Below are 43,013 nucleotides of genomic sequence, written 5' to 3' on the forward strand. Positions count from 1 at the left end.
GCCTACGACGTCCAGATCGTCGCCTCCGTGATAGCCGATGTCGTCAACGTGCTCGGGCGGGCCGACGGCACCGGATTCACGGTCACCGGGCCCGTGTGGGAGTACTTCCGGCTGCACGAGCGGATGTTCAAGCCGCAGCTGCGCCAAAGCCCGTTCCTGGGGCGGGCCGAGGAGCTGCGGACGGCTCTGATCGAGCACGACATGGACGGCCTGCTGCGGGAGATCGAACTGGACCGGGCCAACGGCCTCCAGGGCAAGACCTGTATCCACCCCTCACACGTCGCGCCCGTGCACGCCCTCTCCGTGGTCAGCCACGAGGAGTTCAGCGACGCCGCCGACATCCTCAGGCCCGAGCGCGGCGACGGCGGCGTCCTGCGCTCCGCCTACACGAACAAGATGAACGAGGTGAAACCCCACCGGGCGTGGGCCGAGCGGACGCTGCTGCGGGCCGAGGTGTTCGGCGTGGCACGCGAAGGCATCGGCTTCGTGGAACTGCTCGCCGCGAGCCTGCCGCACACATAGGGCGGCCGGAACACCCCCGGTACCCGGGTCGCGAAGAACCGAGTACCGACCCGGCCGGGGAACCGGCGGGAAGCCGGTGAGGACACCGGCCGACGACATGATGGAGGAGAGAGAACGCGTGGTGTGGACGGGAGAATGGGTCGCTCGGCGGCTCGGAGTCTCGCTGAGCGGCGGGGACCAGCTGCCGGGACTGCTGGGGCTTGCGCTGCGGCGCAACCCCAAGCGGGCCCATCTGCTCGTGTCGCACGTGCTCGGCAAGCACGTACCGCAGCGTCCCGCGGTGGTGCACGGCGTCGGCGTCGGACTCGGCCGCAGGGTGCGCGAACTGCTCGGCGACGAGGCCGCGGCCCGTGCCGTCGTGCTCGGTTACGCCGAGACCGCGACGGGCCTCGGCCACTCCGTCGCCGACGGGCTGGCGCTCGCCCCGTACCTGCACTCCACGCGCCGCCCCGTCCCCGGAGTCGCGCAGGCGGGCGGCTTCGAGGAGGAGCACAGCCACGCCACCTCGCACCTGCTGCTCCCCGAGGAGCGCGAACTGCTCGCCGGGGACGGGCCGCTGGTCCTCGTCGACGACGAGTTCTCCACCGGCAGGACCGTCCTGAACACCATCAAGGCCCTGCACGCACGCTTCCCGCGCGAGCGGTACGTCGTCGTCGCCCTCGTCGACATGCGCTCCGAAGGCGACCGCAGGCACCTGGAGAAGTTCGCCGCCGACCTGGGCGCCCGCGTCGACCTCATCGCCCTGGCCGCGGGCACCGTCTGCCTGCCGGCCGACGTGCTCAGGCGAGGCCAGGAACTCGTCGCCGCCCACGAAGTCCCGGACGGCGGGCGGCCTTCGGGCCCGGACGACTCCGCGGCGACGGACCGCGGGCGCGCCGCCGAGCCCGTACGCGTCGCCCTGGAATGGCCCGCGGGGGTGCCCGACGGTGGCCGCCACGGCTTCACCCCGGCGCACCGCGAACGGCTCGACGCCGCGCTGCCCGCCATGGCCGCCCGCCTCCGTGACCACCTGGGCGGCGCGCGCCGCATCCTCGTACTCGGCAACGAAGAGCTGATGTACGCGCCGCTGCGGCTGGCCCAGGCCCTGGACGCGCAGCTCTCCCCGGCGGGCGGCATCGGCACGCTCCCCGCCGAGCAGGCCGCCGAGGCATGGGCCCGCGACGGCGCAGGACCCGCCGACGGCCCCGGGGTCCGCTTCTCGACCACCACCCGGTCGCCCGTGCTCGCCGTGGACGACCCCGGCTACGCGATCCGCACCCGGCTCTCCTTCCCGGCCCACGACCGGCCGGCCGACGGACCCGGACAGCGCTACGCGTACAACGTCGCGCCCGGCGCCGACCCCGCGCGGCGGTTCGACGCGATCGTCGCCGTCGTCGACGCGCACGGCGAAGGACCCGAACTGCACGCACCCGGCGGGCTGCTGGACCGCCTCGCCGCGCACACCGACCGGCTGCTGCTCGCCGTCGTCCCCACGTACGTCCCGCCACAGCAGCCACCCCACGCCCCGCAACGACAGGCCCGCACCGTGCACCTCCCCGAGCCGCTGCGCGGCCCCGCCTTCTCCTCCTACGCCGCCGACGAGGTCGGCTGGCTGCTGCAGGACCTGTCGTCGGTGACGCTGGAGGCCCCCACCGAGGAACGCGAGGAGGCCATCCAGAGCGGCGGCGCCCACTACGCGGAGTCGCTGCCCGTCGAATACCAGCCGTCGGACGCCTACCAGGCGCTGTTCCACAGCGCGTTGGAGACCTCGGCCGGCCGGATCGCCCGAGCCGTCGGCGCCGTCACCGAAACCGTGCTCGCCGAGCGCGGCGCACACCCGGTGCTCGTCTCGCTGGCGCGGGCCGGCACCCCCGTCGGCGTGCTGATGCGCCGCTGGGCGCAGCACGCGCACGGCCTGGACCTGCCGCACTACGCCGTCTCGATCGTGCGGGGCCGGGGCATCGACACCACGGCGCTGCGCTGGCTGGCCGCCCACCACGACCCGGCGGACGTCGTCTTCGTCGACGGCTGGACGGGCAAGGGCGCCATCACCAGCGAACTCGCCGGTGCGCTGGAGGAGTTCCCCGGCTTCGACCCGCGCATCGCCGTACTCGCCGACCCCGGCGGCTGCGTGGCGACCTACGGCACCCGGGACGACTTCCTCATCCCGTCCGCCTGCCTCAACTCCACCGTCTCCGGGCTGATATCCCGCACCGTCCTGCGCGACGACCTGGTGGGCCCCGACGACTTCCACGGCGCCAAGTTCTACCGCGAACTGGCCGGCGCCGACCTCTCGCGGGACTTCATCGACACTGTCGCCGCCCGCTTCGACGACGTCACCGAAGCCGTCGCCGCCGACGTGGCGAAACTGGCCGCCGAGGACCGCGCCCCCACCTGGGAGGGCTGGGCCGCCGTCGAGCGGATCAGCGAGGAGTACGGCATCCACGACGTCAACCTCGTCAAGCCCGGCGTGGGGGAGACCACCCGGGTCCTGCTGCGCCGGGTGCCCTGGAAGATCCTCGCCCGGCGGGGCGCGGGGCCCGACCTCGACCATGTGCGCCTCCTGGCGGAACAGCGCGGCGTACCCGTGGTCGAAGTCGACGAACTCCCCTACACCTGCGTGGGGTTGATCCACCCCCGGTTCACCCGCGGCGCTACGGGCGCCGACGGCAAGGCGGTGGCCCTCTGATGCGCACCATCGTCGCCAGCGACCTCGACCGCACCCTGATCTACTCGGCCGCGGCCCTCGGCCTGGCCATGCCGGACGCGCAGGCGCCGCGGCTGCTCTGCGTCGAGGTCTACGAGCAGCGGCCACTCTCCTACCTGACGGAGACGGCGGCCGGACTCCTCGCCGAACTGGCCGGATCCACCACCTTCGTACCCACCACCACCCGCACCCGCGAGCAGTACGGGCGGATCCATCTGCCGGGCCCCGCACCGGAGTTCGCGATCTGCGCCAACGGCGGGCACCTCCTGGTCAACGGCGTGTCGGACCCCGACTGGCAGCGCACGGTCGCCGACCGCCTCGCCGCGCGGTGCGCCCCGCTCGGCGAGGTCCGCGAACACCTCGTCCGCACGGCAGACCCGGCCTGGCTGCTCAAGGAGCGGACCGCGGAAGACCTCTTCGCCTACCTGGTCGTCGAGCGGGCGCTGCTGCCCGACACCTGGGTGAAGGACCTCACCGACTGGGCGGCGGACCGCGGCTGGACGGTGTCCCTCCAGGGCCGCAAGATCTACGCCGTCCCCCAGCCGCTCACCAAGAGCGCGGCCGTCGCGGAGGTCGTACGCCGCACGGGCGCCACCGAGGTCCTCGCGGCGGGCGACTCGCTGCTGGACGCCGATCTGCTGCTCGCCGCCGACCACGGATGGCGCCCAGGACACGGCGAGTTGGCGGACACCGGCTGGCAGGCCCCGCACGTCACCGCGCTCACCGCACGGGGGGCCGCGGCGGGCGAGCAGATCCTGCGCGCCTTCCTGCGCGGGGCGACGGGGCGGGACGTCTGACGCTTATGGGGCGCCGGCCGGTCAGGGCGTCCGGCCGGTCCGGGCGTCCTTGCCGGGGGTGCGGCTTCGTCTGGTCGCTCGCTCCGGATGACGCGATCGGGCTGGTGAGGGGGTTCCCGGCCCGCTTCTCCGCGCTCCTCGACGGCCGTAGCGGCCACGAGCGCCACCCGGAACTGGGGTGGACACCTGCGGGTTACGTCAGTCACGTCACCGACAACCTGCGGACCTGGGCCGAACGGCTGGCGGGCGCGAGGCTGGCCGGGGCGACCCGGGTGCCGGGCTATGACCAGGACCTCGTCGGCCGGGCGCGCTGCTACAACGAGATCGCGCCCGCGGCGGCCCTGTGGTCGCTGCAACGGGCCGCCGACGCCTGGGCGGAGTCCGTATCGGCCGCGATGGACCGGCGCGTGGTGCTCCAGCACGCCACGCGTGGCCCCCAGCGAGCCGAGGGCGTCGCCCGGAACAACGCGCACGACGGTGTGCACCACGCCTGGGACGTCGGCCGCATCCTCGCCCACGCCGACGCGCTCCACGGCGCAGGCCCGGGGCGCGTCCAGGGCTGAGCGGGTGCGGATCCGATGCCCAGGCGACGCCGTCCGCGGCGCGGGGTACGGCGCGGCGCGGGGCCTTCCGGGGCGGTCCGCGGCCCCGTTCCGGGACGATGTGGATCCGGGCAGGTCAGCGGGGTACTACGGTGGGAGGTGAAGACCTCCGTGTGTGGTGTGTTCCTGGACAGCTCCATCACACCGGAGGTCTTCTTCCTGCGTCCCGCCGGGCCGTGCGGTTAGCCGCAGCAGCCGCCCCCGCAGCAGCCGCCACCGCCACCGCCACCGGACGGCGCGGGGGCAGCGGCGGAGCCGCCGACGGCGACTGTGGAGAGCAGCTTCACGGTGTCCTCGTGCCCATCGGGGCAGACGGCGGGGGCGGACGACTCGGCCATCGGCCGGTTCAGCTCGAAGGTGACGTCGCAGGGGCGGCACCGGTATTCGTAACGAGGCATGGCCACAGATTAGCCGGGGCCGGTCAGCGGACGACGGTGCCGGGCGGCGCGCCCAGCATGCTCAGCTCCGCGCGGGTCGGCGCGCCTTCCCAGTCGCCGGGCGAGGCCACCGCGAAGGCGCCGGTGGTCACGGCCCGTTCGAGGCGTTCGTCAGGAGCGGCGCCGTCCAGCAGGGCCGAGAGGTAGCCGGACACGAAGGCGTCGCCCGCGCCGACGGGATCCACCGCCCGCACCGGTATCGCACGGCGGTGCAGCGAGCCGCCGGAGGTGAAGGCCGTCGCCCCGTCGGCGCCGAGTTTCACCACAACCTCGCCGGCTCCCAGCGCCCGCAACGCCTCGGCCTGCGCCGCCAGGGGCAGGGCGGGGCCGGCCGGCGGGGAGTCGCCCGCCGGGGGCAGGCAGAGCGGCAGTTCGTCGTCGGAGGCGATCAGGACGTCCGCGTGCGGCGCCCAGGCGCGCATCACCCGCGCGGCCTCCTCGCGACTCCACAGACGGGCGCGGAAGTTCACATCGATGCAGACCAACGTGGCGTGCCGCTCGGCCAGTTGGAGGGCGGTCTCCGCCGCCGCGCGGGCCGCGGGGCCGAGCGCCGGGGTGATGCCGGTGAGGTGCAGGACGCGCGGCGGGGCCGTGCCGAAGGCCCGCTCGACGGCCTCCGCACGGAGCCGGGAGCCGGCCGAGCCCGCGCGGTAGTAATGCACCCGCGTCACGTCCGGCAGCCGGGGCTCGAAGAGCAGCAGGCCGGTCGGCGCACCGGAGTCGACCGAAGCCCCGGACACGTCCACCCCCTCGGCGCGCAGCGTCCGCAGCACGAGCTGCCCCGCCTCGTCATCGCCGACCGCCCCCGCCCAGCGCACCTCGTGGCCGAGGCGGGACAGGCCGATCGCGACGTTGCTCTCCGCGCCGGCCACGGAGACCTCCATCGTGCCGCCGAGTTTCAGCGGGCCGCTGCCGCGCAGCGCCACCATCGTCTCGCCGAAGGTGAAGACGTCCGGGCGCTCGCTCACCGTGCTCATCGTGCGCACACCGCCGTGAACTCCGCGGCGCGACGGCGCAGTGCGGACAGATCGCCGCCGTCCGCCGCGTCGCCGATCAGCGGGGAACCGACGCCGACCGCCACCGCCCCGGCGTCCAGATAGGCGCGCGCCGCGACCGCGTCCACCCCGCCGACGGGGACGAACGGCAGCCCGGGGAACGGCGCGCGGAGCGCCTTCAGGTAGGAGGGCCCGCCGACCGAGGCCGGGAACAACTTCAGCGCCGTCACACCCAGCGCATCAGCGGCGATCACGTCGGACGGCGTCAGCACCCCCGCGAGCACCGGGACGCCGAGCCGTACGGCCTCCTCGGCCCCGGCCCCGAGACCCGGAGTGACCAGCAGGTTCGCGCCCGCGTCGACGGCGTCGGCGGCGTGCTGCGCGGTCAGTACCGTGCCGGCGCCGAGCCAGGCGGCGTCGCCCAGTTCGGCGCGTGCCCGCCGGATGACGCCGAGCGCGTCGGCCCCGCTGAGCGAGACCTCTATCAGCGGGATACCGGCTTCGGCCAAGGTCATGACCGTACGGAAGGACGCCTCGGCGTCCTTGCCGCGGATGATGGCCACCAGCCGCTCGGTGTCGAGCGCCGCGTTGAAGTCCATGGTCCGGCTCCTGCCTTCTCTTCTCTCGTGCTCCCGGCGCCGGTGCGCTGCGCGGGTCGTGCGGGGTGTGGGGGTGGTGAGGGTGCGGAGTGGTGCGGGTGTGGGGCGGTGTGGGTGCGGTGTGGGCGTGGGCGTAGGCGTGGGTCAGCTTTGCCGTGGGGGCTCGGGCCGGTGCGTCACCATTCGGCGAACGACCCGTCCTCGTACCGCCAGACGGGGTTGCGCCAGGCGTGCCCCTTCGCGTCGGCCGCGCGTACGGCGGCCTCGTCCACCTCGACGCCGAGCCCCGGCAGGTCGGTGCGCAGCAGCGACCCGCCGTGGAAGCGGAACGGCTCCGGATCCGCGACGTAGTCCAGCAGCTCTGCGCCCTTGTTGTAGTGGATGCCGATGGACTGCTCCTGGATGAGGAAGTTCGGTGTGGTGAAGGCGACTTGGAGGCTGGCGGCGAGCGCGACAGGGCCGAGCGGGCAGTGCGGAGCGAGCTGGGCGCCGTACATCTCGGCGAGGGCGGCGATCCGGCGGAGTTCGGAGATGCCGCCCGCATGCGAGATGTCCGGCTGCACGATCGCCACCCCCGCCGCCAGCGGTGCCAGGAACTCCCGCCTGCTGAAGAGGCGTTCCCCCAGGGCCAGCGGGATGTTGGAGGCGTTGACGAGGTCGGGGACGGCGTGCATCTGCTCGGAGAGCACGGGCTCCTCGACGAACATCGGCGCATACGGAGCGAGCAGCGGCAGCAGTCTGCGGGCGTTGGCGGGGGAGACCCGGCCGTGGAAGTCGAGCCCGAAGTCCCGTTCCTCGCCGAGCGTTTCCCGCGCGGTCTCGGCGCGCAGCAGACACTCCCGTATCTCCGCGCGGGTGGCCACCGGAGTCATCCGGCCGCAGCCGTTCATCTTGACGGCGGTGAATCCGGCCTCGATCTGCGCGGTCAGCGCGTCCCGGATCGCCCGCGGCTCGTCGCCGCCCACCCACGCGTAGGCCCGGACCTTCTCGCGTACCGGCCCGCCGAGCAGTTGGTACACGGGCAGTCCGTGCCGCTTGCCCTTGATGTCCCACAGCGCCTGATCGAGGCCCGCGACGGCGGAGGACAGCACCGGGCCTCCCCGGTAGAAGCCGCCCTTGGTCATCACCTGCCAGTGGTCCTCGATGCGCGCCGGGTCCTGGCCCAGCAGGTATTCGGCCAGCACCTCCACGGCCGCCCGCACGGGTTCCGCCCGTCCCTCGACCACGGGCTCGCCCCAGCCGACCAGGCCGTCGTCGGTCTCCACGCGCACGAACATCCAGCGCGGCGGGGCGAGGAACGTCTCGATGCGGCTGATCTTCACGGGACGGCCGTCCTTTCCTCCCGGCGCCGTGCACCGGCTCGCTACGTGCGTCTTGAGTCTTACGCCTCGCGCCTTGCCTTTTGCGTCTCTTCGTCTTCGCCTGTGTCTTCGTCTTCGTCTCGCCGCGGTTGCGGTCTTCGCCGCATCTGTCGGTGCGGCGCGGAGGTGCCGGGAGGCCGGGGCTCCGGTTGTCGCGTCCCGTCAGGGATGGTCGCGGCCGGACATGTCGAGCAGTGCGTGCATCGACAGGGATGCGCCCTCGGCGTCCCGGCTGCGTATGGACTCGACGACCTCGGCGTGCGAGGGGTGCGGATGCTCGAACGCGCCGGCGTGCACCGTGCGGTCGCGCTGGATCAGTACGGGCACGATCACGCGGTACATCTGCGCGTAGAAGCGGTTGTGCGAGGCGGCCAGCAGCGCCGTGTGGAACGAGGCGTCGGCGCGCACCAGCAGCACGGGATCGCTGTCGGTCGCGGCCATCGCGCTGAGCGCGGCGTCGAGCGAGCCGAGGTCGTCCTCGGTGCGGTGCTGCGCGGCCAGCGCGGCGGCGGCCGGCTCTATGGAACGGCGCAGCGCCAGCAGCTCGGCGAAGAAACCGGGCGAAGCGCCCGCCGCCAGCTTCCAGCGCAGCACGTCACTGTCGAGGAGGTTCCACTGTTCCTGGGGGCGGACGAAGGTGCCGCGCTTCTGCCGCGCGTCCAGCAGGCCCTTGGTGGTCAGCACCTTTATGGCCTCGCGCAGCACCGTCTGGCTGACGTCCAGCTCGGCCATCAGGCCCCGCAGGTCGACGGTGTCCCCCACGCCGTAGGTGCCGTTGAAGATCCGCTTCGCCAGCGCTTCCACCGCCACGGCATGCACGCCACGCCCCGCGTACGCGGCGGGGCCCCCGGACTGCGGCATCTGTCGTCCCCCTCCGACCGTGCTGATCCCTGCGCGCCGACGGCCTCTGCTGCCGGTGCCCCTCCAGATTCGCACAAGAAATAGTTAATTAGCAATTGTTTTCGAGATCTGTTTTCCCGGCGCGAGAAGTGAAGGGCGCGAGAAGTGAAGGGCGCGAGAAGCGAACGGCCGCCCGGGGCATGGGCTCCGGACGGCCCTTCCTGCTCGTTCTCCGCACGCCCCGCCTACTCGCGCGTGCGGCCCTCACCGTGCGTCCGCTCCTCACCATGCGTCCGCTCCGTACCCTGCGCCTCCTCCGCGACCCGGCGCCGGGCGGCCGTCTGCTGCGGCGTCGCTTCCCCGCCGGCTCCCGGGCCGGCCCGATGGGGCCCCACCACGGCCCGCTGGGCGCCGGTGGCGGTGCCGGGATGCACCCGCTGATGCGTCCCCTCCCGTACCGCTTCGGGATGGCGGGCCCGCCAGTACGGGTTGTCGTGCGACAACCCGCCGCTGACCCGCCCGTACATCCCGAACACCAGCAGTAGCAGGCCCACCACGAAGCTGAACAGCACGTTCTGGATCTTGAACGCGAGGAAGTTCGCGCCCGTTTCGAGCAGCGCCAGGTTCACGAAGCCGCTCAGCAGGAACAGGACGCCCAGCACGATGTTCAGGGTGGAGGCGAAATTCCCGCCGATCACCATGCCGGCGAAGAGCACCACGCCCACGACGATGGACAGGACGCTCAGCGCACCGTTGGTGTTGAGCCCGGCGACGGTGTCGCCGCCGATGTCGAAGAACCCGATCTTGTCGATCAGGCCGAGGATGCCGAAGGCGAGCAGCACGAGCCCCATCAGGCCCGCGCCGACGCGGTAGACCTTGCTCAGGCTGTGGTCCGTCGGCAGATGCTCGTTGAGACGGGTGTGACGCAGTTTGCCCCCGTGGAACAGGTTCGAGGGCCCGTGCAGGCCGGAAGGCCCCACCCTCGTCGTCCCGGTAGCCCCAGTGGTAGCCATGTCCGGCCTCCCTCGCGCAGATGTGCCGCCTGGGCCGTACTCCACTACAGGATCCGCCGGTATGCCGTGCCGCGCCAACGCGCCGCCTCTCGGCCCGCGCCCCCGCCTCCGGACCGCAGGCCCTCAGGCGCCCGCGCCGCCCCGTTTCTCCCGGATCTCCTGCACCACCCGTGACGCGGTCAGACGCACCGCCTCGGTCTCCGTCAGGAAGTGCCACCAATCCGGATGCCGGCCCTCCAGGCCCGCCACCGCACGGTCAAGCCGCGCCACCGCGTCGTCCAAGGGGCGGGCGTGCCGGGGATCGGGGGTGCTGCGTCCGGACATCGCCAGACGCTGGGCGTCCCGGATGGCGAAGCGCGTACGGTCCACCTCCTGCTGCCGGTCGAACGACACCGCGTCGAGCCGCTGGAGGCGGTCACCGGCCGCCGAAACCGCGTCCCCCGTGGTGTCCAGCAGCGCACGGACCGTCGCCAGCCGGCTCGTCGCGTCCGCCCACCGCTGCTCGTCCCGCGCCTGCTGGGCCTCGCGCAGCTTCACCTCGGCCTGCCGTACGGACTGCGCCGCCTGCTCAGGCACCTGCTGCAGGTCCTGCCAGCAGGCCGCGCTGTAGCGGCGCCGCAGTTCGCTGAGCACCGGATCGACCTGCCCGGCACGGGTCGTGATCGCCTGCGCGCGGGTCCGCAGCGACACCAGCCGCTTGTCGATCTCCGCGGCCCGCTCCGGCAGCCGCTCGGCCTCCGCCCGCAGCTCCTCGGCCTTGCGCAGCACGTCATCGGCCCGCCGGATCGTCTCCTGCACGCCGTGCCGGCCCGCGCCTTCGTTGAGCTTGGTCAGCTCCGGCGCGAGCGACGCCAGCCGCGCCGCGAGATCGTCGGCCTTCAGCCCCTTCGCGCGCACCTCGTCCAGGGCGTTGCTCGCCGCGAGCAGCCCCTGTCTGCCCCGCTCGACGGCCGGTGCCAGCCGGGCCAGCTGCGTCTCCGCGGTCTGCAACAGCGGCCCCAGCCCCTGCGCGAACCGTTCGAGCTCGCCCTTGACGCGCTCCAGCTCCTCCTTGGCCCGCGTCAGATCGGCCCGCGCACGCCCTGCCGACGCGCTGTCCAGATCGTCACGGTCCAGGTCGTGGCTGTCCACAGCGGCGATATAGCCCTGGCTGACCTCGTCGATCCGGTGGCCGAACGCCTCATAGTCAGCGGCGGCCTTCCTGGCGCGCGGGGAGTTGTCGACCGCGGTGATGGTCTCTATCGAGATCCGCAGCTCCCGCTGCGCGGTGTCCAGCTCGTAGAACGCCGCCGCGGCGGCATCCTTCGCGGCCTGCGCCTCCGCCCGCTGCCCGTCCCCGCGCCCGAACCAGCGCCGCGTACCGCCCCCGGCGAACGCCGCCGGAGCCGCCGCCACCAGCAACGGCAACGGCAGCAGCGCGAGCGCCACCAGATCACGGACCGGCCCCCCGCGGGCTCGACGGCGTGCTCGCTGCTCGTGCGGCTGCGTGTGTGTCGCCGTCACATCCCTCTCCCGATCGGATCGCCCCAGAACCGGCTGTCATTCTCCCACTCGGGAGAAACGAACACACCGGCCGGTAAGTTCGCGATTCACCCACTGGCTTGCAGTTCAGCCCCGGCGGCAAGGTAGTCTGTCGGCTCGGCCAGGGCGCATAGCTCAGCGGTAGAGCGCTGCTCTTACAAAGCAGATGTCGGCGGTTCAAATCCGTCTGTGCCCACCAGTCGAAAGACCCCCTGTCGATCATGGCAGGGGGTCTTTGGCATATCCGGGTTCGACATCAACGGCGACGGCTATTCACGGCGGCCGGGGCGCCTCCTGATCATGCGGTCCACATGGCTCACGGCCTCACGCTGCCTGTCCTGCACCACGTGCGTGTACGTGCTCATCGTGATGGAGATCTTGCTGTGCCCCAAGATCTTCCGAGGCTCGATCGGCCGACCAGTACGCGTGGTGAAGACGTAACCGGTCTCCGCCCAGCCGTCCCCGGCACGCTCACGCACGGCAGCCTGTCGCCATGGCTACCTACGAGGTGGCCCGGATGGCCGCCCGCCAGGCGATCGGGGTCCTTCAGAGCGAAGGCTCGGCCGAGGCGAGGAAAGGAGCCGGAGTCTTCGCAAGAGGCTTCCGTCCGCTGAGTCGGCAGGGTTCGGGACGCCCGTGGAGCCTGGTCTGCCGCACCGCGTTCGCCGCGGACGGCCACCCTGTTGAGGTCAACGAGATGACTCTTGATGCCGCGTCCTACGTCCTGGAGTGCGCGTTCGACGTGTGACGTGCCTCAGTCGGACCATGTGCGGCCGGAACAGGCGGCCGTGTGGATGCGCTCCACCTGCTCAGGGGTGAGCACGGGGGACATGCCGCTGAGGCGCGACGGCAGATCCTCGGCGGCCAGCACGAGAACCGGCGGTGCAGCCTGCCGCACAGTGATCTTCGCGGCTCCCACCACGGCGAGAACCGGCCGAGCCTCGACCGTGAAGCCGCATGCACGGGACAGCGTCGCCGAAGCCTTACGGGCCTCACTCAGGCTGGCTGGGATATGGCGCGTCGAACCGCCATTGACAGTGATGGCACGATCGCCGTACCAGACCTTCTTGCCCTTGTGGTGCTTGGAGTTCACTGTGAACACCCCGGCCGGGCCGATCACAAGGTGGTCCACATCCGTGCCGGACGGGTACTGCACCGCGTGCAGGGTGTACCAACCGCGGCCGAGCGTGCGCAGACGACGTGCGGTGTGACGTTCCCCGACCAGGCCCTGGTGCCAGCTTCTCAATTCCCGGGCGCCATCGGCCTTCGACCAGCGGGATATGAAGCGTTTGATCGCGTTCGGCTCCAGCTCGACGAGCTTGCGGCGGACCGCATCACCAGCGCGGTTGGCAACGAGGTCATCGCCGGGGTTCGGCATGTCGGCCCCTGAGAAATCGGCGGCAGGAGATTCTCCAAACTAGCCGTCGGGGCGGGGGTGTTACAGGTGTTCTCTACCTCATCAGGGCGGCTCGCTCCGCTCCCCGCGTGCGGCTGGCCGGCGCCCGCACCGCGCATCGGTGAACGAGCCGGGAACTATGAGCCGAGTACCGCACGCAGGCTGGTCAAGGGCAGAACGGTGCCTCCGGCGGGGGATCGGCCGGCACCGGGGTGGAGGGGGCGCCGTCGCCGACTGCGAGTCCATTGGAGGCGTGCGTGGGGAGCTTCCATCCCGCCCGCCGGGTCGGGGAACTGGCCGGGTGGGGTCCGTCGTTTGTGGTGATGCGCCGCTACGCGCACGGTGTCGTGGGTTTGGAGAGGAACTCGGGTGGCTGAGGAGATCGGGATTGCGGAGGCTGTGGCACATCTGCGGGCGGAGCTGATGGCTGCGGCGGCCGGTGGCGGTGCGGGTCCGCGGTTCGAAGTGGGGCCGGTGGAGCTGGAGTTCTCGGTGGAGATGCGCAGGGAGGGCAAGGGCAAGGCGGGGGTGAAGGCGTGGGTGGTGTCGGCGGATGCGGAGGCGTCGGTGTCGAAGGCGTCGGTGCACCGGGTGAAGCTGGTGCTGACGCCGAAGGACACGGCGACGAACGGCTCGTATCACGTGAATACAGAACGGCCGGACGTGGCGGGTGACATGCTCGGCTCTCGCTTCGGCGAGTGACCCGGAACGGTGCCTCGCGCGCAGTGCGGGCGCACGCGCCGGATGCGCCCATGGTCTTTGAGTACGGGTGAAGGGGGTCCGAGGTGGACGGGGCTCGGGCGGTGGTGGTGCGCTCCGGGAGCGCCGAGGGTTCGGGTTATGTACTGAGTGAGCGGCTGGTGCTGACCGCGGCGCACGTGCTCAAGGTCCGTGACCAGGTGTCGGTGCAGTTGCCCGGCCGGCAGGGGCGTGTGTGGTGCCGGGTGGTGTGGGACCGATTGGAGGAGGGCTCGCAGGGCTGGGACGCGGCACTGCTGCTGGCCGGGGAACCCCTCTCGGCAAGGGCGTTACCGCCGGTGCGGTGGGGCCGGTTGGTGACCATGCAGGCGTGCCCGGCCCAGGCGATCGGCTATCCGGTCGTGGGACAGGCCGGGACGGACGCGGTGACGCGGGTACAGCGCGACGGGCGGGTGCTGCCCGAGAGCGGCCGAGACCGTGACCGGTACGTCCTTGCAGGGGATGCGGGTGCCGAAACCCGCGCTGACGGCCTCTCGCCCTGGAGCGGGATGTCCGGAGCCGCCCTGTGGTGTGGCAGCACACCGGGGATGCCGCCGCTGCTGACCGGGGTGGTGGCCGGAGACCCGCCCGGTCTGAGCCACACCCGACTGGAGGCGGTGCCCGCCTACGTGCTGGCCTCCGATCCGGTGTTCCCCTCTCTGATCGAGGAGCACACCGGGCGGACGATGCTGCTGGAGCCGGCCGACCTGCAACACGTCACCGACCGCACCGCACACCCCCGCCCGCCCCGCTCACCGGCCGACCTGCTGCGCCCCGAACAAGCCGTCGTGTCCTTCATGGGACGCAAGGAGCTGCTGGAGAACCTGGCCCACTGGTGCCAGGATGCATCGGAGCAGGCCCAGCCCGGTTCTGGTAGCGAGACGACGCCCGGCACCTGGCCGTGGGACGGGGGCCCGGTACAGGCGCGGCTGCTGACCGGTGGCGGCGGTGCGGGCAAGACCCGGCTCGCCACCGAACTCTGCACCCGTATGACCGGACGTGGCTGGACCGCAATCCGGCTGACCACCGGCACCAGCACACCCCTGGACGCCCTGACCCAGGTACGCCGGCCGCTGCTGATCGTCGCCGACTACGCCGAGACACGCACCCCCCAGATCCAGGTCCTGCTCGATGCCGTCGACCACGACCAGGCCCACGCCCCCGTGCGCATCCTGGCCCTGGCTCGCGCCGCGGGCGACTGGTGGAGCCGGGCCACCGTACATCCGCACAGCCAGGCCCTGGCCGCCGCGACCGTCACACCCATCCCCGCCCTGCACCACACCCCCCACGACCGCACCACCGCCTACCAGCAGGCTCTGGGCGACCTCGCCACCCGTCTGTGCCGCATGGCACCCGGCACCGACTGGACGGCCCTCGTCCCCGCACTCACCGCCCCGGGCGCTCTGCCTGCCTTGGCGCGGGCCGAGTTCGACACGCCCCTGTCGGTGCAGATGGCTGCTCTGCTCGCACTGCTGGACGCCACCGGCCTCCCCCGGCCCACCACTCAGCAAGCCACCACGCTGGAAGGCCGGCTTCTGGGGCATGAGCAGAAGTACTGGGACGAGACTGCCGCCAGGCCCGAGCGGGGCTTGTCCGGGGAGCGCAGCGGCAGTGAGACCCGGGCACTCGCTGTCGCCCTGGCCTGCCTCACCCCCGCCACCGACCGTGACCACGCCCGTGCCCTCCTGGCCCAGCTTCCCGGCCTGGCCGACGACAGTGCCGCTGCGGTCCGGGGCGCCCTGGCCACCTGGCTCAGCGACCTCTACCCCACGCCGGCCGGATCGCTCTGGGGAAGTCTCCAGCCCGACCGAATCGCCGAGTACCACGTCGGCACCGAGGCCCGCCGCGAACCCGCCCTCTTCACCCGCATCCTGGCGACCCTGCCCGAGGAAGATGCCGCCCAGGCCCTGACCGTCCTGGCACGCACCGCCCAGCACGCCCACCACCACGACACCGTCAGCAGCATCCTCCAGGACGCCATCACCGCAGCCCCGAACCGGCTGGGACCGGCAGCCCTGACCACAGCAACCCTCACACCTCACCCCGCCCCTCTGATCACCGCACTGACGCACCTGACCGACACCACCCACGACATCGACCTCATGTACCAGCTCAGCAACCGGCTACCGCACTCCACCCTTGCCCTCAGCGAATGGGCCGCCGCCTTGGACACAGCCCTGGTCGAGCACCACGACACGCCTACACCCGACCTGGCCAGCCTCGCTGGCTCGTTGAACAACCAGTCCAGCCGCTTGGCGGATCTGGGGCGGCGGGAGGAGGCCCTGGCTGCGATCACCCGCGCCGTTGACACCTACCAGGACCTGGCCGACCAACGACCCGACGCTTTCCTCCCCAACCTCGCTGGCTCGTTGAACAACCAGTCCAGCCGCTTGGCGGATCTGGGCCGATGGGAGGAGGCCCTGGCTGCGATCACCCGCGCCGTCGAGATCCGCGAAGCCTTGGCCGACCAACGACCCGACGCTTTCCTCCCCAACCTCGCTGGCTCGTTGAACAACCAGTCCAGCCGCTTGGCGGATCTGGGCCAATGGGAGGAGGCCCTGGCTGCGATCACCCGCGCCGTCGACACCTACCAGGACCTGGCCGACCAACGACCCGACGCTTTCCTCCCCGACCTCGCCAGGTCGTTGAACAACCAGTCCGTCCGCTTGGCGGATTTGGGGCGGCGGGAGGAGGCCCTGGCTGCGATCACCCGCGCCGTCGAGATCCGCGAAGCCTTGGCCGACCAACGACCCGACGCCTTTCTCCCCGATGTCGCCAGCTCGCTGCACAACCAGTCCAACTGCCTGGCGGATTTGGGGCGGCGGGAGGAGGCCCTGGCCGTGATCACCCGCGCCGTCGAGATCCGCGAAGCCTTGGCCGACCAACGACCCGACGCTTTCCTCCCCAACCTCGCCGGGTCGTTGAACAACCAGTCCGTCCGCTTGGCGGATTTGGGGCGGCGGGAGGAGGCCCTAGCCGTGATCACCCGCGCCGTTGGCACCTACCAGGACCTGGCCGACCAACGACCCGACGCTTTCCTCCCCGACCTCGCTGGCTCGTTGAACAACCAGTCCAGCCGCTTGGCGGATTTGGGGCGGCGGGAGGAGGCCCTGGCTGCGATCACCCGCGCCGTTGGCACCTACCAGGACCTGGCCGACCAACGACCCGACGCTTTCCTCCCCAACCTCGCCACGGCACTGAACAACCAGTCCAACCGCCTGGCGGATCTGGGGCGGCGGGAGGAGGCCCTGGCCGCGATCACCCGCGCCGTCGAGATCCGCGAAGCCCTGGCCGACCAACGACCCGACGCTTTCCTCCCCAACCTCGCCCGCTCGTTGAACAACCAGTCCAGCCGCTTGGCGGATCTGGACCGGCGGGAGGAGGCCCTGGCTGCGATCACCCGCGCCGTTGGCACCTACCAGGACCTGGCCGACCAACGACCCGACCTATTCGCAGACGACTTGCAGGCAGCCATCCAGCAGCGTCAGCTCTTAATGCAGAACACCTGATCACGAGATGGCGTGGGCTCTCTGTGCTGCTGTACAGCACCGTAGTACAGCAGCCTCAGCGACTGCTGGCGCCCCACATTGCCCCTCACGACGCTCCCGGCAGCCCGAAGACCTCCAACGATCGATGCTGTAGAGCTACGGATCACAAGGTTTCTGACATCCACGGCTGACATCAATGACGCCGGACGGGGCATACACCAGCGCCCCTGCCCGGCCGTCGCACCAGTCGCCGACCGCAGCCGGCCCGGACTCAAACCGCACTCCTAAAGCGAGTGTTCAGCTCACCTGGCCCGGCTCGAAGCCTCAGCCCCCGGGCTTACAAAGCAGACGTCGGCGTTTCAATTCCGTCTGTGCCCACCATCCGATCCGAAACGCCCCCGCCGGAGATCCCTCCACGGAGGCGTCGGCGGTAGAACTTGACGGGACTCCCTAGGACGGGCCGGTGTTCCAACCTGTGAGGTGCGAGTAAATATGAGCAGTCACCACACCATTGAGCCGGGGTCGTTCGGTGGGCTCAGGCCGGAGCGGGTCTGGTACACGTCGTATGGGTCGAACATGCACGTGGGCCGGCTCGCCTGTTACCTCGCTGGTGGTCGGCCTCCGGGGGCGAGTCGGGTTTATCCGGGGTGTCGGGATCGCCGCATGCCCGCCGAATCGGTGCCCGTCGAGTTGGTCGGGAGGATGTACTTCGCTACGCGGTCGCCGGTGTGGGGAGGGGGGTGTGCCTTTTATGATCCGGCGGCGGAGGGGCGCGTCCTGGCGCGGGCGCATCTGGTGTCGGCGGCGCAGTTCGCCGATATTGCCGCGCAGGAGATGTACCGGGAACCGGGTGTCGATCTGGATCTGAACCCCGTGTTGTCGGAGGGGAGGGCGGTGATGGGGGAGGGGCGCTACGAGACCCTTGTGTGCGCCGGGCGGATGCGGGGCCTTCCCGTTCTCACCTTCACCGCTCCGTGGGGGATCGGCGATGTGGCCTGGACCTCGCCCTCATCGGCGTACGTGCGGTTTCTGGCCTCGGGGCTCCTTGACGCGGGGGCGTGGGATGCCGCGACGGTGACCGCCTACGTCGCAAGCTGCCCGGGAGCGGCCGGGCACTGGACCGAGCGGGCGGTGGGAGAACTGATCCGGGGTTGAGGGTCGGCGCTCCCGCGTTGACCTGGGGATGAACTGGGCGGGGGGATTGGTTCTTTGGGGTCGGTGGTCGGTGCTGGGGGCGGTCCGGGTGGGCTCCGGGAGGCGGTTGTGTGGCTGTGTCGTGAGGGTGCTGAGGGTGGCGCGTATGAGATGTCAGGTACACGTAGTACTGCTAATATTTGACCGGGCATCAGCGTATGAGCCACGCGCACACCACGGGGGTAGCGATGGGTCTCGGGGAACTTTGGGACGACGGTAAGAAGCTGGTCGGCGACGTGGTCGAGGTCGGCAAGGACGTCATGATGGCGCCTGCCGAGATCGCGCACTGGGTGCTGACGCAGATGTTCGGCGGCGGCGAGGCCGACCTTCAGAAGATCGCGGCCGAGCTGGCCAAGCTGAGCACGGAGATGGACGGGCTGACCAAGGAGATCAACTCGTCTCTGGGGCAGCTCACTTGGCACGGGCCGGCAGCCGACGCTTTCGCCAAGGTCGCCAACGGCCGCGTCAAGGAGATGAACAAGGTCTCCGACGACCTGTCCGCCCTGGGCAAGTCGGTCGACCGGCTGGCGAAGGTCTACTGACGGCTGGTGACGGCTGGAAAGCGTCTGCTGATGGCGGGCCGCCCTCCGTTGGGGTCGACGGTCGTGGCGCGCGATGGCCCCATGGTCCGACGGTTGAGGCCCGGCGCCGAGCGGGCGTGGTGGCCAACGGGCCGGGCGGCCGGGGGAGTTGACGGCCAGTTGACGGCCACGGGGTCCGGCGTTTTACCGGTGCGCCGCGGTCAGTGCGGTTCACCACGACATCACGGGGGTTGTAGGGATGGCAGGCGACACGTTCGGCGTCGAGATGGCGGAACTCGGCAAGATCGAGAAGGACTGGCAGACGGCCAGCCGGCGGATGAAGGAGCTGAACGAGCGGCTCGGCGAGATCAAGGAGACGCTGGCCAAGGCGGCGGCGATCGACCTCGCCACGGCGCCGCTCGCGCATCTCCCCGGGTTCGGCGTCGCCTACCAGGTGCTCGCGGACGTGAAGGAGATCGCGGAGCTGAGCGCGCGCCTGGAGGAGAGCAAGAAGCAGCTGCTCGAAGAGCTGGCGGCGGACGCCGAGAAGATCAAGAAGGTCAAGGCCGAGTACGAGGCGAACGAGAAGAAGACCGAGGACGACCTCAAGAAGATCAAGGACCCGGAGAAGAGTGACCACCCCACGCCGCAAGGAACCGGTGGCGGCGGTTCCGGGGGCGGCGGTGGTGGCACCGGTGGCGGTGGTGGCGGCACCGGTGGTGGCGGAGGTGGCGGCGGTACCGGCGGCGGTGGCGGGCCCGCTCCCGCCGAGGGGCACGGCGACGGCAAGTGGAAGACGGAAGGCAACTGGGACGCCTGGTCGCCGGGCAAGCACCACACGACCACCGGCGCCGGTGTCCAGGACAGGCCCGACACGTCGGGGCTCCCGGCGGAGCGCAAGGACATCATCGACCGCGCCCTGGAGCGGGTGGAACACCGGATCGGCTACAGCCAGTCGGCGACCACCAACGGGTACCGGGACGACTGCTCGGGCTTCGTCTCCGCCGCCTGGGGCCTGAAGCCGCCGGGTCTGAACACCTACGGCCTGATGGGTGGCGACACCGCCCACCAGATCACCAAGGACGACCTCAAGCCGGGTGACGCCCTGGTCGCGGGCGACCACACCGTCCTCTTCGGCGGCTGGGCCGACTCCTCGCACACCAAGTACATCGCCCTGGAGGACAACGGCTCCCAGGGCACCGTCTCGCACGTCATCCCTTACCCGTACTACTCGGGCGACGCCGCGTCGGAGAAGGCGGGCGGTCACCCGTACCTGCCCTACCGCCGCAACGGTCTCTGAGCGATCCCGCGTTCCGGCGCACACCGGCGGGCCCGCGGGTGTGCGCCGGCGCCGTCCGATGTCCGTATCGCCCCCGTCGAAGATGAGAGAGAACGCCGACATGCTCACCCGCCGCCTGCTCGCCGCAGCCGCCCTGGCCGCCGCGCTGGCCACGCTCACCTCCTGCAAGAGCGACGACGCGACCGCGACCGCATCGCCCGGGGCATCCGCGTCGTCCGCCGCATCGGAGCCCGCCGCGTCGTCCGACCCGTCCAAGGCGTCCGGCCCGTCCGCTTCGGCGCCGGAATCGGGGGACAAGCCGGTCGACCCCGAGCCCTCGTTCGACTGCACGCCACGGAAGATCCCGGCGGGCCACCGAATGGTGCAGGTCACGGCTGCCTCGTCCGGTGGCGCGCTGTCCGTGCGGGAGGCGGAGTTCGCGTGCGACCCCAACGGCGGGGGGTATGCGGGGACCGGCAAGGCGGCCCACTACCGGCTCGCGGCGGGCGCCACGGTCGAGCTGAACACCGGCGCGACCACGTACCGGACGGTGCCCACCACCGAACTGGCCGGCCACTTGACCGCCTGCCTGAAGCACCGGCCCGTCGAGCCGCCGCTCTCCTGCGCGGGCAACATCTACGAACTCACCGTGAGCGGATCCGGCGATGTCTCGCACGTCCGGGAGGTCTGGCACGCGTGAGGTGTGGGCCCGCCGGGGCCCGGGGTGCAGGGCCGTGGACTCGTCCGTGTGACGGGAGTCCACGGCCCTGCTGCTGCTTTCGGGGCATGGGCGGACCCTGGAAGTAGGGGCAGGACGGCCCCGTGGCTCGTATCCGTGGTTGTTCGTGGCGGAGGCGCTGTGTATGGTCGAAAGCAATGACTTGAAGTTTCAAGTAACTCCCGATCCGGAAAGAGCGGCTTTCGATGACCACCCCCCTCGGCTCCGTCCCGACCGCGCGCACCGGCGCTTCGGCGCTGCCCGCCCCGTCCCCGCACGGCTACGACGTCGGCCTGCTCCTGCTGCGGCTCGCGGTCGGGCTCACGATGGCCGCGCACGGTTCGCAGAAACTCTTCGGCTGGTTCGACGGCCCGGGTCTTGACGGCACCGGGCAGTTCTTCACCGCGAGCGGCTACCCGGCGGGCCACGCCATGGCGGTGGTGGCCGGGCTGACCGAGACGCTGGGCGGGCTCGGGCTGGTCCTCGGGCTCCTCACCCCGCTCGCGGCAGCCGCGCTGGTCGGCACGATGATCAACGCGCTGGCCGTCAAGTGGGGCGGCGGCTTCTTCGCCCCCAAGGGCGTCGAGTACGAACTGCTGCTGGCCGCCGGCGCGGCTGCCCTCGCCCTGACCGGCCCCGGCCGGTACGCCGTCGACCGCCTGCTGCCGGTCCTGAAGTCGCACCGCCTGCTGTACGGCGTTGCCGCGCTGGTGCTGGCCGTGGTCGTCGCCGGAATCATGCTGCTGGTCCGCGACTAGCGGCGGCTGCCGGCCCTGGGCCGGTGTCCGTACGTGGCGGGAAACCGGGAGGAGAAGGAGGGGCCGATGTCTGTACGTCGCCTCAATCATGCGGTGCTCTACGTCCGCGAGTTGGCCAGGTCCGTGGCGTTCTACGGGGAGACCCTGGGGCTCACGACGGCCGACGAGGTGCCGGGCCGCGCGGCCTTCCTGGCCGCGCCCGGCTCGCTCAACGATCACGATCTCGGCCTCTTCGCGGTGGGCGCCGAGGCGCCGGGTCCTGAGGTCGGACGGGTGGGGCTCTACCACCTGGCCTGGGAGGTCGGCACCCTGGGCGATCTGGTCGCGGCGGAGGAACGGCTTGCCGCCCGCGGCGCGCTGGTCGGCTCCAGCGATCACCTCGTGTCCAAGTCGCTGTACGCCAAGGACCCGGACGGCAACGAGTTCGAGGTGATGTGGCGGGTGCCCCGCGAGGACTGGCCTGGCCCCGACGAGCCGGACCGGCTGCGCCCGCTCGACCTCGCCGCGGCGCTCCGTCGCTGGGGCCCGGACCGGGAAACGGGCGCGGCGGCGGGCACCGCCACCTGAGATACGCGTACGGGGGCGGGGTGCGGCACGACTGCCGACGGTGCCGGGGCTGCCGACCGGGCCTCGCGGGACGGGGCCGCGGCCGGCAGCTGACTCGTCAGGTCCGAGTCGCCGCGCGGTCCGCCCAGCGCTTTTCGACGCCGGAGAGCCGCCAGTACGCCAGCGCCGCCGCCCAGACGACCACGAACAGGCCGACGATGATGAAGCCGACGTTGTCCAGGTCGAGGCCGGAGATCCAGCCGGTGACGCCGTCGGTGAGGCCGAGCTTGTCGTGCAGGACGGTCACCAGCTCGATGGTGCCGATGAAGAAGGCCACGGCGATCGAGAGGCCGGTGATGGTGAGGTTGTAGTAGACCTTGCGCACCGGATTGGCGAACGCCCACTGGTAGGCGAAGTTCATGAACGTGCCGTCGAGGGTGTCGAACAGGCTCATTCCGGCGGCGAACAGCAGCGGCAGGCACAGGATGGCGTACCAGGGCAGACCGGCCGCGGCGCCGCTGCCCGCCATCACCATCAGCGTCACCTCGGTCGCGGTGTCGAACCCGAGGCCGAAGAGGAAGCCCAGCGGGAACATCTGGCCGGGCCGGGAGATGGACCGGGTGAACCGTCCCAGGAAGCGGTTCATGAACCCGCGGGAATCCAGCCGCGCTGCCAGCTCCGCCTCGTCGAACCTGCCCTCGCGCATACCGCGGAAGACCCGCCAGATACCGGCGAGCGCGATGAGGTTGAGCGCGGCGATGAGGTAGAGGAAGCTGCCGGACACGGTGGTGCCGACGGTGCCGAGTACCTGGTGGGCGCGCGAATCGTCGTTGAGCAGGGTGCCGGCGAGCTGGGCGCCGCCGGCCACCAGTGCCGCCATCGCGACGACGACGCTGGAGTGTCCCAGGGCGAACCAGAAGCCCACCGAGACGGGACGTTTGCCGTCGGCCATCAGCTTGCGTGTGGTGTTGTCGATCGCCGCGATGTGGTCGGCGTCGAAGGCGTGCCGCATGCCGAGGGTGTAGGCGGTGATACCGAGGCCGACGCCGAAGACCTGGCTGCCGACCGTGTAGTGGTACGGGACGACCAGGAGGAAGAGCACGCCGAAGGCGACGACGTGCAGGGCGGCTATGACGGCCATCAGCCCTGCGGTACGGACGGTGTCCTGCCGGCGCCAGCGGAACTCCGGGGCCGGGGCAGGGGTATGCGGGGGATCGGTGGACAGGGCCATACGGCGGTCACGCTCCAGCACCTCGTGGATCACTTCGTGAGATGCCGTGGCCGGTCTCCTGGCTTACGGGTGCACGCGTCCGGGCCCGGCCTTCCCGGCCGCGGGCTGCGGTCAGTGGCCCGGCACGTGCGGCGGAGCGCGCGTGCCGAAGGGGTCGGAAACTCCCGATCACAGTGGCGAGGGCCGCTCCGGGCTGGGGCCTTCGGCCCTTCACCGGTCTTCCCGAGCACCACGGCCCGGCCACTCTAACGGAGCTTCCCGGCGGCCTCCATGAGCCTGTTTGTGCTGGTTGATGGGCCTGTGAGGGTGTGTGGGGCCTCCGGTGAGGGTGGCGTGAAAGGGTCAGTACGGCAGCGAGGAGAGGAAGCCGTGCAGGGCGTGGTCGAAGGCGGCCCTGTTCTCAAGGTTGACCATGTGGCCCGCGCCGGGTATCCGGATCCGCTGGGCGCCCGGCACGGTCAGGGCGATCGTATGGGCGTTGGCGGAGATGTCCGTGCTGTCGAGGTCACCGTCGAGGACGGCGGTCGGCACCCGGATGTCGGCGAGACGGTCGGCGGCCCCGACCTCGACGGGCAGGCCGGCGCCCATCGCGTCGGCGTGCACCTCGGCGTTGGCCTGGGCCGAGGCGCGGAGCCGTTCGCGCAACGCGGCGTCCACCGCGGCCGGTTCGCGGTGCGGGCCGTCCACCCACATCCGCAGGAAGTGCTCGACGTAGCGCTCCGCGGCGTCCGGTTCGCCCATCGCGGCCACCTGTTCCTTGATGTGCGCGAGGAGGAACGGGTCGGTGAAGGGGCGACCGCTGACGCCGGGGGAGGCCAGGGCCAGGGCCGCGACCCGTTCGGGGTGGGCCAGCGCGGTGTCGAGGGCGATGCGGGCGCCGTGGGAGAGGCCGACCAGGACGGCGCGGGGCACCGCGAGCGCGTCGAGCAGGGCCCGCAGGTCGTCGTGGTTGGACCAGTCGCCGGTCACGGACGAGGAGAGGCCGTGGCCCCGGAGGTCGTAGCGGATCGCGCGCAGGCCGGAGTTGACGAGCCAGGCGAACTGCTCGTCCCACATGCGCTGGTCGAGCATGCCGCCGTGCAGCAGGACCACGGCGGGGCCCGTGCCGGCCGCCTCGTAGAACAGCTCGCCGTCGTCGACCGGCACGGTGCCGTTCTCGATGTCGGCCCATGTGCTGATTCCCTGGGTCATGCTCCCTGCCATCCTTCGTCTGAACTCATCGGGCGTATCCGCTGTGCCGGAACCGTCTGAACTGCCGGAACTGCCGCGTCCCTTCGATGCAACGTGCGGATCGCGCGCGAGGTGCCGGAATTCCTCGCCCAGTCGAAAAGAGGGGGTTCCCCCCTACAAAAGCGGGGGCCTTCCCGTACCGGTCAGGTGCCATCCGGGCGCGGGGCCGCCCCCGGCGTGAAGGTGACGACGAGGTCGGCGCGCTCCCGAGTGGCCGCCACCAGGCGGGCGTTGGCCTCGTCCGACGTCTGCACGAACCGCTCCGCGGCGGCCCGCGGCCTGCCGAACCGTTCGTGGCGGTCGACCAGCCGCCGTACCCGCTCCGTGCCGTCCAGGTCCACGTACCAGACCTCGTCGAGCAGCGCGCGGGCGCGGGCCCACGGATGTGCGTCGACGAGCAGGTAGTTGCCTTCGGTGATGACGAGCGGGAGATGCGGCGGGACGGCGATGCTGCCGGCCACGGGCTCCTCGATGCGGCGGTCGAAGGCGGGCGCGTAGACGACGGTGCCGGGGGCGGGGGAGCGCAGGCGGGCGAGCAGCGCCGCGTAGCCGTCGGGGTCGAAGGTGTCGGGCGCGCCCTTGCGGTGGGTGCGGCCGAGGCGGCGCAGTTCGGACTCGGCGAGGTGGAAGCCGTCCATGGGGACCAGCGCCGCCTGCCCGGCCAGCCGCGTCACCAGGTGGGCGGCGAGGGTGGACTTGCCGGCCCCCGGTGGCCCCGTGATGCCCAGGATGCGGCGCCGCCCGGGTGCCGCGGATGCGGCGAGCCGGCGGGCGCGGGCCAGGAGGTGCGGTGGGTCCGTGTCCATGGTTGCTCCCTCGTGCCGGTGCGGGTGCGGCGGCCCCGGTGCGGCGGGTCGGCGGGGTGTCAGTGCGTGGCCGTCAGCCGCCACAGGGAGGTGACCTCGGCGGCGCGGGCCACGTGGAGCGGGTCGGATGTGTCGCGGGCGCGCGGGTGGCGCGGGGTGACGTCGAGCCGGTCCACGACCTCCAGGCCGGCCGACGCGAAGGCGGCGGTGAGTTCGGAGCGTGGCCGCAGGCCGAGGTGTTCGGCCAGGTCGGACAGGATCAGCCAGCCCTCGCCGCCCGGTGTGAGGTGCTCCGCCAGGCCGTTCAGGAAGCCGCGCAGCATCCGGCTGCCCGGGTCGTACACGGCGTACTCGATGGGTGTGGTCGGTTTCGCCGGCACCCAGGGCGGGTTGCAGACCACCAGCGGAGCGCGGCCTTCCGGGAACAGGTCGGCCTCGACCACCGTCACCTGGCCCGCCACACCGAGCCGTTCGGTGTTCTCGCGGGCGCAGGCGAGCGCGCGCGGGTCCTGGTCGGTGGCCACCACCCGGCGCACGCCCCGGCGCGCGAGTACGGAGGCGAGGACGCCGGTGCCGGTGCCGATGTCGAAGGCCAGGTCCTGCGCGGGCAGCGGCGCGGCGGCCACGAGGTCGACGTACTCGCCGCGGGCGGGCGAGAAGACGCCGTAGTGCGGGTGGATCCGGTCACCGCCGAGCGCCGGGATCTCGACTCCCTTTTTGCGCCATTCGTACGCGCCGATCAGGCCGAGGAGTTCCCGGAGGGAGACCACGGACGCGGTGCGGTGCGGGCCGGGTTGTGCGGGGGCGTCGGCAGGCGGCGGGCCGTACGCCTGGGCGCAGGCCGCGCGGACGTCGGGGGCGCGGTGCAGCGGTACCGCGTGCGTCGCGTCGAGGGGGATCAGCAGCATGCCCAGGATGCGGGCGCGCTGGTTCTGCGCCGCGCGGTGCTGGTGGAACGCCTGCGCCGGGTCGTCGGGGAGCGTCTTGCGCGGGCGGCGGTCGATGCGGCGGGTCAGCGCCGTCAGCAGCTGCCTGGCGTTGTGGAAATCGCCGCGCCAGAGGAGTGCGGTGCCCTCGCAGGCGAGCTTGTACGCGGCGTCGGCCTTCATCCGGTCGTCCGCGATCATGATCCGGCGGGGCGGTGGCGCGCCGTTTTCGGAGCGCCAACGGGCGGAGCGGGCCTCGTCGGCCTCGGTCCATTCGACGACCGGCGGTGCATTCACCGAAATGTGCCTCGTGTCAGTGGTTCGGACCCCTGCCAGGGCGCCGCCGCTCAGCCGTGGCGCTGCGGGGCCGCCGATGGCGCCGGGCGCGCTCCCCGGGCGGCGCGGGTCGGCGCGGTCTGCGGGAGCGGTACGGCGGGGTGGTGACGGTCGACTTTACTCCGTGCGCGGGGCGGCCCCGGGCGGGCGGCCGGTGACCGGCGGGCAGCCGGGACTTTCGCCCCGTGCCGATGGCCGTACGCGCGGGGCAGGATGAAGGCAGCTGATCTTGATGTTCCGCGCGGCACGGGCCGGACCCGTCGGCCCTGCCCTGCCGTGCGGTGCATCGGCCACGGCGGCACACCGCGCCGTGGATCCCGTCGTTCGTATGGAGGCGCACATGGACACCCTTCCCGTCATCGTCGCTGTGGACGGGTCCGCCGACAGTGAGCGGGCGCTGCGCTGGGCGGTCGATGCGGCCCGGCTGCGGGGCGCGGTGTTGCAGGTGGTGCACGTCTGGCCGTACGCCACGGCCGAGCGGGCCGCGGCGGCCGAGGCCGACCCGGTGCTGGCGGAGCTGCGGACGAAGCTGGCGGCTGAGGAGAGCCGCGGGGCCGGGCTGCCGGAGATCGAGTTCCACGGCCTCGCGGGGCTGCCTGACACCGTGCTGCCCGAGCTGGGCGCCGAGGCCAGGCTGCTGGTGCTCGGCTCGCGCGGTCGCGGCGGCTTCGCCAGCCTGCTGCTCGGCTCCAACGGCCTGGCGTCGGCCGCCCACGCCGCCTGCCCGGTCGTCGTCGTCCCGCGCCCGGACCGCGACCGCACCCGGCGGGCGGACGAGGTCACGGCGGCGCCGCCCGGCACCCCGCAGGTCGCGCTCGGCGTGGACGCCTCGTCGGACGAGCCCGGCGCGATCGGCTTCGCCTTCGCCGAGGCCAGCCGCCGCGGCGCCCGCCTGAAGGTGCTCTCCGGCTACACCTGGCCGATGCTGATGCCGCCCGCCTTCGAGTTCGCGGCGGCGTACGAGGCCACGCAGCAGGACTACGCGGACGCGCTCGGCAAGCAGCTGACGGAGGTGCTCGCGCCGCACCGTGACCGGTATCCGGAGGTCGACGTCGAGGTGGTCCTCCAGGAGGAGAGCGCGGCCGGGCTGCTGGTGGAGGCGTCGCAGGAGAGCGATCTGGTGGTCGTGGCCCGGCATCGCCGCAGGCTGCCGGTGGGGCCGCGGCTCGGCTCGGTGGCGCATGCGGTGCTGCTGCACGCGGTCTGCCCGATCGCCGTGGTGCCGGTGGACCAGGACGGGGCGGCGCAGGGCGCTTCGTAGCGCACGCGGCGACGGCGGCCCGGCCACCCGGCCCGGCCGCCGTCGGGGGCTCAGTGCGCGGGGCGCCGCTCCGGCCTGCGCATCAGGAAGGCGGCGGCGGACCCGGCGATGAAGAGCGCGCAGACGGACAGGCCGGTGCTGATCCAGGACGTGCCGAGCCACTGCCCGCCGAAGTAGCCCAGGCTCACGCTGTACGCGGCCCACGCCAGACCGGCCAGCGCGGACCAGGGCAGGAACTCGCGCACCGTACGGTGTGCGACACCCGCGCCCAGACTGACCACCGAGCGGCCCGCCGGTGCGAAGCGGGCCAGGACGACGATGCCGCCGCCGCCCCGGTTGAGCGCCGTGCCGAGGCGTTGCTGCGCGGCGGTCAGGCGGCGGGAGCGGCCGATGGCGCGGTCGAAGCGGTCGCCGCCGCGCCAGGCCAGCCGGTAGGCGACCATGTCGCCGAGCACCGATGCCGAGGCGGCGCACAGCACCAGCGAGAACATCTCGGCCAGGTGTGTTCCGGCGCTCACGGACGCGCCCACCGCGCTGACCGCGCCCGCCGCGGTGCCGGTGCCCGCGGCGGCGGTGGCCGCGGTGATCACCAGGACCCCGCTGGGCAGGATCGGGACGAAGACGTCGAGAACGACCGAGAGGGTGACGATCACGTACACCCAGGGGGTGCCACTGAGGTGCCCCAGGCTTTCCAACAACGCGCCACTCCCGGTCCGGACCCCGCCGCGACGTCGCATGGGGCGGCAGGGGCGGCTGTACAGCCATACAGCGTACGCCTGTGCTCTGCCCGGTTCTGTCCCAGGGGGACAGATGTTGTACGTGTCACGCACACTTCGCGTTCATTGATGACCGCTAACGGTCGGCCTCTCCAAGAGGCGGCCCGCACGGCTGGGGTGCCGTACGGGCCGGTGGTGCGTCACGGGTGTCCGCCCGGGGCCTGAGCGTGGGCCTGCGGGCGGCTGCCGTGCGGTGCGGTGGAGCCGCGGGCGGCGGACCGGTCAGGCGGCGGCCCGCTCGCGGTCTCCCGTCCCCAGGCCGCCCTGTTCCCGGCCCCGCTGACCGGCGCGGGAACCGAAGAGCAGCCGGTCGGCCGACCAGGCGCCGGGGCCGAAGAAGACGATCAGCAGGAACGCCCAGCAGAACATCACGGACGCCTCGCCGCCGTTCTGGATCGGCCACAGCGCGGTGCCCTGGTGGGTGGAGAAGTACGCGTACGCCATCGAGCCGGAGCTGACGAAGGCCGCGGCGCGGGTGCCGAGGCCGCACAGCACCAGGATGCCGCCGACGAGTTGGATGGCGCCGGCGTACCAGCCGGGCCAGGTGCCCGCCGGGAGTGCCTCGCCGCTGCCCATCGCGCCGCCGAGCACGCCGAAGACCGTGGACGCGCCGTGGCAGGCGAAGAGCAGCCCGACGACGACCCGGTAGAGCGCGAGCACGTGCGGCGCGGCTTTCTCCGTGAAGGAGGCGGTCGGCGGGGAATTGAGTGGATTGACTGCATCGGACATGTGGGGACTCCTTCGGTTCCGAGGGGGACGTGCAACCGATGGAGGCACAGGTTAGGGATACCTAAACTATGCTTGCAAGTTCAATCTCTGGCCAAAAGGGACCTTTGGTCTGAACCAATTTCGACATGGGGCGCGGAGCGCGCTCACCGGTACCCGGGGCACCGGTCACCGGACATGCGGGCCCTCCGGAGTGCCGGGAGCACCCGGCAGTACCCGGGAACGCCGAGCGCCCGCCGGCCGGAGGCGGGCTCCGGCCGGCGGGCGCTCGGCATCGATGCGTCGGCGCGCGGTCGCGCCGGACGGGCCCACGGGGTGCCCGCGGATCCTCAGCAGCCGTCGAGGATCTTCTTCAGGGCCGCCTTCTCGGCGGAGTCGGCCGTCATGCCGTACTCGTGTTTCACCCACACCCACATCCGGGCGTACTCGCAGTGGTACGAGGTCTTCGGCGGCAGCCACTTCGCCGGGTCCTTGTCGCCCTTCTCCTGGTTGACGTTGTCGGTGACGGCGATCAACTGGGAGTGCGTCAGGTCGTTGGCCAGTTCCTGGCGGCGTTCGGTGGTCCACTGCGCGGCGCCCGACTTCCACGCCTCGGACAGCGGGACGACGTGGTCGATGTCCACGTCGGACGACTTCGTCCACACGCCGTCGTCGTAGGCCGACTTCCAAGTTCCGCTGGTCGCCGCGCACTTGTCGTCGGTCTGCACGTCGGTGCCGTCGCGCTTGAGCACCACCTCGCGGGTGTTGCAGCCGTCGCCCTGGTCGATCCAGTGCGGGAACTTGTCGCGGCTGTAGCCGTCCTGCGGCCCCTCGGCCTGCTCCTTTATGTCGGCGAGGTATGTCTTTGCGGTGGCCACGTCCGGCGGGCTGGGCGGCGCCGCCTGCGCGGTCTGGCCGCTCAGCATCAGCGTGCAGACCAGGGCTGCGGCCGAGCCCGCGGCGACGGTGACGCGACGCGCGTAGACCTTTGGCATCGGAACTCCCTTGGTGTGGGGGGAAGTTGGGTGCGGTGCGGGGTCCATGATGGCGACGTGGGGTTGCCGGTACATGGGCACCACGTAACAGAGTGGCGACATGCCCACGTCAGATCAAGGGCTTGACGGCACGCCATCTTCGTGTCGTGGCAGTCGGGTTGGGACGCTCCCGCGCACGCGCCCCTACAGTGAGCGCGTGCTCCTGCCGGTCAATACCACCCTCGGGGTCGTCCTCGCCGTCCTGCTGATCGCCGCCGTGGCCGTGACGGCCGTCGCGCGCCTCGGTCACGCCCGGCAGATCGCCGTGGCGGGGCTGCGCGCCGCCGCCCAACTCGCCGCCGTTTCCTACCTCATCGGCTGGGTCGTCGGCGCACTCCCGTGGCTGCTGTGCTTCCTCGTGCTGATGTTCGCCGTGGCGGTACGCACGGCGGGGCGCCGGATCACCGGTAACGGCACGTGGTGGTGGGCCGCGGTGCCGATCGCCGCCGGTGTCGTCCCGGTGGTCGGCCTGCTGCTGCTCACCGGGCTCGTCCCGCCGCGCGGCCTGGCCCTCGTCCCCGTCGCCGGCATTCTGATCGGCGGGGCGCTGACCGCCACCGTGCTCGGCGGGCGGCGCGCGCTGGACGAGCTGGCGACCCGGCACGGGGAGGTGGAGGCGGGGCTCGCGCTGGGCCTGCCGGACCGGGACGCGCGGATGGAGGTGGCCAGGCCGGCCGCCGCGGACGCGCAGCTTCCGGGGCTCGACCAGACGCGGACGGTGGGGTTGGTCACACTCCCCGGCGCGTTCGTCGGCATGCTGCTCGGCGGCGCATCGCCCGTACAGGCAGGTGCGGTGCAGCTGTTCGTGCTGGTGGCGCTGATGGCGGTGCAGGCGGTTGCGGTCTCGGTGGTGCTGGAACTGGTCGCGCGCGGGCACATCCACCGCGTACCCTTGACGGCAGCAGAAGGGGAGTAGCTCTTCGCCGGACCGTCGACATAATGCCCGCCCCAGTGGCGAGCCGGCGCCCGGAGGCCGGTATCCGTACCGTGCCAGCGAGACCTTCGGCCGCAGTGTTCTACGCTGCCGTGCCGAAGCGACCCCTCTTGGCGGGCCCCCTCGGTGCGGCCCGACCGATCGAGGTATACAGCCCCGTGTTCAGTCTCACCGTCGCAGCCGTCGTCTTCGGCGTCGTCTTCCTTGCCGAGCTGCCCGACAAGACCGCATTGGCCGGCCTGATGCTCGGCACCCGCTACCGCGCCTCGTATGTCTTCGTCGGCGTCGCCGCGGCCTTCCTCGTCCACGTCGCCCTGGCGATCGCCGCGGGCAGCGTGCTGACGCTGCTGCCGCACCGGCTCGTGCAGGGTGTGGTCGGCGTGCTCTTCCTGGCCGGTGCGGCGGTCCTGCTCTTCAAGAAGGACGAGGACGACGAAGAGGTCAAGAAGCCCGCCGACCAGAGCTTCTGGAAGGTCTCAGGGGCGGGCTTCATGATGATTCTGGTGGCCGAGTTCGGCGACCTGACCCAGATCATGACCGCGAACCTCGCCGCGCGTTACGACGACCCGCTGTCCGTCGGCATCGGCGCCGTCCTGGCCCTGTGGGCGGTGGCGGGCCTGGGCATCATCGGGGGCCGCACCCTGATGAAGCACGTCCCGCTCCGGCTCATCACCAAGGTCGCGGCGTGCGTGATGATCCTGCTGGCGGGATTCAGCCTGTACGAGGCGATCGCGGGCTGAGCCCGGGGCGGCAGGCGGGCCGTGGCGTCTCCGTACGGAGCGGCCCGCCGACCGTCAGGCCGGGGAGTGCGGGGTGATCCGGTTCAGGCGGGGAAGTGCAGGGTGATCCGGCCGTCGGCCAGGGCCTCGACGCGGATCCCGGTCAGGTCGCGGACCTGCACCGTCGGCGCGAAGGCCGCGGCACGGTCGCCGACGCCGACCACCCGCATACCGGCCGCAAGGCCCGCGTTGATGCCCGCCTCCGAGTCCTCGAACACGAGGCAGTCATCGGGCGCGTGGCCCAGCTCGGCCGCGCCCTTGAGGAAGCCCTCGGGGTCGGGCTTGCTGGCGCTGACGCTCTCGGCGGTGATCCGGACGTCGGGCACGGCCAGCCCGGCGGCTGCCATCCGGGCGTCGGAGAGCGCGATGTCCGCGGAGGTCACCAGGGCGTGCGGCAGTGCGGCGATCGCGTCCATGAAGGCCGGGGCGCCCGGGACCGGCACCACACCGTCGGTGTCGGCGGTCTCCTGCGCCAGCATCCGCCGGTTGTCCGCCATGTTCAGCTCCATGGGGCGGTCCGGCAGCAGCGCGGCCATGGTGGCCCAGCCCTGCCTGCCGTGCACGACCTGAAGGACGTCGGCGGCGGGCAGCCCCTGCTCGGCGGCCCAGCGGCGCCAGCAGCGCTCGACCACGGCCTCGGAGTTCACGATCGTGCTGTCCATGTCGAGCAGCAGTGCGCGGGCGGTGAGCGTGGTGGTTGCCGTCATCGGCGGGCTCCTGGGCGCTACGGGCAGAAGGTGGCGTACGCGGATCTGCGTGCGGCGGTGCGGGGCCGAGTGCGGCCGACGCGTCCGTGCCCGCAGGTGAAGAAAAACAAGTGGCTCCGCCCGCCGGTCAGGGAGTGCGGGCGGAACCACTTTGTTCCTACACGATACAAAGCGCGTCGGGGCGTCGACAACCGGCCCCCGGTGACGGGGGGCGGTGGGGTGGCCCGTCGTGGCCACCGGATCCGTCGCGGGAGGTGCCGGGCGGCGGGGTGTGCGGGGCCGGGGATTTGGTGGGTGTAGCCGTTTGACCTGCGGAAATGGGGTGGGGTGTGGAGCTGTGCGGGGTGCGGGCGCGTCGGCCGCGCCGTCGTCGGGGCGGACGCCTTTTCGCGGAGCGCCGGGCGAAACAGTGGGATATACCACCCTGGGGGGAAATGCCGACCTGGCGGAAATGGCACCTCAGGCACGTCAGGGGCCTCAAGGCATCTCAGGGCACCGCGGGCACCTCAAGGCACCTCAAGGCACCTCAAGGCACCTCAAGGCATCTCAGGGCGGAATGTCGCCCCGGTCGTGGTCGCCTCCGTCGCTCAGCGCTCAGCGTTCACGAGGAGTGTGTGCGGTACTCCAGTGACAAGCGGGTCCGTGGTCCGTAGACGCCCTCGGGGTCGCCCCGGACGCCGTACTGCCACTGGTAGTGGGTGACCGCGTCGCGTACGGCGAGGTCGTACCGGCCGTCGTCGGCGCCGAAGTAAAGCCCCAACTGCCGCAGCCGGTGCTGGAGTTCCACCACCGCGCCGCCGCCCGAGCCCGGGTGCAGCACCGCAGGGCCGATGTCCGGCGCGTCCGGGGCCCACGCGTCCGTCGCCGACGTGTCCGGGGGGCGGGCGGGTGCGGGGGAGCGGGTGGCGGAGCGGGAGGTCGGGATGCCGCTCTCCGAGGGGCGGTCATCGTCGGCGGCGGGCAGGGGCGCCGTCAGGCCCCGGCCGGGCTCGGTCGCCCGCTCCTCGGCCCCGCCGAACAGCGCGTCGCCGCCGGCCAGCGCCGCGCTCGCCGCCACCGCCGCGCCCGCGACGGCCAGCAGCGCGCGCTTCCGGCCGCTCCGGTGCGTGCCTCCGCCGCCGTCGGTGCCTGCCGGACCGCCGCCGGGTGCCGGACCGGGCTCCGACGAATCGACCGTCCTGGACGTCGGCCCCGCGGCCCGGTTCGGCCTCGGGGGCATACGCGGTGCGCGGACCCGGCCGACGGGCCTGACCCCGCGGAGATTCCGCAGGTCGGGGAGGTCGTGAAGCTCTCGTGACGCGGGGGGATCCGGGAGACCCGGGGGATCCGGGAGGCTGGGGGCGGCGGGGACGGTGGGAGTGGTGGGGACGGTGGGAGCGGCGGAGGTATCAGGGATACCGGGGATACCGGGGAAGCCCGGAGGATCAGGTGCCCGGTGTGCCCCCCGAGCCCGCTGTGCCCCCTGAGCCCGTTCCACCCGCTGTGACCACTCCGACCACTCCGCCCACCGTGCCCGCTCCGCGCTCTCCGGCCCCTCGGGATCGGGTAACGACACGTACGGCCGCACCCGCAGCGGATCGAAGTCGTCCTCGGCGACCGCGGCGCACAGGCACGTCGGCCGTCCGTCGCCCCGTACCGGAGCGCAGCAGTCCGGGCAGGTCTCCGATGCCACAGCGGCCCCTTCCCTGAAGTCCGGGGACGACCGTTGCGGCGGCGGCCCCGGAGCCGTCGAACCGGCAGCGATTATCCAGACGCCGGACCGCCTCGCGCAGGCAGTCACGGACATCCGCGAGGTATCCGTCGCAGCCGCCCGCCGCACCCGGGGGCCCGTATACGACATCACCGGCGATACCGCATCGATACGGCAGCGACACGAGGGTGCGACGGCAGCGACACGGCGCCGGGCGGCGGCCCCGCCCCCTCAGCGGGCCATATCGGGAGGAAACAACCAGGATGGATAAGGACGGCCGACCGCGAAAGCCAGGCCGCGGCCGAGTGGGCGGCGCGGCGGGCGGCAGGCCGGGAGAGAGGGAGGCGCTCATGGCGCAGGACACCGGTGCACCGGCGGTGCCCGGCGATGGCAGGTCCCAGCGGTCGGTCCTCGTCGCGATCGGCGCGCTGCTGCTCGGCATGCTCATCGCCGCACTCGACCAGACCATCGTCGCCACCGCGCTGCCCACGATCGTCAGCGACCTGGGCGGTCTCGACCACCTCTCCTGGGTGGTCACCGCCTACCTCCTGGCGTCGACGGCCGCGACGCCGCTGTGGGGCAAGCTCGGCGACCAGTACGGGCGCAAGAAGCTCTTCCAGACCGCCATCGTGATCTTCTTGATCGGCTCGGTGCTGTGCGGCATCGCGCAGAACATGCCGGAGCTGATCGGGTTCCGTGCCCTTCAGGGTCTGGGCGGCGGCGGTCTGATCGTGCTCTCGATGGCGATCGTCGGCGACATCGTGCCGCCCCGGGAACGCGGCAAGTACCAGGGCCTGTTCGGTGCCGTCTTCGGCGCCACGAGCGTCCTCGGGCCGCTGCTCGGCGGCCTGTTCGTGGACCATCTGAGCTGGCGCTGGGTCTTCTACATCAACGTGCCGATCGGCATCATCGCGCTGGCCGTCATCGCCGCCGTGCTGCACATCCCGGTCCGCCGCACCCCGCACCGGATCGACTACCTGGGCACCGGCCTGATCGCCGCCGTCGCCGCCTGCCTGGTCCTGATGACCTCGCTCGGTGGCGTCAGTTACCCCTGGGACTCCTGGCAGATCGTGGGGCTCGGCGTGCTCGGCATCGTCCTGCTGGCCCTGTTCATCCACGTCGAGCGGCGGGCCGCCGAGCCCGTCCTGCCACTGCGCCTCTTCCACATGCGGACCTTCACGCTGACCGCCGTCATCGGCTTCGTCATCGGCTTCGCGATGTTCGGATCGATGACGTACCTGCCGACGTTCCTCCAGGTCGTGCAGGGGGTTTCGCCGACCATGTCCGGCGTTCACATGCTGCCGATGGTGCTGGGCATGCTGGTGTCGTCCACCGCGTCCGGGCAGATCGTCAGCCGCACCGGCAGGTACAAGTTCTTCCCGATCGCCGGCACCGCCGTCACCGCCATCGGCCTCCTGCTGCTGCACCAACTCGGCCCGGCCAGCAGTGTCACGGCCATGAGCGTCTACTTCTTCGTCTTCGGCTTCGGGCTCGGCCTGGTCATGCAGGTGCTGGTGCTCATCGTGCAGAACGCCGTCGACTACAAGGACCTGGGGGTCGCCACCTCCGGCGCCACGTTCTTCCGCTCCATCGGCGCCTCGTTCGGCGTCTCCATCTTCGGCACGATCTTCGCCAACAACCTGGGCCCCCGCATCGCCGACGCCGTCGCGGGACGCCAACTGCCCCCCGGCGTCACCCCGTCCACCATCGCCGAGGACCCGCGAGTGGTCTCCCAACTCCCGGCATCCCTGCGGACCGGCGTGCTCGACGCCTACTCCGTCTCGATCACCGACGTGTTCCTCTACGCGGTCCCGGTCGTCCTGGTCGCCTTCGCGCTGGCCTGGTTCCTCAGGGAGGAACCGCTGCGCAGCAGCGTCACCGCGCCGGACACCACCGAGGTGCTGTCCTCCAACCCCGTCGAGCGTTCCTCGTACGACGAATGCGCCCGCGCCCTGTCCAAACTCGGCAGCATGGAGGGGCGGAGACGGATCTACGAGACGATCACCGAACGGGCCGGTCTCGACCTGAAACCGGCCGCGAGCTGGCTGCTGCTGCGCATCCAGCGGCACGGAACGGTGGAACCGGCGTTGCTGGCCGAGCGCACCTCCGTGCCGCTCGGGGTGATAGCCGCGGCCACCCGCCAGGTCGAGGAGCGCGGTCTCGCCGTACGCGAGGGCCTCGACCTGATGCTCACCGACTCGGGCCGCGCGGTCGCCGCCCGGCTCGCCGCCGCCCGCGAGGAGTCGCTGGCGCGGATGCTGGGCAACTGGTGGACCGACGACCGCCCGCACGACCTCGCGGAACTCGTCCAGCAGTTGACGTCCGAGATGTGCGGATCGGACGCCGAGGAACCGCACAACGGCGACGCCCGCCAGAGCGTCCCGCGCACCCCGCGACCGCCGGATCTGGCGAAGTGATCAGGGGGCGGCGCGCGGTATCCGCTTCTCGAAGAAGATCTCCGCGTACGGGTCGACGTGGTACGGGGCGATCTCGGCGTATCCGTGCCGGCGGTAGAGGGCGACGGCTTCCACCAGGTCGAGCCGGGTGTCCAACCGGATCCGCTCGGCGCCCAGTCCGGACGCGGCCCGCTCGGCGGCGGCCAGCAGCCGGGCGGCGACGCCGAGACCGCGCCCGCCGGGCCGTACGTACATCTGCTTCAACTCGGCGGTCCGCACGTCGAGCAGCCGCACCCCCGCGCAACCGACCGCGGTACCGCCGTGGCGGGCGACCAGCAGCACACCGTGCGGCGGGGCCAGGCAGTCGCTCGGGTACTCCGCCAGCCCCTGCTCGATCTCCTCCGACGTGGAACGCCGCCGCTCGTGCAACTCGTAGTAGCGATCGGCGACTTCGGTGTAGTAGTCGCGCAGCAGGGCCGCGGCGTCCGGGGAGCCTGGCGGCTCGGCGGCGAGGGTCCAAGGGGCGTCGGGCATGGCGTCAGTGTGGCGGGTGGTGGAGCGGTGCACACCTGGGTTTCGGGCGGCGCCCGGCCCGGTGTCCCGCGCCCGCCGGATCGGGCGAAGTGATCAGGGGGCGGGGACGCGGTATCCGCTTCTCGAAGAAGACGTCCACGTACGGGCCGCCGTGGTACGGGGCGATCTCGCGGTATCCGTGCCTGCGGTAGAGCGCGACCGCCTCCACCAGGTCGAGCCGGCTGTCCAGCCGAATCCGTTCGGCGCCCAGTCCCGCGGCGGCCTGTTCGGCGGCCGTCAGGAGTCGGGCGGCGGCGCCGAGGCCGCGTCGGGCGGGCCGTACGTACATCTGCTTCAGCTCGGCGGTCCGCGCGTCGAGCAGCCGCACCCCCGCGCAGCCTGCCGCCACGCCGCCGTACCGGGCGACCAGCAGTACGCCGTGCGGCGGGGCCAGGGAGTCGCTCGGGTACTCCGCCAGCCCTTGTTCGATCTCTTCGGACGTGGAGCGCCGCCGCTCGTGCAACTCGTGGTAGCGGTCGGAGGTTTCGGTGTAGTACGCGCGCAGCAGGGCCATGGCGTCCGGAGAGCGCGACGGCTCGGCGGCGAGAGTCCAGGCAAGCTGGAGGGTATCGGTGAAGTCGGGCATGCCGCCCATGTGACGAGTGGCAGATGGCGGGGGCCCGTACGCCTGGACTCCGGGCGGCGTCCGTCAGCCGACCATCACGTGACCGGACGTCAAGACAAGACCAAAGCCCCGCCGCGCCTCCCGGTCCGGGGGCGTGGCGGGGCTTTCGTCCCAGGTCAGACGGTGCCGAACGCGCCGTCCTTGACGCCTGCGACGAAGGAGGAGAAGGCGGTGGCGGGGATGTTCAGGACGGGTCCGCTCGGGTTCTTGGAGTCGCGGACGGGGACTATCCCGGTGGCCGTCGCATGCGCGGGCGCCCACTCGACACAGGTACCGCCGTTGCCGCCACTGTAGGAAGACTTGAACCAGATGAGGGGGAGGGAGTCGGTCGTCACGGAGTGCCCTTTCGTGCCTGCTCGATCATGGCCACTGAGTCCGCCTGGGAAAGCGCTTCGGCCTGGAGCTGATGGTAGGCCCTCACCAGCGGCAGCACGGATGTGATCTCTCTGTCCAAGTGCCCGTGGGTTTCGGACTCGACGTAGGAAACCACGGAGCGGTCGGGCAGGGTCAAGAGATTTACGACCCGATTGAACGGGCGGCCCTCGCCCAGGGTGTATGGCGCCAACTGGAGTACAGTATTCGGCCGTTCAGCGAATTCGACGAGCTGGGACAGTTGGCGTTCCATGACCCCAGCGCCACCGATCAGGCGCCGGATGCAGCTCTCATCCAAGACCACGATGACTATGGGCGGGACGGGCCGCATCAGAGCCGCTTGCCGTTCCGCCAAGAACGAGACGCGCTCAGCGGCCTGGTCGGGGCTGAGTGTTCCCCGCTTCACGTTGCCCTCTTCCAGGGCTCCCGCGTACTCCGGTGTCTGGAGCAATCCAGGGATCGTCCCTACTTCGAACAACCGGATCTCTGCCGCACGCGCCTCCTGCCCCAGGTACTCCGGGAAGCCCTCCAGCAGACTGCCGTTGCGGAGTTCTCCCCATGCGCGCTCGAACGAGTCTGCGGTCCCGGTGAGCCCGAAGACTACGTCTAAGGCCCGCGAAAACCGGAGAGTTGGCGGCTTACGGCCAGTTTCCACTGCCGAGATGTGTCGGCCCGAGTAGCCGACCTGCGCGGCGAGTTCGTCCTGCTTCCAGCTACGTGTCTCACGCGCGCTGCGTAGGCGCGCACCGAAGGCCGCCTGGGGCGAACTGTCCGGGTTCAACTCCTTGATGTTTACCAAAGTGCCCTCCGTTTCCGGAACGTTGAAGACAGCCCGAGCCTAGGCCACGCTGAGCCGCCTGAGTAGTCGTACCACTACGGAGAGGAGTGGCCGTGCGTGGAAAGAGCGGTCTCCCGGAGGGGCAGGAACCGTCGGGCGTCCCGGCCCGCGGTGAGGGAGGGGCCGGTGAGGCGGAGGGGGAGTCGCTGCCTCCCTACCCCTGTGATTACGGGCCGTGCGAGTGTCCCGACCCGGGCTGCTCGCTCAAGGCGCCGCCGAACGTCCAGCGGGACCGGGCGGCGGACAGTCCGGCTCTCGCCCGTCTCCGTGCGCAGGTCCGTGCGGACGGTCAACGGCGGGCGCAGTTCCGCGCGTTGGGGAGGCCGGAATGAGCCGCCGTGATGCGGTGGGGTGCCCGACGTGCGCACGGCTCACCGCTGAGCTGTCTGCCGCCGAACGTGCGGGAGACGCGAGCAAGGCCGTCGATTGCCGGGTGTTGCTCCGGCGGCACCCGCAGCACGACGACGTTCCGGTGGCGCTGCGGGAGAGCGATGGCCACTGAGGACACATCGGATGACGCATCGGCCGCCGGGGCTCCCGCGCCGCCCCGCCTGTTCGACGTCAACGAAGCCGTGGCGGCCGTCCCGCCGACGTGCTGGAAAGGGGACTACCGCCTCACCGCCGCCCTGGCGGAGGCCGCGCTGGCCGTCGAAGGGGGACGGCATGCCGAACCGGAACTCGATCTCGGGTGGTGCGTCCTGCCCACGGCCCACGGCGGTCCGCACTACGCCGTCGTGCGGGATCTGTGCGGCCTGGTGGTGTGGATCAAATGGCTCGGCCCGCTCGCCGAGCTGGTCGTCCTGCCCGACTGCCGCCGTGCCGATGGCTGCGGGCTGTTCGCCGGTCACCCCGGGCGGTGCTCCCGGTGAGCGCAGCCCGGGGCGGGGCGATCCGCTCGCCCCGCCCCGGGAGTTCGTCAGCCCTGCTTCGGGCCGGCCTGCTGGACGACCTCGAAGGACCACAGGGTCGACCCGGACGCGGCCGGCTTGGGACGCTCGCCGCCCTCGCCGCCGCCCTGGCCGCCGCCCTGGTGCGCGGCCTTCATCGGGCCCTCCATCCACGCCTGGAAGGACTCCTCGTCCCGCCAGCGGGTGTAGACGAGGTACTGGTCGGTGCCCTCGACGGGCCGCAGCAGCTCGAACCACTCGAAGCCGTCCGACGAGTCGACGGTCCCGGCGCGGGCGCCGAAGCGCTGCTCCAGCACCTCACGCTGCTCGGCGGGCACGGTCAGTGCATTGATCTTCACGATGCTCATACCGCCCATCGTGCCGTATGCCGCCTTCGTACCGGGGGGCAGGGCACGGCTCTGGTTCGGGAACGGCGGCACCTATGACGTGGCCCGGCAGCCCGCTTCCGTCACTGTCGGCACTCACCCTCTTGGTACTCCCCGTTCGTACGGGGGTGCCCAGCGCCGGTTTCCCGTTCCTGCAACTCTGCCCCCTTGCCTCACATGAGGAACCGCCGGAACGATTGACCAGGAACCTGGGCCATGAAGAAGGGGAGGTCATGGAAGTCTCCATGCTCGCGACATCATGCGACAAGAAGGACTGCCCCACGATCTACAAGACGGATCGGGGCACCCTACTGGTACAGGGCGGGACTCCGGTCGATCACGGGCTTCGGATCCCCGCCCACGAAACCTTGGTTGAGATCCCGCTCGAACTGTTCCAGAAGGTCATCCGTGACAACCTCATCTAGGACTCTAGGCAGCCTCTTCGACACCTTCGACCGCGAAGCGTTTCGGCTGGAGACCCTGGACGACTACAGCCAGTCGGGCAGCGTCGCTGCATATCGAGCCTTCCTGTCCGGCCAGGATCGGCCCGACGGCTACAACGCTGACTGGCTGGAAGAGATCAAGGGGCACGTGGGGGGCGGGCGGCGGATGTACCGCGTCCACATTCTGACGCGGCCTCTGACCCCGTACCTGCGATTCGAACTTGGGTGGGGCTACGTCACGAACGCGACGGCGGGAGAAGAATTCTTCATCCTCGATGTCACGGATCGCCCCAATCCCATAGCTGACGTCGGGGACTTCTGGCTTTTTGATTCAGTCACGGCCGCGCCGATGCGCTACGGCCCTGATGGGAAGTATCTCGGAGCTGACGTACTCCCCGACGACCGGGGCCCTGAGTACGTCGCCTACCGGGACAGGGCGCTTGGGCATGCGGTGCCATTCGCGGACTGGTGGGCAGAACACGGCAAGTGAACCGTTCGGAGTTGGGTGCAGCGCTGCGGGTATTGCGGCAATCCTCTGGTAAGGAGGCAAAAGCCGTGGCCCGCAGCTCTGTCATGTCCGCAAGTAAAATCAGCAAGATCGAAACCGGAAAGCTCGCCCCGAGCGTCGACGACGTGGACCGCATCCTGACCGCCATCGGCGTCTCGGAGGGCGTGAAGACGGAGTACATGGAGGCCGCGCGGGCGGTAGCCACGGAGGCCACAGCGTGGCGTCTCATCCAGCGTGCTGGACTCCACAAGGCACAGAAGCAGCTACAGGCCATCGAGGGCCGTATGAGCCTCCTGAGACTCTTCCAGCCAGCTCTTGTGCCTGGCTTGCTTCAGACCCCGGAGTACATGCGGGCCATCCTGTCCCGGCACGAAGACCTGAGTGAAGAGACAGTACGGCGGACTATAAGTGCCCGTCTTGAGCGGCAGGAAGTGCTGTACGAAGTGAGCAAAACCCTTCGCTTCGTGATCACGGAACCGGTGCTTCGGTGGTTGATTACTCCGCCGCTCGTCATGGCTGGGCAAGTAGACCGGCTCATCGCCTTGTCCCGGATGCCCAACATCGATATTCGGATCGTTCCTCTCGCAGGGCCCAAGAATGACATCCCCAACCATGCCTTCGTTATCAGGGACGACCGGGTCGTGTCAGTGGAGACGGTGCACGCTGATGTGACGGTGACCGACCCGAGAGACGTTGCCTTGTACGCGGCCAAGTTCGATGGTTTCGTGGAACAAGCTCTTTCCGGCGACAGTATGAGGGCCGTACTTGAGGGCATCCGAGACGCACTCTTGAGGGAACAGGAAACAGGCTAGGCGCATATAACTCCCCGGAGGATCATCGCTTCGACGAATCCAGCCGGGGAGGCAGCGCAGGAATGACGAGCCCGATTCGGTACAGCCGACGTCCCGTTGAGCTGTCACTCGACGGCTGGCTGTTGGAGGGCGAGCCGGCCCTCGGTTGCCAAGCGTGTGCCGCCCTCTCCAGCGATGCAGGGCGCGAAGAGTCCGGCATGTGGCTATGCCATATGTGCGCAGCGATAACCGGCTGCTGAGACCCCCGTCCCGGCCGCGGAAACCTGGACAGTCGAGCAGCCGGGGCGGGTGACCCCACCGCAGAGGAATCCCCCTGCGGCCCACGGGCCATGCCACCGGCGGTACGGCGGCACGGCCCCCCGCGAAAGAGGAGGTTGGTGGATGAGCGGTGCGAGCGTCGATGGGTACGAGACGCGCATGCCCGATGCCGAAGGGTGGCGCGGTATCCCGTACCGGCACCCGGCTGACATGCCTGACATGCCTGATGTGACGGCAGTTGACGGTGGCCGGCACGACGGTGGCCCGATGCCCCCGGAGGCTCCGCGTGACCCGGAACCGAGTGGTGGCGACGGGGAGTAGCCCATCTCGTCGTGCCCGCTGAGTGACGGTGCCCCGTCCGTGCGCTGCCCCCGTGGCGCAGGGGCGGGGCTTTAGAAGTCATCTCATTTGGCGAGTCTGCGGTAGCAGATGAGGGTGCAGGCGATGCTGGTGAAGGCGAGGAAGTGGTCAGCCTTGCGCTCGTAGCGT

The 43,013-nt window shown here is 71.3% G+C and carries 42 protein-coding genes, 1 tRNA gene, 2 pseudogenes and 1 riboswitch (1 of these 46 running past the window's edge); of the genes and pseudogenes, 22 read left to right on the forward strand and 23 right to left on the reverse strand.

Translation table 11 applies throughout. The features are described from left to right. From ACIBK8_RS27205 to ACIBK8_RS27220, 4 genes are all read left to right on the forward strand, one after another. Positions 1-522, forward strand: partial view of an HpcH/HpaI aldolase/citrate lyase family protein gene (locus ACIBK8_RS27205; protein ID WP_399044491.1) — the final stretch only. 651 nt of this gene lie to the left of the window's left edge; the window shows 522 of its 1,173 coding nt (coding positions 652-1,173); its start codon lies off the left edge, out of view; the stop codon is at positions 520-522. A 97-nt stretch (positions 523-619) separates the two neighbouring features. Beyond that, the gene (locus ACIBK8_RS27210; RefSeq protein ID WP_399044531.1) at positions 620-3,190 is read left to right on the forward strand and encodes a phosphoribosyltransferase; all 2,571 of its coding nucleotides are present in this window, start codon (positions 620-622) and stop codon (positions 3,188-3,190) included. After that, entirely contained in the window at positions 3,190-4,005 is an 816-nt protein-coding gene (locus ACIBK8_RS27215; protein WP_399044492.1) for an HAD family hydrolase, read from the forward strand. Before ACIBK8_RS27210 ends, ACIBK8_RS27215 begins: the two co-directional genes overlap by 1 nt. 104 nt (positions 4,006-4,109) lie before the next feature. Then, on the forward strand, positions 4,110-4,568 hold the full coding sequence (locus tag ACIBK8_RS27220; RefSeq protein ID WP_399044493.1) for a DinB family protein: 459 nt from the start codon (positions 4,110-4,112) through the stop codon (positions 4,566-4,568). A 221-nt stretch (positions 4,569-4,789) separates the two neighbouring features. Here the strand turns inward: ACIBK8_RS27220 and ACIBK8_RS27225 are convergent, their stop codons facing one another. The 7 genes from ACIBK8_RS27225 to ACIBK8_RS27255 all read right to left on the reverse strand — a co-directional run bounded on the left by ACIBK8_RS27225 (position 4,790) and on the right by ACIBK8_RS27255 (position 11,355). Then, complete coding sequence (locus ACIBK8_RS27225; protein WP_399044494.1) at positions 4,790-5,005, reverse strand: zinc ribbon domain-containing protein; 216 nt, start codon at positions 5,003-5,005, stop codon at positions 4,790-4,792. A 23-nt stretch (positions 5,006-5,028) separates the two neighbouring features. Continuing rightward, positions 5,029-6,021, reverse strand: a complete 993-nt coding sequence (locus ACIBK8_RS27230; protein WP_399044495.1) for a sugar kinase — start codon at positions 6,019-6,021, stop codon at positions 5,029-5,031. Then, positions 6,018-6,638 (reverse strand): bifunctional 4-hydroxy-2-oxoglutarate aldolase/2-dehydro-3-deoxy-phosphogluconate aldolase, encoded by a 621-nt coding sequence (locus ACIBK8_RS27235; protein ID WP_399044496.1) that lies wholly within the window; start codon positions 6,636-6,638, stop codon positions 6,018-6,020. Before ACIBK8_RS27235 ends, ACIBK8_RS27230 begins: the two co-directional genes overlap by 4 nt. A gap of 176 nt (positions 6,639-6,814) precedes the next feature. Continuing rightward, positions 6,815-7,960: a galactonate dehydratase gene (dgoD, locus tag ACIBK8_RS27240; protein WP_399044497.1), complete on the reverse strand. Its 1,146-nt coding sequence runs from the start codon at positions 7,958-7,960 to the stop codon at positions 6,815-6,817. 201 nt (positions 7,961-8,161) lie between these two features. After that, positions 8,162-8,860 (reverse strand): FadR/GntR family transcriptional regulator, encoded by a 699-nt coding sequence (locus ACIBK8_RS27245; RefSeq protein WP_399044498.1) that lies wholly within the window; start codon positions 8,858-8,860, stop codon positions 8,162-8,164. A gap of 224 nt (positions 8,861-9,084) precedes the next feature. Beyond that, a complete protein-coding gene (locus ACIBK8_RS27250) occupies positions 9,085-9,852 on the reverse strand; it encodes a DUF4383 domain-containing protein (protein WP_399044499.1) in 768 nt (255 codons plus the stop codon). A 123-nt stretch (positions 9,853-9,975) separates the two neighbouring features. Then, positions 9,976-11,355, reverse strand: a complete 1,380-nt coding sequence (locus ACIBK8_RS27255) for a hypothetical protein (RefSeq protein WP_399044500.1) — start codon at positions 11,353-11,355, stop codon at positions 9,976-9,978. 142 nt (positions 11,356-11,497) lie between these two features. Here ACIBK8_RS27255 and ACIBK8_RS27260 point away from each other — a divergent pair. Next, positions 11,498-11,572: transfer RNA gene (locus ACIBK8_RS27260), tRNA-Val, on the forward strand. 70 nt (positions 11,573-11,642) lie between these two features. Here the strand turns inward: ACIBK8_RS27260 and ACIBK8_RS27265 are convergent. Next, positions 11,643-11,864, reverse strand: a pseudogene (locus tag ACIBK8_RS27265) (site-specific integrase); the annotation flags it as partial. Positions 11,865-11,866: 2 nt separating this feature from the next. Here ACIBK8_RS27265 and ACIBK8_RS27270 point away from each other — a divergent pair. Further along, positions 11,867-12,121, forward strand: a pseudogene (locus tag ACIBK8_RS27270) (hypothetical protein); the annotation flags it as partial. A gap of 6 nt (positions 12,122-12,127) precedes the next feature. Here the strand turns inward: ACIBK8_RS27270 and ACIBK8_RS27275 are convergent. Further along, on the reverse strand, positions 12,128-12,751 hold the full coding sequence (locus ACIBK8_RS27275) for a nuclease-related domain-containing protein (protein WP_399044501.1): 624 nt from the start codon (positions 12,749-12,751) through the stop codon (positions 12,128-12,130). 387 nt (positions 12,752-13,138) lie between these two features. Between ACIBK8_RS27275 and ACIBK8_RS27280 the strand changes: the two genes are divergently transcribed. The 8 genes from ACIBK8_RS27280 (at position 13,139) to ACIBK8_RS27315 (ending at position 22,032) form a co-directional block, all read left to right on the forward strand. Continuing rightward, positions 13,139-13,471: a trypco2 family protein gene (locus tag ACIBK8_RS27280; protein ID WP_399044502.1), complete on the forward strand. Its 333-nt coding sequence runs from the start codon at positions 13,139-13,141 to the stop codon at positions 13,469-13,471. Positions 13,472-13,554: 83 nt separating this feature from the next. Continuing rightward, complete coding sequence (locus ACIBK8_RS27285) at positions 13,555-17,016, forward strand: tetratricopeptide repeat protein (protein ID WP_399044503.1); 3,462 nt, start codon at positions 13,555-13,557, stop codon at positions 17,014-17,016. A 642-nt stretch (positions 17,017-17,658) separates the two neighbouring features. Further along, positions 17,659-18,150 (forward strand): histone deacetylase, encoded by a 492-nt coding sequence (locus ACIBK8_RS27290; protein ID WP_399044504.1) that lies wholly within the window; start codon positions 17,659-17,661, stop codon positions 18,148-18,150. Positions 18,151-18,347: 197 nt separating this feature from the next. Next, positions 18,348-18,731 carry a WXG100 family type VII secretion target gene (locus ACIBK8_RS27295; protein WP_399044505.1) on the forward strand — a complete coding sequence of 128 codons (384 nt, stop codon included), beginning with the start codon at positions 18,348-18,350 and terminating at the stop codon, positions 18,729-18,731. 238 nt (positions 18,732-18,969) lie between these two features. Then, on the forward strand, positions 18,970-20,010 hold the full coding sequence (locus ACIBK8_RS27300) for a hypothetical protein (protein ID WP_399044506.1): 1,041 nt from the start codon (positions 18,970-18,972) through the stop codon (positions 20,008-20,010). Between the two features lie 58 nt (positions 20,011-20,068). Continuing rightward, positions 20,069-20,689, forward strand: a complete 621-nt coding sequence (locus tag ACIBK8_RS27305; protein WP_399044507.1) for a hypothetical protein — start codon at positions 20,069-20,071, stop codon at positions 20,687-20,689. A 224-nt stretch (positions 20,690-20,913) separates the two neighbouring features. Then, positions 20,914-21,465, forward strand: a complete 552-nt coding sequence (locus ACIBK8_RS27310) for a DoxX family protein (protein ID WP_399044508.1) — start codon at positions 20,914-20,916, stop codon at positions 21,463-21,465. A gap of 66 nt (positions 21,466-21,531) precedes the next feature. Continuing rightward, positions 21,532-22,032 carry a VOC family protein gene (locus ACIBK8_RS27315; protein ID WP_399044509.1) on the forward strand — a complete coding sequence of 167 codons (501 nt, stop codon included), beginning with the start codon at positions 21,532-21,534 and terminating at the stop codon, positions 22,030-22,032. Positions 22,033-22,129: 97 nt separating this feature from the next. On the opposite strand, the gene ACIBK8_RS27320 is transcribed toward ACIBK8_RS27315, so the two are convergent. From ACIBK8_RS27320 to ACIBK8_RS27335, 4 genes are all read right to left on the reverse strand, one after another. Next, complete coding sequence (locus ACIBK8_RS27320; RefSeq protein WP_399044510.1) at positions 22,130-23,275, reverse strand: HoxN/HupN/NixA family nickel/cobalt transporter; 1,146 nt, start codon at positions 23,273-23,275, stop codon at positions 22,130-22,132. Continuing rightward, positions 23,273-23,491, reverse strand: a riboswitch (cobalamin riboswitch). (Overlaps the previous gene by 3 nt.) Positions 23,492-23,584: 93 nt before the next feature. Beyond that, positions 23,585-24,433 (reverse strand): alpha/beta fold hydrolase, encoded by an 849-nt coding sequence (locus ACIBK8_RS27325; RefSeq protein WP_399044511.1) that lies wholly within the window; start codon positions 24,431-24,433, stop codon positions 23,585-23,587. A 182-nt stretch (positions 24,434-24,615) separates the two neighbouring features. Beyond that, positions 24,616-25,278, reverse strand: a complete 663-nt coding sequence (locus ACIBK8_RS27330; RefSeq protein ID WP_399044512.1) for a nucleoside/nucleotide kinase family protein — start codon at positions 25,276-25,278, stop codon at positions 24,616-24,618. A gap of 59 nt (positions 25,279-25,337) precedes the next feature. Then, positions 25,338-26,501 (reverse strand): methyltransferase, encoded by a 1,164-nt coding sequence (locus ACIBK8_RS27335; protein WP_399044513.1) that lies wholly within the window; start codon positions 26,499-26,501, stop codon positions 25,338-25,340. Positions 26,502-26,880: 379 nt separating this feature from the next. Between ACIBK8_RS27335 and ACIBK8_RS27340 the strand changes: the two genes are divergently transcribed. Further along, positions 26,881-27,801: a universal stress protein gene (locus ACIBK8_RS27340; RefSeq protein WP_399044514.1), complete on the forward strand. Its 921-nt coding sequence runs from the start codon at positions 26,881-26,883 to the stop codon at positions 27,799-27,801. Between the two features lie 50 nt (positions 27,802-27,851). Here the strand turns inward: ACIBK8_RS27340 and ACIBK8_RS27345 are convergent, their stop codons facing one another. The 3 genes from ACIBK8_RS27345 to ACIBK8_RS27355 all read right to left on the reverse strand — a co-directional run bounded on the left by ACIBK8_RS27345 (position 27,852) and on the right by ACIBK8_RS27355 (position 30,277). Beyond that, positions 27,852-28,499, reverse strand: a complete 648-nt coding sequence (locus ACIBK8_RS27345; RefSeq protein ID WP_393679906.1) for a DedA family protein — start codon at positions 28,497-28,499, stop codon at positions 27,852-27,854. Between the two features lie 300 nt (positions 28,500-28,799). Beyond that, positions 28,800-29,306, reverse strand: coding sequence for a DoxX family protein (locus ACIBK8_RS27350; RefSeq protein WP_399044515.1), 507 nt, complete (start codon positions 29,304-29,306; stop codon positions 28,800-28,802). A 326-nt stretch (positions 29,307-29,632) separates the two neighbouring features. Continuing rightward, positions 29,633-30,277 (reverse strand): HNH endonuclease family protein, encoded by a 645-nt coding sequence (locus ACIBK8_RS27355; protein ID WP_399044516.1) that lies wholly within the window; start codon positions 30,275-30,277, stop codon positions 29,633-29,635. Between the two features lie 196 nt (positions 30,278-30,473). Between ACIBK8_RS27355 and ACIBK8_RS27360 the strand changes: the two genes are divergently transcribed. Continuing rightward, entirely contained in the window at positions 30,474-31,232 is a 759-nt protein-coding gene (locus ACIBK8_RS27360) for an ABC transporter permease (protein WP_399044517.1), read from the forward strand. Between the two features lie 176 nt (positions 31,233-31,408). Continuing rightward, entirely contained in the window at positions 31,409-31,990 is a 582-nt protein-coding gene (locus ACIBK8_RS27365) for a TMEM165/GDT1 family protein (protein ID WP_393679900.1), read from the forward strand. 83 nt (positions 31,991-32,073) lie between these two features. Here ACIBK8_RS27365 and ACIBK8_RS27370 read toward each other — a convergent pair whose 3' ends face one another. Together ACIBK8_RS27370 and ACIBK8_RS27375 are read right to left on the reverse strand one after the other, a co-directional pair. Further along, entirely contained in the window at positions 32,074-32,736 is a 663-nt protein-coding gene (locus ACIBK8_RS27370) for an HAD-IA family hydrolase (RefSeq protein ID WP_399044518.1), read from the reverse strand. Positions 32,737-33,337: 601 nt separating this feature from the next. Next, the gene (locus tag ACIBK8_RS27375) at positions 33,338-33,955 is read right to left on the reverse strand and encodes a peptidoglycan-binding protein (RefSeq protein ID WP_399044519.1); all 618 of its coding nucleotides are present in this window, start codon (positions 33,953-33,955) and stop codon (positions 33,338-33,340) included. A gap of 821 nt (positions 33,956-34,776) precedes the next feature. Here ACIBK8_RS27375 and ACIBK8_RS27380 point away from each other — a divergent pair. Next, positions 34,777-36,843, forward strand: coding sequence for a DHA2 family efflux MFS transporter permease subunit (locus ACIBK8_RS27380; protein ID WP_399044520.1), 2,067 nt, complete (start codon positions 34,777-34,779; stop codon positions 36,841-36,843). Here ACIBK8_RS27380 and ACIBK8_RS27385 read toward each other — a convergent pair whose 3' ends face one another. The 4 genes from ACIBK8_RS27385 to ACIBK8_RS27400 form a co-directional block, all read right to left on the reverse strand. Next, the gene (locus tag ACIBK8_RS27385) at positions 36,844-37,356 is read right to left on the reverse strand and encodes a GNAT family N-acetyltransferase (protein WP_399044521.1); all 513 of its coding nucleotides are present in this window, start codon (positions 37,354-37,356) and stop codon (positions 36,844-36,846) included. A 4-nt stretch (positions 37,357-37,360) separates the two neighbouring features. Beyond that, positions 37,361-37,981 (reverse strand): GNAT family N-acetyltransferase, encoded by a 621-nt coding sequence (locus ACIBK8_RS27390; protein WP_399044522.1) that lies wholly within the window; start codon positions 37,979-37,981, stop codon positions 37,361-37,363. A gap of 155 nt (positions 37,982-38,136) precedes the next feature. Then, positions 38,137-38,355, reverse strand: coding sequence for a DUF397 domain-containing protein (locus tag ACIBK8_RS27395; RefSeq protein WP_399044523.1), 219 nt, complete (start codon positions 38,353-38,355; stop codon positions 38,137-38,139). Further along, positions 38,352-39,191 carry a helix-turn-helix domain-containing protein gene (locus tag ACIBK8_RS27400; protein WP_399044524.1) on the reverse strand — a complete coding sequence of 280 codons (840 nt, stop codon included), beginning with the start codon at positions 39,189-39,191 and terminating at the stop codon, positions 38,352-38,354. The genes ACIBK8_RS27395 and ACIBK8_RS27400 overlap by 4 nt, the downstream gene beginning before the upstream one ends. 530 nt (positions 39,192-39,721) lie before the next feature. Between ACIBK8_RS27400 and ACIBK8_RS27405 the strand changes: the two genes are divergently transcribed. Beyond that, positions 39,722-40,099 (forward strand): hypothetical protein, encoded by a 378-nt coding sequence (locus ACIBK8_RS27405; protein ID WP_399044525.1) that lies wholly within the window; start codon positions 39,722-39,724, stop codon positions 40,097-40,099. Positions 40,100-40,146: 47 nt separating this feature from the next. On the opposite strand, the gene ACIBK8_RS27410 is transcribed toward ACIBK8_RS27405, so the two are convergent. Continuing rightward, positions 40,147-40,485 carry an antibiotic biosynthesis monooxygenase family protein gene (locus ACIBK8_RS27410; protein WP_399044526.1) on the reverse strand — a complete coding sequence of 113 codons (339 nt, stop codon included), beginning with the start codon at positions 40,483-40,485 and terminating at the stop codon, positions 40,147-40,149. Between the two features lie 251 nt (positions 40,486-40,736). Between ACIBK8_RS27410 and ACIBK8_RS27415 the strand changes: the two genes are divergently transcribed. From ACIBK8_RS27415 to ACIBK8_RS27425, 3 genes are read left to right on the forward strand one after another with little or no spacing between them, the layout of a single operon-like run. After that, positions 40,737-40,928, forward strand: coding sequence for a hypothetical protein (locus tag ACIBK8_RS27415; protein ID WP_399044527.1), 192 nt, complete (start codon positions 40,737-40,739; stop codon positions 40,926-40,928). Further along, a complete protein-coding gene (locus ACIBK8_RS27420; protein ID WP_399044528.1) occupies positions 40,912-41,436 on the forward strand; it encodes a DUF6879 family protein in 525 nt (174 codons plus the stop codon). Before ACIBK8_RS27415 ends, ACIBK8_RS27420 begins: the two co-directional genes overlap by 17 nt. Beyond that, complete coding sequence (locus tag ACIBK8_RS27425; RefSeq protein WP_399044529.1) at positions 41,433-42,266, forward strand: helix-turn-helix domain-containing protein; 834 nt, start codon at positions 41,433-41,435, stop codon at positions 42,264-42,266. The genes ACIBK8_RS27420 and ACIBK8_RS27425 overlap by 4 nt, the downstream gene beginning before the upstream one ends. Positions 42,267-43,013: the final 747 nt, after the last annotated feature.

The organism is Streptomyces sp. NPDC050161, from assembly GCF_044460025.1.
Lineage (GTDB): Bacteria > Actinomycetota > Actinomycetes > Streptomycetales > Streptomycetaceae > Streptomyces.

Bases quoted from the DNA above. Each gene is read 5' to 3' on its own strand.
- ACIBK8_RS27210 (WP_399044531.1), top strand. From the start codon at position 620: ATGATGGAGGAGAGAGAACGCGTGGTGTGGACGGGAGAATGGGTCGCT.
- ACIBK8_RS27215 (WP_399044492.1), top strand. From the start codon at position 3,190: ATGCGCACCATCGTCGCCAGCGACCTCGACCGCACCCTGATCTACTCG.
- ACIBK8_RS27225 (WP_399044494.1), bottom strand. From the start codon at position 5,005: ATGCCTCGTTACGAATACCGGTGCCGCCCCTGCGACGTCACCTTCGAG.
- ACIBK8_RS27230 (WP_399044495.1), bottom strand. From the start codon at position 6,021: ATGAGCACGGTGAGCGAGCGCCCGGACGTCTTCACCTTCGGCGAGACG.
- ACIBK8_RS27235 (WP_399044496.1), bottom strand. From the start codon at position 6,638: ATGGACTTCAACGCGGCGCTCGACACCGAGCGGCTGGTGGCCATCATC.
- ACIBK8_RS27245 (WP_399044498.1), bottom strand. From the start codon at position 8,860: ATGCCGCAGTCCGGGGGCCCCGCCGCGTACGCGGGGCGTGGCGTGCAT.
- ACIBK8_RS27250 (WP_399044499.1), bottom strand. From the start codon at position 9,852: ATGGCTACCACTGGGGCTACCGGGACGACGAGGGTGGGGCCTTCCGGC.
- ACIBK8_RS27275 (WP_399044501.1), bottom strand. From the start codon at position 12,751: ATGCCGAACCCCGGCGATGACCTCGTTGCCAACCGCGCTGGTGATGCG.
- ACIBK8_RS27290 (WP_399044504.1), top strand. From the start codon at position 17,659: ATGCCCGCCGAATCGGTGCCCGTCGAGTTGGTCGGGAGGATGTACTTC.
- ACIBK8_RS27295 (WP_399044505.1), top strand. From the start codon at position 18,348: ATGAGCCACGCGCACACCACGGGGGTAGCGATGGGTCTCGGGGAACTT.
- ACIBK8_RS27300 (WP_399044506.1), top strand. From the start codon at position 18,970: ATGGCAGGCGACACGTTCGGCGTCGAGATGGCGGAACTCGGCAAGATC.
- ACIBK8_RS27305 (WP_399044507.1), top strand. From the start codon at position 20,069: ATGTCCGTATCGCCCCCGTCGAAGATGAGAGAGAACGCCGACATGCTC.
- ACIBK8_RS27310 (WP_399044508.1), top strand. From the start codon at position 20,914: ATGACCACCCCCCTCGGCTCCGTCCCGACCGCGCGCACCGGCGCTTCG.
- ACIBK8_RS27315 (WP_399044509.1), top strand. From the start codon at position 21,532: ATGTCTGTACGTCGCCTCAATCATGCGGTGCTCTACGTCCGCGAGTTG.
- ACIBK8_RS27325 (WP_399044511.1), bottom strand. From the start codon at position 24,433: ATGACCCAGGGAATCAGCACATGGGCCGACATCGAGAACGGCACCGTG.
- ACIBK8_RS27330 (WP_399044512.1), bottom strand. From the start codon at position 25,278: ATGGACACGGACCCACCGCACCTCCTGGCCCGCGCCCGCCGGCTCGCC.
- ACIBK8_RS27340 (WP_399044514.1), top strand. From the start codon at position 26,881: ATGGACACCCTTCCCGTCATCGTCGCTGTGGACGGGTCCGCCGACAGT.
- ACIBK8_RS27350 (WP_399044515.1), bottom strand. From the start codon at position 29,306: ATGTCCGATGCAGTCAATCCACTCAATTCCCCGCCGACCGCCTCCTTC.
- ACIBK8_RS27355 (WP_399044516.1), bottom strand. From the start codon at position 30,277: ATGCCAAAGGTCTACGCGCGTCGCGTCACCGTCGCCGCGGGCTCGGCC.
- ACIBK8_RS27370 (WP_399044518.1), bottom strand. From the start codon at position 32,736: ATGACGGCAACCACCACGCTCACCGCCCGCGCACTGCTGCTCGACATG.
- ACIBK8_RS27375 (WP_399044519.1), bottom strand. From the start codon at position 33,955: ATGCCCCCGAGGCCGAACCGGGCCGCGGGGCCGACGTCCAGGACGGTC.
- ACIBK8_RS27380 (WP_399044520.1), top strand. From the start codon at position 34,777: ATGGCGCAGGACACCGGTGCACCGGCGGTGCCCGGCGATGGCAGGTCC.
- ACIBK8_RS27385 (WP_399044521.1), bottom strand. From the start codon at position 37,356: ATGCCCGACGCCCCTTGGACCCTCGCCGCCGAGCCGCCAGGCTCCCCG.
- ACIBK8_RS27390 (WP_399044522.1), bottom strand. From the start codon at position 37,981: ATGCCCGACTTCACCGATACCCTCCAGCTTGCCTGGACTCTCGCCGCC.
- ACIBK8_RS27405 (WP_399044525.1), top strand. From the start codon at position 39,722: ATGGCCACTGAGGACACATCGGATGACGCATCGGCCGCCGGGGCTCCC.
- ACIBK8_RS27410 (WP_399044526.1), bottom strand. From the start codon at position 40,485: ATGAGCATCGTGAAGATCAATGCACTGACCGTGCCCGCCGAGCAGCGT.
- ACIBK8_RS27415 (WP_399044527.1), top strand. From the start codon at position 40,737: ATGGAAGTCTCCATGCTCGCGACATCATGCGACAAGAAGGACTGCCCC.